At 71.1% G+C, this 42775-nt stretch carries 40 protein-coding genes (1 of these 40 only partly in view); 31 read left to right on the top strand and 9 right to left on the bottom strand.

What is annotated here, in order from left to right; genetic code table 11:
• Window positions 1–284: 284 nt before the first annotated feature.
• The gene (locus tag NYP07_RS18275) at window positions 285–1301 is read right to left on the bottom strand and encodes an STAS-like domain-containing protein (RefSeq protein WP_268153020.1); all 1017 of its coding nucleotides are present in this window, start codon (window positions 1299–1301) and stop codon (window positions 285–287) included.
• Between the two features lie 145 nt (window positions 1302–1446).
• Here NYP07_RS18275 and fba point away from each other — a divergent pair, with 145 nt between their 5' ends.
• The 13 genes from fba to NYP07_RS18210 all read left to right on the top strand — a co-directional run bounded on the left by fba (window position 1447) and on the right by NYP07_RS18210 (window position 14992).
• The gene (gene fba / locus NYP07_RS18270) at window positions 1447–2511 is read left to right on the top strand and encodes a class II fructose-bisphosphate aldolase (RefSeq protein WP_268153019.1); all 1065 of its coding nucleotides are present in this window, start codon (window positions 1447–1449) and stop codon (window positions 2509–2511) included.
• Window positions 2508–2939 (top strand): gamma-glutamylcyclotransferase family protein, encoded by a 432-nt coding sequence (locus tag NYP07_RS18265; protein ID WP_268153018.1) that lies wholly within the window; start codon window positions 2508–2510, stop codon window positions 2937–2939. Before fba ends, NYP07_RS18265 begins: the two co-directional genes overlap by 4 nt.
• A gap of 138 nt (window positions 2940–3077) precedes the next feature.
• Entirely contained in the window at window positions 3078–3365 is a 288-nt protein-coding gene (locus NYP07_RS18260; RefSeq protein WP_268153016.1) for a DUF2249 domain-containing protein, read from the top strand.
• A gap of 42 nt (window positions 3366–3407) precedes the next feature.
• Window positions 3408–5684 (top strand): nitric-oxide reductase large subunit, encoded by a 2277-nt coding sequence (locus NYP07_RS18255; protein WP_268153014.1) that lies wholly within the window; start codon window positions 3408–3410, stop codon window positions 5682–5684.
• 19 nt (window positions 5685–5703) lie between these two features.
• Window positions 5704–6159: an Rrf2 family transcriptional regulator gene (locus tag NYP07_RS18250; protein ID WP_268153012.1), complete on the top strand. Its 456-nt coding sequence runs from the start codon at window positions 5704–5706 to the stop codon at window positions 6157–6159.
• Window positions 6156–6485, top strand: a complete 330-nt coding sequence (locus NYP07_RS18245) for a metal-sulfur cluster assembly factor (RefSeq protein ID WP_268153009.1) — start codon at window positions 6156–6158, stop codon at window positions 6483–6485. Before NYP07_RS18250 ends, NYP07_RS18245 begins: the two co-directional genes overlap by 4 nt.
• Before the next feature lie 9 nt (window positions 6486–6494).
• The gene (locus tag NYP07_RS18240; protein ID WP_268153007.1) at window positions 6495–7604 is read left to right on the top strand and encodes a hypothetical protein; all 1110 of its coding nucleotides are present in this window, start codon (window positions 6495–6497) and stop codon (window positions 7602–7604) included.
• Entirely contained in the window at window positions 7582–8772 is a 1191-nt protein-coding gene (locus NYP07_RS18235; protein ID WP_268153005.1) for an NnrS family protein, read from the top strand. The genes NYP07_RS18240 and NYP07_RS18235 overlap by 23 nt, the downstream gene beginning before the upstream one ends.
• 5 nt (window positions 8773–8777) lie before the next feature.
• Entirely contained in the window at window positions 8778–8993 is a 216-nt protein-coding gene (locus NYP07_RS18230; RefSeq protein WP_268153003.1) for a DUF3079 domain-containing protein, read from the top strand.
• Window positions 8994–9037: 44 nt separating this feature from the next.
• The gene (locus NYP07_RS18225; protein ID WP_268153001.1) at window positions 9038–10891 is read left to right on the top strand and encodes a type IV pili methyl-accepting chemotaxis transducer N-terminal domain-containing protein; all 1854 of its coding nucleotides are present in this window, start codon (window positions 9038–9040) and stop codon (window positions 10889–10891) included.
• Window positions 10888–11553, top strand: a complete 666-nt coding sequence (locus NYP07_RS18220) for a response regulator (protein ID WP_268152999.1) — start codon at window positions 10888–10890, stop codon at window positions 11551–11553. The genes NYP07_RS18225 and NYP07_RS18220 overlap by 4 nt, the downstream gene beginning before the upstream one ends.
• 426 nt (window positions 11554–11979) lie before the next feature.
• Window positions 11980–13239: an MFS transporter gene (locus NYP07_RS18215; RefSeq protein ID WP_268152998.1), complete on the top strand. Its 1260-nt coding sequence runs from the start codon at window positions 11980–11982 to the stop codon at window positions 13237–13239.
• Window positions 13240–13378: 139 nt separating this feature from the next.
• Window positions 13379–14992 carry an MFS transporter gene (locus NYP07_RS18210; RefSeq protein ID WP_268152997.1) on the top strand — a complete coding sequence of 538 codons (1614 nt, stop codon included), beginning with the start codon at window positions 13379–13381 and terminating at the stop codon, window positions 14990–14992.
• A gap of 23 nt (window positions 14993–15015) precedes the next feature.
• On the opposite strand, the gene NYP07_RS18205 is transcribed toward NYP07_RS18210, so the two are convergent.
• Together NYP07_RS18205 and NYP07_RS18200 are read right to left on the bottom strand one after the other, a co-directional pair.
• Window positions 15016–15750 (bottom strand): PaeR7I family type II restriction endonuclease, encoded by a 735-nt coding sequence (locus NYP07_RS18205; RefSeq protein WP_268152995.1) that lies wholly within the window; start codon window positions 15748–15750, stop codon window positions 15016–15018.
• A 21-nt stretch (window positions 15751–15771) separates the two neighbouring features.
• Window positions 15772–17340: an Eco57I restriction-modification methylase domain-containing protein gene (locus NYP07_RS18200; RefSeq protein WP_268152993.1), complete on the bottom strand. Its 1569-nt coding sequence runs from the start codon at window positions 17338–17340 to the stop codon at window positions 15772–15774.
• Window positions 17341–17498: 158 nt separating this feature from the next.
• On the opposite strand from NYP07_RS18200, the gene NYP07_RS18195 reads away from it, so the two are divergent.
• The 13 genes from NYP07_RS18195 to NYP07_RS18135 all read left to right on the top strand — a co-directional run bounded on the left by NYP07_RS18195 (window position 17499) and on the right by NYP07_RS18135 (window position 32626).
• On the top strand, window positions 17499–18836 hold the full coding sequence (locus NYP07_RS18195) for an MFS transporter (protein WP_268152991.1): 1338 nt from the start codon (window positions 17499–17501) through the stop codon (window positions 18834–18836).
• A gap of 11 nt (window positions 18837–18847) precedes the next feature.
• The gene (locus NYP07_RS18190) at window positions 18848–22639 is read left to right on the top strand and encodes a nitrate reductase subunit alpha (RefSeq protein WP_268152989.1); all 3792 of its coding nucleotides are present in this window, start codon (window positions 18848–18850) and stop codon (window positions 22637–22639) included.
• Window positions 22640–22658: 19 nt separating this feature from the next.
• The gene (narH, locus tag NYP07_RS18185) at window positions 22659–24182 is read left to right on the top strand and encodes a nitrate reductase subunit beta (protein ID WP_268152987.1); all 1524 of its coding nucleotides are present in this window, start codon (window positions 22659–22661) and stop codon (window positions 24180–24182) included.
• Window positions 24183–24193: 11 nt separating this feature from the next.
• Window positions 24194–24886 (top strand): nitrate reductase molybdenum cofactor assembly chaperone, encoded by a 693-nt coding sequence (narJ, locus tag NYP07_RS18180; RefSeq protein WP_268152985.1) that lies wholly within the window; start codon window positions 24194–24196, stop codon window positions 24884–24886.
• Complete coding sequence (narI, locus tag NYP07_RS18175; RefSeq protein ID WP_268152983.1) at window positions 24883–25578, top strand: respiratory nitrate reductase subunit gamma; 696 nt, start codon at window positions 24883–24885, stop codon at window positions 25576–25578. Before narJ ends, narI begins: the two co-directional genes overlap by 4 nt.
• Before the next feature lie 115 nt (window positions 25579–25693).
• Entirely contained in the window at window positions 25694–26446 is a 753-nt protein-coding gene (locus NYP07_RS18170) for a peptidylprolyl isomerase (RefSeq protein ID WP_268152981.1), read from the top strand.
• Window positions 26447–26568: 122 nt separating this feature from the next.
• Entirely contained in the window at window positions 26569–26865 is a 297-nt protein-coding gene (locus tag NYP07_RS18165) for a DUF2249 domain-containing protein (protein WP_268152979.1), read from the top strand.
• Window positions 26866–27036: 171 nt separating this feature from the next.
• Entirely contained in the window at window positions 27037–28077 is a 1041-nt protein-coding gene (gene ubiU, locus NYP07_RS18160) for a ubiquinone anaerobic biosynthesis protein UbiU (RefSeq protein WP_268152978.1), read from the top strand.
• A gap of 133 nt (window positions 28078–28210) precedes the next feature.
• Window positions 28211–29107: a U32 family peptidase gene (locus NYP07_RS18155; protein ID WP_268152976.1), complete on the top strand. Its 897-nt coding sequence runs from the start codon at window positions 28211–28213 to the stop codon at window positions 29105–29107.
• A complete protein-coding gene (gene ubiT, locus NYP07_RS18150; RefSeq protein ID WP_268152974.1) occupies window positions 29104–29514 on the top strand; it encodes a ubiquinone anaerobic biosynthesis accessory factor UbiT in 411 nt (136 codons plus the stop codon). The genes NYP07_RS18155 and ubiT overlap by 4 nt, the downstream gene beginning before the upstream one ends.
• Window positions 29515–29605: 91 nt before the next feature.
• Window positions 29606–31615 (top strand): ribonucleoside triphosphate reductase, encoded by a 2010-nt coding sequence (locus NYP07_RS18145; RefSeq protein ID WP_268152972.1) that lies wholly within the window; start codon window positions 29606–29608, stop codon window positions 31613–31615.
• A gap of 10 nt (window positions 31616–31625) precedes the next feature.
• On the top strand, window positions 31626–31814 hold the full coding sequence (gene nrdD / locus NYP07_RS18140; protein WP_268152970.1) for an anaerobic ribonucleoside-triphosphate reductase: 189 nt from the start codon (window positions 31626–31628) through the stop codon (window positions 31812–31814).
• 38 nt (window positions 31815–31852) lie between these two features.
• Window positions 31853–32626: an anaerobic ribonucleoside-triphosphate reductase activating protein gene (locus tag NYP07_RS18135; protein ID WP_268152968.1), complete on the top strand. Its 774-nt coding sequence runs from the start codon at window positions 31853–31855 to the stop codon at window positions 32624–32626.
• Here NYP07_RS18135 and NYP07_RS18130 read toward each other — a convergent pair.
• Entirely contained in the window at window positions 32598–32984 is a 387-nt protein-coding gene (locus NYP07_RS18130) for a putative zinc-binding protein (protein ID WP_268152966.1), read from the bottom strand. The two genes, NYP07_RS18135 and NYP07_RS18130, sit on opposite strands and share 29 nt — an antisense overlap.
• Before the next feature lie 167 nt (window positions 32985–33151).
• On the bottom strand, window positions 33152–33544 hold the full coding sequence (locus NYP07_RS18125; RefSeq protein WP_268152964.1) for a ribonucleotide reductase subunit alpha: 393 nt from the start codon (window positions 33542–33544) through the stop codon (window positions 33152–33154).
• Window positions 33545–33685: 141 nt separating this feature from the next.
• On the opposite strand from NYP07_RS18125, the gene moaA reads away from it, so the two are divergent.
• The 3 genes from moaA to NYP07_RS18110 all read left to right on the top strand — a co-directional run bounded on the left by moaA (window position 33686) and on the right by NYP07_RS18110 (window position 36788).
• Window positions 33686–34741: a GTP 3',8-cyclase MoaA gene (gene moaA / locus NYP07_RS18120; RefSeq protein WP_268152962.1), complete on the top strand. Its 1056-nt coding sequence runs from the start codon at window positions 33686–33688 to the stop codon at window positions 34739–34741.
• Between the two features lie 117 nt (window positions 34742–34858).
• Window positions 34859–36106, top strand: a complete 1248-nt coding sequence (locus tag NYP07_RS18115) for an NnrS family protein (RefSeq protein ID WP_268152960.1) — start codon at window positions 34859–34861, stop codon at window positions 36104–36106.
• A gap of 4 nt (window positions 36107–36110) precedes the next feature.
• Window positions 36111–36788 carry a Crp/Fnr family transcriptional regulator gene (locus NYP07_RS18110; RefSeq protein ID WP_268152958.1) on the top strand — a complete coding sequence of 226 codons (678 nt, stop codon included), beginning with the start codon at window positions 36111–36113 and terminating at the stop codon, window positions 36786–36788.
• A 4-nt stretch (window positions 36789–36792) separates the two neighbouring features.
• Here NYP07_RS18110 and NYP07_RS18105 read toward each other — a convergent pair whose 3' ends face one another.
• From NYP07_RS18105 to NYP07_RS18095, 3 genes are read right to left on the bottom strand one after another with little or no spacing between them, the layout of a single operon-like run.
• Window positions 36793–37710 (bottom strand): hypothetical protein, encoded by a 918-nt coding sequence (locus NYP07_RS18105; RefSeq protein ID WP_268152956.1) that lies wholly within the window; start codon window positions 37708–37710, stop codon window positions 36793–36795.
• Window positions 37711–37759: 49 nt separating this feature from the next.
• Window positions 37760–38884, bottom strand: a complete 1125-nt coding sequence (locus tag NYP07_RS18100) for a YbdK family carboxylate-amine ligase (protein ID WP_268152954.1) — start codon at window positions 38882–38884, stop codon at window positions 37760–37762.
• Window positions 38881–40131 carry a cation:proton antiporter gene (locus NYP07_RS18095; RefSeq protein WP_268152952.1) on the bottom strand — a complete coding sequence of 417 codons (1251 nt, stop codon included), beginning with the start codon at window positions 40129–40131 and terminating at the stop codon, window positions 38881–38883. Before NYP07_RS18095 ends, NYP07_RS18100 begins: the two co-directional genes overlap by 4 nt.
• 368 nt (window positions 40132–40499) lie before the next feature.
• Between NYP07_RS18095 and NYP07_RS18090 the strand changes: the two genes are divergently transcribed.
• The gene (locus NYP07_RS18090; protein WP_268152950.1) at window positions 40500–41066 is read left to right on the top strand and encodes an MOSC domain-containing protein; all 567 of its coding nucleotides are present in this window, start codon (window positions 40500–40502) and stop codon (window positions 41064–41066) included.
• Window positions 41063–42223 (top strand): hypothetical protein, encoded by a 1161-nt coding sequence (locus NYP07_RS18085; protein ID WP_268152948.1) that lies wholly within the window; start codon window positions 41063–41065, stop codon window positions 42221–42223. The genes NYP07_RS18090 and NYP07_RS18085 overlap by 4 nt, the downstream gene beginning before the upstream one ends.
• Here NYP07_RS18085 and NYP07_RS18080 read toward each other — a convergent pair.
• Window positions 42183–42775, bottom strand: partial view of a hypothetical protein gene (locus NYP07_RS18080; RefSeq protein ID WP_268152946.1) — the 3' portion only. Its footprint extends 610 nt past the window's final position; 593 of the gene's 1203 nt are visible here — the last part of the coding sequence; its start codon lies beyond the right edge, outside the window; its stop codon occupies window positions 42183–42185. The genes NYP07_RS18085 and NYP07_RS18080 overlap by 41 nt on opposite strands.

Here is a 42775-nt window from a genome sequence, read left to right as displayed (position 1 = left end):
GCTCGCCGTCGCTGAGCACCAGTTCGGTCTTCGGTCTGCCTCTCGCCATTGCCGTATTTCCGTCGCCAAGATACCGCAATGGCTTGCAATATTAATGCCATCTATTTCTGGGACGAAACATTAGGACAACGCTGAATAAATCCCCGCGATGCAGCGCGCCCTGGTTTGGGATGGGCTGCAAGGCGCAAACTGCAGCCGTAGCGGGGCTACGGCGAGGATTTACAACGCCGCAGACCGCCCAAAGCAGGGATGCGCTGCGCGCGAGGGACTTGTTCAGCGTTACCTTAGGCCCGCGCGCTCTTCACGAGCGCCGCGATCCGCGGCGTCGCGTTCACCGCCACCAGCTCGATCTGCGGATTGGCCTTGGCGAACACGCGGAACAGCTCGTCCGTGAAGCCGTGGCCCACGTCGGTGACGCCGTCGAAGTCGATCTCCGCGCGCTTGAAGGCGGCCAGCCGCGAGCCCACGCGGCGGGCGGCGGCGCGGGAGTCCAGGGCCTGGCCCTCGGTCGTCAGCAGCCGCAGCTGCACGCGGGTCTGGTCGAACTCGATGCCGTCGCCCGCCCGGCTCCAGGCGTTCATGACGCCGTCCAGCGTGCGCGTCGTGTTCAGCGCGATGGCCATGTAGATGCTGCTGCCCTGGCGCGGCAGCGCGCGGCCTCGTCTCCAGCCGCCGCTCTCCCAGGCGCGGCGCTGGTAGGCGGTGTTGTTGGCGTGGATGTCGAACACGTCGGCCAGTTGGCTGCTGAAGAACAGGCCGCGGCCAGTGTGGGCGTCGGGCGCGCTGGTCAGCCGGCCCTTGCTGAGTTCCAGCATCGCGTGCTGCGGGTCTTCCAGGCTGAAGGCGCTGCAGATCCGGTCGAAGACGCCGCAGCCGTCGTCGCTGACCAGCAACTGCACATGGGTCGGCGTCTGGCGCAGCGACACGGTGACGCTGCTGCCGCCGGAGTGGTCGGCTGCGTTGTTGACCAGCTCGGTGAAGCCGTGCTGGATCATGCGCTCGACGTGCTTCGGCAGCGCGAAATGCGGCGCGAAGTCGCGCTGCCAGGGCAGGTCCTCCTGCAGGCCGTAGAGGGTGTAGCTGCGCGCGACCTGGCGCAGCGCCCCGGGCGCGTAGACCGGGCGGCGGCCGGTGCCGCTGCGCGCCAGCCAGCCGGCGTCGACCAGGCGCTTCAGCGCCGACAGCACGGCACGGTGGCTGGCGCCGGTGCGCTCCTCGACATGGGCCGCCAGTTCGTGCGAATGCTCGCTGGCCGCGGCGGTGATCCAGTTGGTGAGGTGGTCGAACACGAGACGCGTCATGGCGGGGCATTGTGGCCGTCCCGGCAACCAAGGGGGGTGGGGCGCGCCCTGACTCCATAGAATCCCCAGCTAGTTACGGCGCGGTTACCAAGTACGTTGGGAGCCGCAGTCGGCCCAGATTTCTCAACTCCACCGGGGAATTCCCATGCCTCTCGTCTCCATGCGCCAGTTGCTGGACCACGCCGCCGAAAACGGCTACGGCATCCCAGCCTTCAACGTGAACAACCTGGAGCAGGTGCAGGCCGTCATGGCCGCGGCCGACGAGGTCGGCGCACCGGTCATCCTGCAGGCCTCGGCCGGCGCCCGCAAATACGCCGGCGAGCCCTTCATCAAGCATCTGATCCAGGCCGCCTGCGAGGCCTTCCCGCACATCCCGCTGGTCATGCACCAGGACCACGGCACCAGCCCCAAGGTCTGCGCCGGCGCCATCGACCTGGGCTTCGGCTCGGTGATGATGGACGGCTCGCTGATGGAAGACGGCAAGACGCCGGCCTCGTTCGACTACAACATGGACGTGACCCGCCGCGTCGTCGAGATGGCGCACAAGGTCGGCGTCACCGTCGAGGGCGAGTTAGGCTGCCTGGGCAACCTCGAGACCGGCGATGCCGGCGAGGAAGACGGCATCGGCGCCGAAGGCAAGCTGGACCACAGCCAGATGCTGACCGACCCCGAGGAGGCCGCCGTGTTCGTCAAGGCCACCCAGCTCGACGCGCTGGCCATCGCCATCGGCACCAGCCATGGCGCCTACAAGTTCAGCCGCAAGCCCACGGGCGACATCCTGGCCATAGCCCGCGTGAAGGAGATTCACGCGCGCATCCCCAACACCCACCTCGTCATGCACGGCTCGTCCAGCGTGCCGCAGGACCTGCTGGCCATCATCAACCGGTACGGCGGCAAGATGAAGGAGACCTTCGGCGTGCCGGTCGAGGAGATCCAGGAGGCCATCAAGCATGGCGTGCGCAAGATCAACATCGACACCGACATCCGCCTGGCGATGACGGGCGCGGTGCGCAAGTTCCTGGCCGAGAACCCCGACAAGTTCGACGCCCGCGAGTGGCTCAAGCCGGCCCGCGAGGCCGCCAAGGCCATCTGCAAGCAGCGCTATCTGGAGTTCGGCTGCGAAGGCCAGGCCGGCAAGATCAAGGGCCGCACGTTGGCCGACATCGCCGGCGCCTATGCGCGCGGCGAGCTGGCGCAAAAGGTCCAGTGACGACGGCGCACTGCTTCACCTACGGCTCGCTGATGTGGGCCGACATCATGGCCCGCGTCTGCGGGCATGAATTCGCCAGCGAGCCGGCCTCGCTGGCGGACTACCGCCGCCACCCGGTGCGCGGCCAGGACTACCCCGGCCTGCAGGCCGCGCCCGGCGGCCTCGTGCCGGGCCGGCTCTACCGCGACGTGAGCGCCGCCGCCTGGGCGCGGCTGGATGCCTTCGAGGGCGAGGAATACGAGCGCGTCGACGTCGTCGTCGCGCGGGCCGACGGCGCGGCGCTGCCGGCCCAGGTCTACCGCTTCCGCACCGCGTTCGCCGGCCGGCTGCTGCCCGGCGACTGGGATGCCGACGCCTTCGCGCGCGAGGGCCGCGCCCGCTTCATCGCGCGCTACGCCGGCTTCGAGGCCCTGGCCCCGGGCCGCTGAGGCGCCCGCCCACCCCGCCCTCGCCGCCCGCGTGATGCCGCGCGGCGGCCCGGACATGCCGGCGATTTGACGCAGGTCAAATGCCCGCCCGGGCCAGGTTTTTAAGATTCATGCATTCTGTATGCATATTTAAAAGCCATGGCATCCAACCCCTCTCCCACCCCGGTCGACCTGCGCGGCCTCGCCCGCGAATCGCGGCCGGGCCGCGTCCAGGAACTGCTGCTGGCCCTCGACGCGGGCGGCAGCGCCGAGTTAATCGACGACAGCGACCCCAACCCCCTGCTGCTGCGGCTGCAACGGGAGCTGCCGGCCCGCTTCGCGTGGGACGCGCGCGAGGTCGGCGCCGGCGTCTGGCAGGCGCGGCTGTCGCGCGTTGCGCCCGCGCATGGCGAAGGCCGCTGCTGCGGCGGCTGTGGCGGCCACTGAGCCGCATCCATCGAGCACTTGAGAAGAGAAGGAAACCTCATCATGAAGTCCACGAAAAGGCTCTGGCGTTGGCTGGCGCTGATCTTTGTCCTGTCGTTCGGGGCCCTGGGCTATCTGGGCTGGCAGATCTATCTGTCGGCCCCGCCCATCCCGAACCGCGTGGTCAGCGCGGACGGCGACGTGCTGTTCACGCATGACCAGATCCAGCTGGGCCAGCAGGCCTGGCTGTCCGCCGGCGGCCAGCAGCTGGGCACGGTGTGGGGCCACGGCGCCTATGTCGCGCCCGATTGGTCGGCCGACTGGCTGCACCGCGAGGCCGTGGCCCTGCAGGCCAGGCGCCTGGCCGAGCAGCAGCAGGGCGGCCTGCCGGTCGGCGACGTGCAGCGCGCGGCGGTCGACCAGGCCGTGCGCGACGAGATGCGCCGCAACACCTATGACGAGGCCAGCGGCGACGTGCGCGTCACCGCCGAGCGCGCCCAGGCCATCCGCGCGGTGGCCGCGCACTACGAGGGCCTGTTCGGCAACGACCCGGCGCTGGACAAGCTGCGCGACCAGTACGCGATGACGGCCGACGCGCTGCCCGAGGCCGGGCAGCGCCAGGCGCTCACCGCCTTCTTCTTCTGGTCGGCCTGGGCCGCGGCGACGGACCGCCCCGGCGAGGCCGGCCTGTCCTACACCAGCAACTGGCCGCACGAGCCGATGGTGGGCAACACCATGAGCGCGTCGGCGGCGATGTGGTCCATGGCCAGCATCATCCTGCTGCTGGCCGGCATCGCGGCGATGCTGTGGCTGCACAAGGCCGACGAGGGCGATGAAGTCGCCGTCGTGCCCAAGGCCGACCCGCTGCTGGGCGCCAAGGCCACGCCGTCGATGAAGGCGACGCGCAAGTATTTCTTCGTCGTCATCGGCCTGATGCTGCTGCAGATCGGCATGGGCGCCATCACCGCCCACTACGCGGTCGAGGGCCAGTCCTTCTTCGGCATCCCGCTGGCGCAGGTCCTGCCGTACACGATCAGCCGCACCGTGCACACGCAGATCGGCGTGTTCTGGATCGCCACCGCGTGGCTGGCCACCGGCCTCTACGTCGCGCCGCTGCTGTCGGGGCGCGAACCCAGGCTGCAGAAGCTCGGCGTCGATGCGCTGTTCTGGGCACTCATCATCGTCGTGCTGGGCTCCACCATCACCGGCTGGCTGGGCACGCTGCAGCATCGCGGCGTGGACTTCAGCTTCTGGCTCGGCAACCAGGGCCTGGAGTACACCAGCATGGGCCGCGTCTGGCAGATCCTGCTCTTCATCGGCCTGCTGTTCTGGGTCTTCCTGCTCGGCCGCGCGCTTTGGCCGGCGCTGATGAAGCCCTCGCAGACGCGTGGCCTCATCGCCATGGTCTTCCTGTCGGCCACCTGCATCGGCGGCTTCTACGCCACGTCGCTGGCCTGGGGCCAGCACACCCACTACTCGATGGTCGAGTACTGGCGCTGGTGGCTGGTGCACCTGTGGGTCGAGGGCTTCTTCGAGGTCTTCGCCACCGCCGTCGTCGCCTTGATCTTCACCAACCTCGGCCTCGTGAGCGCGCCGTCGGCCAACCGGGCCATCGTCGCGGAGACCATCGTCTTCCTGTTCGGCGGCATCCTGGGCACGCTGCACCACCTGTACTGGACGGGCTCGCCCACGTCGGTCATCGCCGTCGGCGCGGTGTTCTCCGCGCTGGAGGTCGTGCCGCTGACGCTGATCGGCCTGGAGGCGCTGCAGACGTATCGCCGCTCGAAGAACGTGGCCTGGCTGGGCGCCTACAAGTGGGTCATCCTGAGCTTCGTCGCCGTGGGCTTCTGGAACACCGTCGGCGCCGGCCTGCTGGGCTTCGCCATCAACCCGCCGGCCTCGCTGTACTACGTGCAGGGCCTGAACATGACGGCGGCCCACGGCCATGCGGCGCTGTTCGGCGTCTACGGCATGCTGGGCATCGGCCTGATGCTGTTCTGCCTGCGCGGCCTCTACGACCGCGCCCTGCATGCCGACAAGTTCCTGAAGCCCGCCTTCTGGAGCCTGAACATCGGCCTGGCGATGATGGTCTTCATGTCGCTGCTGCCGGCCGGCATCTACCAGGCCTACGAGAGCATCACGCGCGGCCTGTGGTACGCCCGCTCGCCGGAGGTCATCCACTCCAAGCTGATGGAGACCCTGGTGTGGCTGCGCGTGCCGGGCGATATCGTGTTCGCCGCGGGCAGCATCTTCCTGGCCGTGTACGCGCTGTTCCTGCTGCGCCGCCGCGCAGCGGACCGCCTGCCGGCCGCAGGTGCGGCCCCCGCCCGCGGCCGTTGAAACGAGAGGACTTGCAAGCATGCGGCTCACCGCCTTCACCGACTACAGCCTGCGCGTGCTGATGTTCCTGGCCGCCGAGCCCGGGCGGCGGGCCACGGTGGGCGAGATCTGCGCGGCCTTCGACATCAAGGTCAACCACCTGACCAAGGTCGTGCACCACCTCGCCAGGCGCGGCTGGCTGGTCACCGTGCGGGGCAAGGGCGGTGGGCTGATGCTGGCGCTGCCGCCCGCGCGCATCGGCATCGGCCGGGTCGTGCGCGACACCGAGGGCCAGGCGCTGCCGGCCGAATGCTTCTCGGCCGAGGCCAGCCACTGCGCCATCGTCAGCCACTGCCGGCTGAAGGGCGTGCTGGCCGAGGCGGTGCAGGCCTTCTACGCGGTGCTGGACCGCTACACCCTCGCCGACATCACGGCCAACCGGCAGGAGCTGGTGCAGGTGCTGCGCTTCATGGCGCCGGCGGAGGCCAGGCCATGAGCGAGGCCTATCCCTACGACGGACCCGCCGAGCTGCGCGAGCCCATCCAGGCGGCGCTGCGCCGCGTCGTGGACCCCGAGGTCGCGATGTCCATCGTCGACGTCGGCCTCGTCTACGGCGTGACGGTGACGCCCGAGCTCGTGCAGGTGCGCATGACGATGACGTCGGCCGCCTGCCCGGCCACCGACGTCATCGTCGACGAGGCCTGCGCCGAGCTGGACCGCGTCGTCCCCGCCGGCCTGCGCATAGCCGTCGAGCTGGTCTGGGAGCCGCCATGGACGACCGACCGCATGAGCGCCCGGGCCAAGGCCTTCATGGGCTGGTAGGGGCGGGCGATGCGACGGCGCACTCCCGGCCTGCTGCCACGGCTGGCCTTCGCGGGCCTGGTCGCCGCGGCGCTGCTGGCCGGCATCGCCGGCGGCCTGGTGCGCGCCGGCGTTGCGGTCCCCGTGGCGGCCCCGGCGGTCGTCGGCCATGCCTTCCTGATGATCTGCGCCTTCATGGGCACCGTCATCGGCATCGAGCGCGCCGTGGCCGTCAAGCACGCGGCGGCCTTTGCCGGGCCGCTGGTCTCGGGCACTGCCGGCCTGGTCGCACTGGGTGGCGCGCCGGCTGCCGCCGCGTGGCTGGCCGCGGTCGCTGCGCTGGCCTTTGTCGGCGTGAACCTGGTCGTCGTGCGGCGCCAGCGCGCCACCCACACGCTGCTGCTGCTGGCCGGCGCGCTGGCCTGGGCCGCGGGCAGCCTGCTGCAGGCGCTGGGCCTGCTGGCCGGCGCGGTCGTGCCGCTGTGGCTGTGCTTCCTGGTGTTCACCATCGCGGCCGAGCGGCTGGAGATGACGCGGCTGATGCGCCGCCATGCCGGTGCCGGCCCGGCCCTGGTCGGCATGCTGGCCGCGGCGGCCTGCGGTGCGCTGCTGTCCGGCTTCGCGCCCGGCTGGGGCGGCCTGCTGTACGGCCTGTCTCTGGCCGCGCTGGCGGCATGGCTGGTCGCGTTCGACATCGCGCGCCGCACCGTGCGCGCCGCGGGCCTGAGCCGCTATATGGCGGTCTGCCTGCTGGCGGGTTATGCGTGGCTCTTCGTCGCCGGCCTCGCCTGGGCCGGCACGGCGCTGGGCCAGCCCTGGCGCGACGCGGCCCTGCATGCGCTGGCGCTGGGCTTCGTCTTCAGCATGGTGCTCGGCCATGCCCCCGTCATCCTGCCGGCCGTCGCCCGCGTGAAGCTGGCGTTCGGCTGGCCCTTCTATCTGCCGCTGCTGCTGCTGCATGCGTCGCTGGCCCTGCGCTTCGGCGGCGGCCTGTCCAACCCGCAGCTGAAGGCAGTCGGCGCCGCCGGCAACGCGCTGGCCATCGCCGCCTTCGCGCTCACGCTGGCCGTCTCGGCCATCGCCTGGAGGGCCATGCCCCGCCCTCGGAACCCCGCCCATGAACCCCCTGCTGAAAATTGAAGAACCGCCCCGGGCCGCGCCCGCGGGCTTCGCGCTGTTCGCGCTGGGCTTCCGGCCCTTTTACCTGTTGGCCAGCGTGTTCGCGGCGCTGTCCGTCCCGCTGTGGGCGCTGCAGTTCTCGGGGCTGCTGCCCCACGCCTACCTGGCCGGGCCGATCTGGCATGCCCACGAGATGCTGTTCGGCTTCACGCTGGCCGTGATCGTCGGCTTCCTGTTCACGGCCGGCCGCAACTGGACCAATCTGCCCACGCCCACCGGCTGGGCGCTGGCCGCGCTGGCGGCGCTGTGGCTGGCCGCGCGCGTGCTGGTGCTGACGCCCTATGCCGTGGCCGCCGCCGTCGCCAACGTCGCCTTCCCGCTGGCCGCGGCCGTCGGGCTGGCCCTGCCCTTCTTCAAGTCGAGGAACCGGCGCAACTATTTCTTCGTCGCGCTGCTCGCCGTGCTGGCGCTGGCGGCGGCCTGCGTGCACGCGGCGCAGCTGGGCGTCATCACGGTGCCGGGATGGCTCGGCATCCAGGTCGCGCTGGACGTGGTGCTCTTCATCCTGTCCGTCATGGGCGGGCGGGTCATCCCGATGTTCACGAACAACGGCGTGCCGGGCGCCGGCGCGGTCCGCGACGAGCGCGTCGAGAAGGCCGCGCTCGGCGCCACGCTGGCGCTGCTGGCCGCCGACGCGCTCGGGCTGCAGGGCACGCCGCTGGCCGCCGTCGCCCTCGTCGCCTGCGCGGCCCAGGCCGGGCGCTGGGCGCTGTGGCGGCCCTGGCAGACGCTGCACGTGCCCCTGGTGTGGGTGCTGCACCTGGCCTACCTCTGGGTACCGGTGCACCTGCTGCTGCGCGGCCTCGCGCAGTGGGGCTGGGTGCTGCCGTCGGTGGCCACGCATGCGCTGACCGTGGGCGCCGTGGGCGGCCTCGTCATCGGCATGATGACGCGCACCGCCCGCGGCCACACCGGGCGGCTGCTGAAGGCCGACCGCTGCGAGGTCGCCTGCTATCTGCTGGTGGCCGCCGCGGCGGCCGTGCGCGTGCTGCTGCCGCTGGCGGCACCGGGCCAGGCCGTGCATGCGGCGCTGGCGTCAGCCCTGCTGTGGTCGGCCGGCTTCGGCCTCTACGCGCTGCGCTACTGGCCCGTGCTCTCGCGCCCGCGCATCGACGGCCGCCCGGGCTGAACGCCATGGCCAAGAAATTCCCGATCAAGCCGGCCCATCCGGGCCGCATCTGCTGGGGCTGCGACCGTTATTGCCCGGCCGACGCCATGCAATGCGGCAACGGCTCGCTCGCCACGCCGCACCCGAGCGAGCTCTTCGGCGACGACTGGATGGATTGGGGGCCGGACGCGCGGCCGGCGCCGCAGGCCGACGACCCCGCGCCCGGCCCTCCCGAAGCTTGAGCGAGATCAAGGTCCATCGGGATGGGCCGAACAGAATGCGCCGTATGTCGAAGGGCTGGAATCGCGCGCGCCTCGCCACCAAGGTCGGCTTCCTCGGTGCCGCGCTGCTGTGCATCGCGCTGGCGTCCATCGGGCTGACGCTGTGGATAGGCTGGCAGCTGGAGGGCGGCGCCGCGGCGGTCAACGAGGCCGGGCGGCTGCGCATGCAGACCTGGCGGCTGGCCCACCAGGCCGCCGCCGCCGAGCTGCCGGCCCTGGTGCAGGCCTACGACGCGTCGCTGGACCTGCTGGTGAACGGCGACCCGGCCCGGCCGCTGTTCCTGCCGCGCGACGCGCGCACGCGGCAGGCCTACCGGCAGGTGCGTGAGTCCTGGCTGCAGCTCAAGGCCGCGGCCGGCGGAAATCCGGCGCCGACGGGCGCTCAGGCCGAGGCCCTGGTCAGGCGCATCGACGCGCTCGTCGACGTCGTCGAGGCGCGCATGGCGGGCTGGAGCTCGCTGCTGTCGAGCGTGCAGCTGGCGCTGGTGGGCATCGCCATCGCGGCGTCCATGATCTTCCTGTATGCCTCGCACCTGGTCGTGTTCGCGCCGGTGGACCGGCTGCGCCGCGGCCTGCAGGCGCTGGAGCAGGGCGCGCTGGGCGCGCGCGTCGCGCAGGATTCGCAGGACGAGTTCGGCGAGCTCGCGAGGGGCTTCAACCGCATGGCGCAGCGGTTGGAGGCGGTCTACCGCGGCATGGAGGACGAAGTGCGCGCCAAGACCGCCGACCTGCGCCTGCAGCAGCAGCGCCTGGCCGCGCTCTACGAGGCCACGGCCTTTGCCGCGAAGGCCGCGTCGCCGCGCGAACTTGCCAGCGGCTTCGCCGAGCGCATGCGCCGCGCTGCCACGGCCGACGCCGTGATGCTGCGCTGGATGGACGCCAGCCGGCAGCGCATGGTGCTGCTGGCGACCCAGGGCCTGCCGCCGGCCATGCTCGAAGCCGAACGCTGCCTGATCCCGGGCGCTTGCCACTGCGGCAGTCCCGAGCCCCAGGCCCGCGTGATCCCCATCGGAGCCAAAGGCAGCCATGGCTCGCACTGTGCCAAGGCGGGTTTCGTGGCCGTCACGACCGTCGCGCTGACGGTGCAGGGCCGGGTGATGGGCGAGGTGGACCTGCTGTTCCGCGAGATGCCCCAGCCGACCCAGGCGGCCCGCGAGCTGCTGGACAGCATGGCCAGCCACCTGGCCAGCGCGATGGACGGGCTGCGCAGGGAGGCGTTGCAGCGCGAGGCCGCCGTGGCCGAGGAGCGCGGCATGCTGGCCCGCGAGCTGCACGACTCCATCGCGCAGAGCCTGGCCTTCATGAAGATCCAGCTGCAGCTGCTGAAGGACGCCCAGCAGGGCGGCCGGGCCGTCGTGGCCGAGCGCCTCGTCGAGGAACTGGAGCTGGGCCTGAAGGAAAGCACGGCCGACGTGCGGGCGCTGCTGATGCACTTCCGCACCCGCACCGACGGCGACGACCTGTTGCCCGCGCTGCAGGCCACGCTGCAGAAGTTCCGGCTGCAGAGCGGCGTGCCGGCCGAGCTGGCCGTGGACGGCCACGGCGCGCCGCTGGCGGCCGACGTGCAGGTGCAGCTGCTGCATGTGGTGCAGGAGGCGCTGTCCAACGTCCGCAAGCATGCGCAGGCCAGCCAGGTGCAGGTGAGCCTGAAGCACCAGCCGCACTGGCAGATCGACGTGCGCGACGACGGCCGCGGCTTCGACCCCGTGCGCGACGTGCCGGACGACAGCCATGTGGGCCTGCGCATCATGCGCGAGCGCGCCGCCAAGGTGGGCGCCGCCGTGGCGCTCGAATCCCAACCCGGGCGGGGCACGCTGGTGCGCATCTCCCTGCCCGAATCCGAGGCCGTGCATCCATGAGTGCCGATCCCATCCGCGTGCTCGTCGTCGACGACCACACGCTGTTCCGCCGTGGCCTGATCGCGCTGCTGTCGACGCAGCCGCAGCTGCAGGTCGTCGGCGAGGCCGCCGACGCCGGCGCGGCCGAGCGCCGCGCCGCCGAGCTGCAGCCCCAGGTCATCCTGCTGGACAACCACCTGCCCGGCGTGTCCGGCGTGCAGGCCCTGCCCGCGCTGAAGGCGGCCGCGCCGGCCGCCCAGGTGCTGATGTTGACGATGAGCGAGTCCGAGGCCGACCTTGGCGCCGCGCTGCGCGCCGGGGCCTGCGGCTATCTGCTGAAGACGGCCGACAACCAGGAGCTGACCCAGGCCATCGAACGCGCGGCGCGCGGCGTGTCCAGCTTCAGCGCCGAGATGGCGGGCAAGCTGGCCACGGCCTTCCGCCACGAGGCCGAGGCGACCTCCATGGCCGCCGCGCCGCCGCCCGACCCGCTGGGCACGCTGTCGCCGCGCGAGCGCGAGATCGTCGACCTGATCGCCCGCGGCGACTCCAACAAGCAGATCGCCCGCGAGCTCGGCATCGCCGAGACGACGGTCAAGATCCATGTTCAGCACCTGCTGCGCAAGCTCGACCTGGATTCGCGCGTGCAGGCGGCGGTGCTGGTGACGCAGCAGCGGGCTTAGCTTCGACCGTTCTCATCTGGGAGGAGCGGGTTGCGCCAGGGAGCGGGGGTGCGCAATTGCTCCGTGTCCCCCGGGCCGGCAAGCCGGCCCTCCTCCTTTACCTGCGCAATTGCGCACCCCCACTCCCTGGCTTGCGCATGAGCGGTTTTCCGCGGCGAATACCGAGTGCACCGACAAGCAGGAGGGTGGGTGGGCCTGATGCGCAGGTAAAGGAGGAGGCCCGCGCAGCGGGCCGGGGGACACGGAGCATCAGGCCCGCCCGCCCTCCTGCGACCAACCTGAAGTCGGCGAACGCGTAGTTCTTTAGGACGAGGCCGCTGCACCCCTCGTCCTCCCAGCAGCCGGTGCCCCGCTGATCCTCCGGTGAATGTGCAGCGCGCCCCGCGCGCGGGACAGTGGCTGCATCGTCACTGAGGAGGAAAGCGCATGACCGCAACCCCCGTCGACCGCCGGGCCTGGTCGGTGCTGGCCGTCAGCACCCTGGCCTTCACCGTCTGCTTCATGGTGTGGATGATGTTCGGCGTCATCGGCATCCCGATCAAGAAGCAGCTCGGGCTGAACGCCACCGAGTTCGGCCTGCTGACCGCCATGCCGGTGCTGACCGGCTCGCTGGTGCGCGTGCCGCTGGGCATCTGGACGGACCGTTATGGCGGCCGCATCGTCATGGCCCTGTTGATGGCGGCCACCGTGCCGGCCATCTGGCTGATGGCCTATGCCACGCAGTATTGGCATTTCCTCGTCATCGGCCTCTTCGTCGGCCTCGCGGGCGGCTCCTTCTCGGTGGGCACGCCCTATGTCGCGCGCTGGTTCCCCAAGAGCCGCCAGGGCATGGCCATGGGCGTCTACGGCGCCGGCAACTCGGGCTCGGCGGTCAACAAGTTCGTCGCACCCGTGCTGCTCGTCAGCTTCGGCTGGGCCATGGTGCCCCAGGTCTACGCGGCCATCATGGCCGGCACCGTCGTGCTGTTCTGGCTGTTCAGCCACAGCAACCCGGCCCACCTCGTGGCCAGCAACGTCAGCTTCCGCGAGCAGCTGAAAGGCCTGAAGGACCCGCGCGTGCTGAAGTATTGCCAGTACTACAGCATCGTGTTCGGCGGCTATGTCGCGCTGGCGCTGTGGATGGTGCAGTACTACGTCGGCGAGTTCAGCCTCGACATCCGCGTCGCCGCGCTGCTGGCCGCCTGCTTCAGCCTGCCCGGCGGCGTGCTGCGCGCCATCGGCGGCCTGCTGTCGGACAAGTACGGCGCCCACAAGGTGACCTGGTGGGTCATGTGGGTGAGCTGGATCTGCCTCTTCCTGCTCAGCTACCCGCAGACCGACTTCACCGTCGTGACCATCGCCGGCGCCAGGACCTTCCACATCGGCCTGAACGTCTACGCCTTCACCGCGCTGCTGGCCGTGCTGGGCGTGGCCTTCGCGTTCGGCAAGGCCTCGGTCTTCAAGTACATCAGCGACGACTACCCCGGCAACATCGGCGCCATCAGCGGCATCGTCGGCCTGGCCGGCGGCCTCGGCGGCTTCGTGCTGCCCATCCTGTTCGGCGCGCTGCTGGACCTCACCGGCGTCCGCTCCAGCGCCTTCATGCTGATGTACGGCGTCGTCTGGGTCTCGCTGATCTGGATGTACTGGACCGAGGTGCGCCGCACCGACGTGATGGGTGCCCCTCGCCCAGCCGCGCCTTGCTGAACGCCGGCGCGTCTGGTCGGTCCCCCGCGGGGACGAGTCCGCCAGCGGCATCGAGCCGCAGGCGGACCCCGGCGGGCCGGCTTGGGGCGGCCCGGCGCTCGGCCCGGAATGCACTACTCATCCTCAACAAGGACAAGACATGAGCAAGAACGACATCGCGGACTGGCGCCCGGAAGACGACGCCTTCTGGGAAGGCATCGGCAAGCGCATCGCCTACCGCAACCTGTGGATCTCCATCCCGGCCCTGCTGTGCGGCTTCGCCGTCTGGGGCATGTGGGGCATCATCGCCGTGCAGATGCTGAACCTGGGCTTCCCGTTCAGCCAGGCCCAGCTGTTCACGCTGACGGCCATTGCCGGCATCGCCGGCGCGACGATGCGCATCCCGGCCTCCTTCCTGATCCGCCTGGCCGGCGGGCGCTACACCATCTTCCTGACCACTTCCATGCTGCTGGCCCCAGCCATCGGCACCGGCATCGTGCTGCAGCACAAGGACTGGCCGCTGTGGGCCTTCCAGCTGATGGCGCTGTGGTCGGGCGTGGGCGGCGGCAACTTCGCGTCGTCGATGTCCAACATCAGCGGCTTCTTCCCGAAGCGGCTGCAGGGCACGGCCCTGGGCCTGAACGCGGGCCTCGGCAACTTCGGCGTGACGACGATGCAGATCGTCATCCCGCTGGTGATGACGCTGCCGCTGCTGGGCGCGCTGGGCGGCGCGCCCGAGCTGCTGCTGAAGGACAGCGGCTGGATCTTCGGCAAGATCGCCGCCGGCACGCCGACCTGGATCCAGAACGCCGGCTTTGCCTGGGTGTTCTCGCTGCTGCCGCTGGGCGCGCTGTGCTGGTTCGGCATGAGCAACCTGAAGACCGTGTCGCCCGACACCGGCTCGCCCATCGTCGCCTTCGCCAAGATCACCTACCTCTACACGCTGGCCTTCGTGCCGACCGTCTTCATGCTCTGGCTCTACCTGCCCAAGCCCACCGGCCTGGGCCTGCTGAGCATGTGGGTGGCGATCCCGCTGGACATCATCATGGCGCTCACCGTCATGCGGCTGGCGGCCTTCGGCGAGATGAAGGAGGGCGTGAAGAAGCAGTTTGCGATCTTCGGCAACAGGCACACCTGGTCGCTGACGGCGCTCTACATCGTCACCTTCGGCTCCTTCATCGGCTTCTCGATGGCGCTGCCGCTGGCGATGAAGGTGATCTTCGGCATCAGCCATGTGCGCGACGCCAGCGGCGTGATGCAGCACACGCTGAACAACCCGAACGCGCCGACCGTGCTGGCCTATGCGTGGATCGGCCCCTTCGTCGGCGCCGCGGTGCGCCCCGTCGGCGGCTGGATCTCGGACAAGGTCGGCGGCTCCATCGTGACCCAGGTCATCTCGGCCGTCATGGTGTTCGCGTCGGTGGCCGTGGGCCATGTGATGCAGCAGGCCTACGCCTCGGCGACACCGGAGCAGTATTTCCCGGCCTTCATGGGCCTGATGGTGCTGCTGTTCGCGGCCAGCGGCGTCGGCAACGGCTCGACCTTCCGCTCGGTGGGCGTCATCTTCGACCGCCAGCAGGCCGGCCCCGTGCTGGGCTGGACCTCGGCCGTCGCCGCCTACGGCGCCTTCATCGCGCCGGTGCTGATCGGCGAGCAGATCAAGGCCGGCACGCCCGAACTCGCCTTCTACGGCTTCGCGGGCTTCTACGCCGTCTGCCTGATGCTGAACTGGTGGTTCTACCTGCGCCGCGGCGCGGAGATCAAGAACCCCTGATGGCCTTGAAGTGCTGGGGGCGGCTATTTCGCCGCCTCTGCGGCGACGTGGCCGGCCAACGTCGCCAGGAATGACCGGAGGCCGGTCAGCTCCGACAACTCCGAGTACGCCCCCGTGTCGACGGCGGTCTGCGGCGTCGCGATGACCGCCGCCGCCGAGTACAGCTGCTCACTGACGAGCTTGCCGCACAGCGTGTCGTAGCGCTGCAGGTAGGAGGACTCGGCGAACTCGGGGAAGACCTTGAAATGCGTTGAACTCTCGCGCACCGGAGCGCGCGACTTTTCCGCGTCCTCGACCACCATCAGCCAGCCCACGAAAGGGCGCGCCTGCCGGCCGAAGGCGCCATCGCGATAGGCGGTCCAGAAGTCGTGCGAGGTGCCGATGGCTTCCTCGGCGCGGTTGTTGAAGTTGTTGCTGAACAAGGGCCCGACGTGGCTCTTGAACTCCAGCGCGGCGATGAGGCGCCCCCGGTCCATGACCAGCAAGTCCCAGAGCTTGCTCGGGCGGAAGAAGCCGGGCAGCGTGAGCAGCTTCCGCTGGCGATGGATTTCTGCATGCGGCAGGCCGTTGGCCCTGACGACGTCGGCAACCAGCTCGGCGAAGTCATTCAGGTTGTTTCCGCCGGTCACGCTCGCGCGCTCGCCCTGGTCGGACCGCCCGGCCGCGTGCTGCTTCAGCCGGGCGTCGTCGCGTGACTTCCAGAACGCCTTGATGGCCGCCTGAGCTTTCTGTTCGTAGTTGCAGAGGTCAAGAGCCATGGCTTGTCGAAACAGGGGCAATCATTCGGCCAGCAACTTCATTTCATCGGCATCGAGCCCGAACAGCTCGAAAGCGGCAGCGTCGCAGGCTCGCAGGTCGCGGGCCTGCGCAGCCTCGATCAGCCGGCTGCGCATGGTCTCGCCGACCTCGGCCCAGCGAGGCACCCGGATGCGGCGAAGGTACTGGGCCTGAAAGCGCAGAAAGCCGCCGCGCATCGTCGTGGAATAGGCGGCGACGAACTGCCGGGCGACGGCCGACAGCAGCACGGCTTGAAGCGCGCGCAGATCCCAGTCGTCGGAAACGACGTAGTACAGGTTGTGGTGCGGGTAGAGCTGGCCGCTCTCGAAGGCGACATGAGCCGAGCCCTTGATGTCGGGGATCAGCAGCTTGGGGCGCGTGGCCAGCGCGGGCGTGATCCGGTCAATGGTGCGATACCAGCTCGCCGGCGACTTTTTCGCGACATGGCGGCCGGCGATGGCGGCGCGGTGCCGCTCCAGGTAGGCGCGCAGCTTGGGGTGGCGGGCCAGATCGGCCAGGCTGCCATCGTCTTCGAAAGGGTTGATCACGCCGATGCCGACCTTGCAGCCGGCCTCTTCGAGGCTGGGGAAGGTGGCTTCGAGGCGGCGCAGCAGCGCGCGCTTGCCGGAGGCACTGAGCACCCAGGGTTCGCTGCCCTGGCCGATACGCTCAATCGCGGCGACGCCTTGCGACTCGTCGGTTGTGCCCGTGCGCAGCTGCCGCGCGAGGGAGGCGAGTTGAGCCGGGTCCAGCGCGAGGGGCTTGGCAACCAGCGTGGCACCGGCTGGGGCTCTCTCGATCAGCGTGATGGCTGGATAGGCGATCACGTCGGCATCGAAGGCCGGCGTATCCAGCATGTCCACGTAGGCCTTGAGGTGGAAGTCCTTGGTGACCATCGCGCGCAGCGGGCCGCCGTATTTGTTCTTGGTCCAGCGGTCGGCGCAGATGAAGCTGAACTGCCCGCCGGCCTTGAGCAGACCCAGCGATCGTTCGATGAAAGGAACGTAGAGGTCGGCGCGGTCGTACAACGACGCGAAGCGCCGCCGGTACTCGGCCAGCAGCGGCGCGGGGATCAGCTCCTGGCGCACATAGGGCGGATTGCCGACCACGTAGTCGAAGCGCCCCTCAAGTTCGCAAAGCAGGAAGTCGCCGTGAATCAGCCAAGCGGAGGCCAGGCGCCGCGCCTCGGTCGCCGCAAGGCCATTCGCAAGGAGCAGGGCCAGCAACTTCGCTTCGGTGCTGGCGTGGCTGCTCCGGTGCAGCTCCACCGCGCGGATGCAGGGTGCCAGATCGGTCTGCCCGCCCGCGCTTCGATGCGCCCTCAGCAGGCGCTCGACGGCGGCCAGCAGGAACTCGCCGCCGCCGAACGATGGCTCCAGCAGGCGCTGGCGATGCAGTGGGCGGTCCGTCGTGTAGCCGGCCAGGTCCAGCATGAACTCCACCACCTCGCGTCGCGTGTAGACGGCGCCGCGCTCGTCGTGATCCGAATGATGGGCCAGCCGCTCCAGCGCATCGGTGATGGGACACAAGCCGGGAAGGCTGGACTGGAGGCTGGCGGAGGCGAGGGGCATGGTGTTCGGTGGTCGGCCTGGATTATCCGGCCGGCACCGGGAGGGCCCTTGGCGCGGGCTAGTTCGAAAGAACTAGGCCGTGGGCGTCCCGCCTCGTCCTTCCGCGCCGGCCCGACCCGACCGGCGATGGATGGTCGGCGCAGGCCCCGCAGCCGAGCATGCCTACCGTGTCCAAGACCCTGTCCCCCTCGCTGCGCTGGAATCCGGAAGACGCGGATTTCTGGGCCGGCCATGGCCGGGCCGTGGCGCTGCGCAACCTGGGCTGCGCGCTGCCGGCGCTGGCGCTGTCGTTCGCGGTCTGGATGCTGTGGTCCGTCCTTGTCGTGCACCTGCCGGCGGCGGGCTTCCGCTACAGCACCAACCAGCTGTTCTGGCTCAGCGCGCTGCCGGCCCTGTGCGGCGCGACGCTGCGGGTCTTCTACGGCCTGGCCGTGTCCTGGGTCGGCGGGCGGCGCTGGACGGCGCTGTCCACGGCCAGCCTGCTGGTCCCGGCGGCCGGCATCGCGCAGGCCGTGCAGGACCCGTCCACGCCCTATGAATGGATGGTGGCGCTGGCCCTGCTGTGCGGCCTGGGCGGCGCCAATTTCGCCAGCGGCATGGCCCACATCAGCGCCTGCTTCCCGGCCCGCGAGCAGGGCGTGGCCCTCGGCCTGGGCGCCGGCTTCGCCCACCTCGGCGTGGGCCTCGTGCAGTGGCTGGTGCCGGCCGTCATCGCGCTGGACCTGTTCGGCCTGCCGGCCCAGGGCGGCGGGCTGTGGCTGCAGAACGCCGGCCTCGTCTGGCTGCCGCCGATCGCGCTGGCCAGCCTGCTGGCCTGGGCCGGCATGGACGACCTGCCCAGCGGCGGCGTCGGCATGGCCGAGCAGGCCCAGCTCTTCACGCACCGCCACAGCTGGCTGATGAGCTGGCTCTACCTCGGCAGCTTCGGCAGCTTCATCGGCTTCGCGGCGGCCTACCCGCTGCTGCTGCGCAGCCAGTTCCCGGACCTGACCTCCGCGCTGCAGCTGGCCTGGATCGGCCCGCTGCTCGGCGCGCTGGCGCGGCCGCTGGGCGGCTGGCTGGCCGACGACCTCGGCGGCGCGCGCATCAGCCTGGCCTGCTTCGGCGTGCTGGCCCTGGGCGTCGTCGGCGTGCTCGCCAGCCTCGCGGGCGAGGGCGGGCCGGCGCTCTTCGTCGCCAGCTTCGCGCTGCTCTTCGTCGCGGCCGGCATCGCCAACGGCAGCACCTTCCGCATGGTGCCGCTGGGTTTTCTGCGTGAGGCCGAGCGCGGCCGCGGTTCTCTGCGCGAGGCCCAGGCCCAGGGCGCCGCCGCTTTGGGCCTGTGCTCGGCCGTCGGCGCCTACGGCGGCTTCTTCATCCCCAAGAGCTTCGGCAGCGCCATCGCCCTCGGCGGCGGTCCGCAGGCCGCGCTCTATTGCTTCCTGGCGTTCTATCTGAGCTGCATGGCCATCTGCTGGTGGTGCTACGGCCGTCGCAACGCCCCCCTGTCCTGTTAACGGAGAAAGAGATGTCCCACTTCCTGGATCGACTGACCGCCTTCCGGCTGCCTCGGCAAGTCTTCGCCGGCGGCCACGGCGTCGCCACCGGCGAGGACCGCACCTGGGAGGATGCCTACCGCAACCGCTGGGCCCACGACAAGATCGTGCGCAGCACCCACGGCGTGAACTGCACCGGCTCCTGCTCGTGGAAGATCTACGTCAAGGGCGGCATCGTCACCTGGGAGACCCAGCAGACCGACTACCCGCGCACGCGGGCCGACCTGCCCAACCACGAGCCGCGCGGCTGCGCGCGGGGCGCGAGCTACAGCTGGTATCTCTACAGCGCCAACCGCGTGAAATACCCGATGGTGCGCGGCCGCCTGCTCAAGCGCTGGCGCGAGGCGCTGGCCGTGGCCAGGAGCCCGGTGGACGCCTGGGCGCTGATCCAGGCCGACGAGGCCGCGCGGCGCGACTACCAGCAGCTGCGCGGCATGGGCGGCTTCGTGCGCTCGACCTGGGACGAGGTCAACCAGCTGATCGCCGCGGCCAATGTCTACACGATCAAGCAGCACGGGCCGGACCGCATCATCGGCTTCTCGCCCATCCCGGCGATGTCCATGGTCAGCTATGCGGCGGGCAGCCGCTATCTCAGCCTGATCGGCGGCGTCTGCATGAGCTTCTACGACTGGTACTGCGACCTGCCGCCGAGCAGCCCGCAGGTCTGGGGCGAGCAGACCGACGTGCCCGAGTCGGCCGATTGGTACAACAGCAACTACATCATCGCCTGGGGCAGCAATGTGCCGCAGACGCGCACGCCGGACGCGCACTTCTTCACCGAGGTCCGCTACAAGGGCGCGAAGACGGTGGCCGTGACGCCCGACTACTCCGAGGTCGCCAAGCTGGCCGACCTGTGGCTGCATCCCAAGCAGGGCACCGACGCGGCGCTGGCCATGGCCATGGGCCACGTGGCCCTCAACGAGTTCTATTTTAAGCAGCGCAGCCCCTACTTCGACGACTACGCGCGCCGCTACACCGACCTGCCGCTGCTGGTGCTGCTGGAGGAGCAGACCCTGCCCGACGGCCGCAAGGCCCGCGTGCCCTCGCGCTATCTGCGCGCCAGCGACCTGGCCGGCCAGATGGGCCAGAGCAACAACCCGGAGTGGAAGACGCTGGCTTTCAACAGCAGCGGCATGCTGGTGCTGCCCAACGGCTCCATCGGCTTCCGCTGGGGCGCCGAGGGCCGCGACGACGCCGGCAAGTGGAACCTGGAGGCCAAGGAGGCCGAGGGCGGCGGGGACGTCAGGCTCAAGCTCTCCCTCGTGGAAGACGGCGAGCAGGCCCAAGAGGTCGTCGACGTGGCCTTCCCGTACTTCGCGGGCAGCGCCAGCGAGCACTTCATGCCCAACCCGCAGCAGGACGGCGTCAGCCACCGCGCCCGCGTGCCGGCGACCAGGCTGAAGACCCAGGACGGCGAGGCCGTCGTCGCGACCGTCTTCGACCTGCAGGCCGCGCAGTACGGCATAGCCCGCGGCTTCGGCAGCGGCGCAAAGAGCTACGACGACAACGCCCCCTACACGCCCGCCTGGCAGGAGGCCATCACCGGCGTGCCGCGCGCCCAGGTCATCCGCGTCGCGCGCGAGTTCGCCGAGAACGCGCACAAGACCCAGGGCAAGTCGATGATCATCATCGGCGCCGCGATGAACCACTGGTACCACTGCGACATGAACTACCGCGGGGTCATCAACCTGCTGATGATGTGCGGCTGCATCGGCCAGAGCGGCGGCGGCTGGGCGCATTACGTCGGCCAGGAGAAGCTGCGCCCGCAGACCGGCTGGACGGCGCTGGCTTTCGCGCTGGACTGGGTGCGCCCGCCGCGCCAGATGAACAGCACGAGCTTCTTCTACGCCCATACCGACCAGTGGCGCTACGAGAAGCTGGGCGTCGACGAGGTGCTGTCGCCGCTGGCCACCGAGGCCGAGCGCGCCGAGTTCAGCGGCAGCATGATCGACTGCAATGTGCGCGCCGAGCGCATGGGCTGGCTGCCCAGCGCGCCCCAGCTCAAGACCAACCCGGTGCAGGTCGTCAAGGACGCCGCGGCCGCCGGCCTGGCGCCCAAGGACTATGTCGTGCAGGGCCTGCGCGACGGCTCGCTGCAGCTGAGCTGCGAGGACCCCGACGCGCCGCAGAACTGGCCGCGCAATATGTTCGTCTGGCGCTCCAACCTGCTGGGCTCCAGCGGCAAGGGCCACGAATACTTCTGCAAGCACCTGCTGGGCACCGAGAACGGCGTGCAGGGCAAGGACCTGGGCGCCGACGACGCCAAGCCGCAGGAGGTGCGCTGGCATGCGCAGGCGCCGCAGGGCAAGCTGGACCTGGTCGTGACGCTGGACTTCCGCATGAGCACGACCTGCCTGTACTCCGACATCGTGCTGCCCACGGCCAGCTGGTACGAGAAGAACGACCTCAACACCAGCGACATGCACCCCTTCATCCACCCGCTGTCCGCGGCGGTGGACCCGGTCTGGCAGTCGCGCTCCGACTGGGAGATCTACAAGGGCTTCGCCAAGGCCTTCAGCGAGGTCTGCGTCGGCCATCTCGGTGTCGAGAAGGAGGTCGTCATGTCGCCGCTGATGCACGACACGCCGGCCGAACTGGCCCAGCCCTTCGGCGTGCAGGACTGGAAGAAGGGCGAGTGCGAGCTGATCCCCGGCAAGACGGCGCCCAACATCGCCGTCGTCGAGCGCGACTACCCGGCCACCTACGAGCGCTTCACGTCGCTCGGGCCGCTGATGGACAAGCTCGGCAACGGCGGCAAGGGCATAGCCTGGGACACCAGGACCGAGGTCGCCCAGTTGGCCGAGCTCAACGGCGTGGACGCCGCGGGCCGCGCCCGCATCGTCAGCGACATCGACGCCTGCGAGGTCATCCTGCAGCTGGCGCCCGAGACCAACGGCCATGTCGCCGTGAAGGCCTGGGATGCGCTGTCCAAGTTCACCGGCCGCGACCACGAGCACCTGGCCCTGCACCGCGAGGACGAGAAGATCCGCTACCGCGACGTGCAGGCCCAGCCGCGCAAGATCATCAGCTCGCCGACCTGGAGCGGCCTGGAGAGCGAGAAGGTCTCCTACAACGCCGGCTACACCAATGTGCATGAACTGATCCCATGGCGCACGCTGACCGGCCGCCAGCAGTTCTACCAGGACCACCCGTGGATGCGCGCCTTCGGCGAAGGCTTCACGAGCTACCGCCCGCCGGTGGACCTGAAGGCCACGGGCGGCATCGAGGGCATCAAGCCCAACGGCAACCCGGAGATCGTGCTGAACTTCATCACGCCGCACCAGAAATGGGGCATCCACAGCACCTACAGCGACAACCTGCTGATGCTGACGCTCAACCGCGGCGGCCCGGTCATCTGGCTCAGCGAGGACGACGCAAAAAGGGCCGGCATCGCCGACAACGACTGGGTGGAGCTCTTCAACCTGAACGGCGCCATCGCGGCCCGCGCGGTGGTCAGCCAGCGCGTGAACCCCGGCATGACGCTGATGTACCACGCGCAGGAAAAGATCATCAACACGCCCGGCAGCGAGATCACCGGCGTGCGCGGCGGCATCCACAACTCGGTGACGCGCATCGTCACCAAGCCCACCCACATGATCGGCGGCTACGCGCAGTACAGCTACGGCTTCAACTACTACGGAACCATCGGCACCAACCGCGACGAGTTCGTCGTGATCCGCAAGATGAACAAGGTGGACTGGCTCGACACCCCGCGTGACGACCACCTCGCCGCGGCCTACCAGTCGCAAGGCGAAAACCCCTGAACACGCGAGGAGCAATCAAATGAAGATTCGCGCACAGATCGGCATGGTGCTGAACCTGGACAAGTGCATCGGCTGCCACACCTGTTCGGTCACCTGCAAGAACGTCTGGACCAGCCGTCCCGGCGTCGAGTACGCCTGGTTCAACAACGTCGAGACCAAGCCCGGCATCGGCTATCCCAAGGAGTGGGAGAACCAGGACAAATGGAACGGCGGCTGGGTCCGCAAGGCCGACGGCAAGCTGGAGCCGCGCCAGGGCGGCAAGTGGAAGCTCTTGATGAAGATCTTCGCCAACCCCAACCTGCCGGAGATCGACGACTACTACGAGCCCTTCACCTTCGACTACGACCACCTGCAGTCGGCCCCCGAGATGAAGCATGCGCCGACGGCCCGCCCGCGCAGCCTCATCACCGGCCAGCGCATGGAGAAGATCGAGTGGGGCCCGAACTGGGAGGAGATCCTCGGCGGCGAGTTCAGCAAGCGCTCCAAGGACAAGAACTTCGACGACGTGCAGAAGGAGATGTACGGCAAGTTCGAGAACACCTTCATGATGTACCTGCCCAGGCTGTGCGAGCACTGCCTGAACCCCGCCTGCGTCGCGAGCTGCCCCTCGGGCTCGATCTACAAGCGCGAGGAAGACGGCATCGTGCTGATCGACCAGGACAAGTGCCGCGGCTGGCGCATGTGCGTGTCGGGCTGCCCCTACAAGAAGATCTACTACAACTGGAAGAGCGGCAAGGCCGAGAAGTGCATCTTCTGCTACCCGCGCATCGAAGCGGGCCAGCCGACGGTCTGCTCCGAGACCTGCGTGGGCCGCATCCGCTACCTCGGCGTGCTGCTCTACGACGCCGACCGCATCGCCGAGGTCGCCGCCACGCCCAACGACAAGGACCTCTACCAGGCCCAGCTCGGCATCTTCCTGGACCCCCACGACCCCGAGGTCATCGCCCAGGCGCGCCGCGACGGCATCCCCGACAACTGGCTGGAGGCCGCGAAGAACAGCCCCGTCTACAAGATGGCCGTGGACTGGAAGGTGGCCCTGCCGCTGCACCCCGAGTACCGCACGCTGCCCATGGTCTGGTATGTGCCGCCGCTGTCACCCATCAGCGCCGCGGCCAACGCCGGCCAGGTCGGCATCAACGGCGAGATCCCCGACGTGCGCCAGCTGCGCATCCCGGTGCAATACCTGGCCAACCTGCTGACGGCCGGCGACGTCTGGCCCGTGGAGCGCGCGCTGGAGCGCATGCTGGCCATGCGCGCCTACCAGCGCAGCCTGCATGTCGACGGCGTCGAGAACCGCGCCGTGCTCGACCAGGTCGGCCTGCTGCCGAGCGAGGTGGCCGAGATGTACCGCGTGATGGCCATCGCCAACTACGAGGACCGCTTCGTCATCCCGACGACCCACCGCGAATACGCCGAGAACGCCTTCAATGTGCGCGGCGGCTGCGGCTTCAGCTTCGGCAACGGCTGCTCCGAGGGCGTCACCGAGACCAGCCTGTTCGGCTCGGAGAAGAAGCGCACCATCCCCATCAAGGCAACGGTCTGAGGAGGCGAGCCATGTTCAACACGCCCACCCCCGCCCCCTACAGCCTGCGCGTGCTCGCCGCGCTGCTGCGCTACCCCGATGCCGCCTTCCGCGCCGCCGTGCCCGAGATGCAGCAGGCGCTGAAGCGCGAGGCCGCGCTTCCCGCGGCCCGCATCGACGAGCTCTGCGCGCTGCTGCAGCGCCTGCAGCAGGCCGATGCCTTCGCGGTCGAGGCCGACTTCGTCGACCTCTTCGACCGCGGCCGCGGCACGGCCCTGCACCTGTTCGAGCACATCCACGGCGACTCGCGCGACCGCGGCCCGGCCATGGTCGACCTGCAGCAGACCTATGAGCGCGCCGGCCTCTACCTGGCGCCCGGCGAACTGCCCGACCACCTCGCCGTCGTGCTGGAGTTCGCCAGCACCCAGCCCGCCCGCGAGGCGCGCAGCTTCCTCGGCGAGACGGCCCACATCGCCCGCGCCATCTTCAGCGCGCTGCAGCGCCGCCAGAGCCCCTACGCCAGTGTGCTGGCCGCCGTGCTCGAACTGGCCGGCGAACGCGCCGAGCCGGTCGACATTGCGCCCGAGCCCGGGCTCGACGAGGCCTGGGCCGAGCCCGAGGCCTTCGGTGGCTGCTCCAGCGCCGGCCAGTCCCGCCCCGAGCAGCCGCAACCCATCCACATCGTGCGCAAGCAAAGCGCCCACCAGCCGGGAGCCCAGGCATGAACGCCCTGCATAACTTCCTGTTCGTCGTCTACCCCTACATCTGCCTGGCTGTCTTCCTGATGGGCAGCCTGGCCCGCTTCGACCGCGACCAGTACACCTGGAAGAGCGACAGCTCGCAGATGCTGCGCGGGCGCGGCATGAAATGGGCCAGCAACCTCTTCCATGCCGGCATCCTGTTCCTGATGGTGGGCCACACGGTCGGCATGCTGACGCCGCACGCGCTGTACGAGCACTTCATCAGCGCTTCAACTAAGCAGATGCTGGCCATCGTCGCCGGCGGCGTGGCCGGGACGTTCTGCTTCATCGGCCTGAGCATGCTGATCTGGCGCCGCATGACCGACCCGCGCATCCGCCTGACCAGCCACCGCACCGACCTGGCCATCCTGTGGATCCTGTGGGCGCAGCTCAGCCTGGGCCTGATCACGCTGCCCTTCTCGCTGTCGCATGCCGACGGCTCGGTCATGCTGGTGCTGTCCGACTGGGCGCAGCGCATCGTCAGCTTCAACCCCGACGCGAGCGGCCTCGTGCACCTGGCCTGGCCCTACAAGGTCCACATGGTGCTGGGCATGACCATCTTCCTGCTCTTCCCTTTCAGCCGCCTCGTGCACGTCTGGAGCGGGCTGGCGTCGGTGTTCTACGTCTTCAGGCCCTACCAGGTCGTGCGCTCGCGCCGCCTGAATCTCCCGAAGTGACCCCACCCCCTACCGGCTTCGCCGGCCCCCTCAAGGGGGCGCCGCTGGCGGCCCGGCAAAGCCGGTTCCGCGGCGGCCGCGCGGTCGGTACGTGCAACGCGTAAGGAGATGCCCAATGGCTGCATCCGTGAATGATGTTTTGATCGCCACCGCCGACGAGGCGCTGGACGATGAGGCGCTGCGCCAGCGCGCCTGCACCGAGTTGCTGCGCCAGCGCGCCATCGGCCTTGGCCTGCTGGCCGAGGACGACCCCGTGCCGCGCGAAGGCGCCGTCAGCGAGGCGGCCAGCGAAGCCATCGAGGCGCTGCTCCTGCAGGAGCTGGCCGGCCCCGAGCCCGACGAGGCCGCCTGCCGCCGCCACTACGAGGCGCATGCGCGCCAGTTCGCGCGGGGCGAGCGCGTGCAGGTGCGCCACATCCTGTTCGCCGTCACGCCCGGCGTGGACGTGGACCGGCTGCGCCAGCATGCCGAGGGCCACTTGATCGCGCTGCGCGCCAGCGAGACGGCGGCCTTCACCGAGGCCGCCCAATCCCTGTCCAACTGCCCGAGCGGCGCCGACGGCGGCCGCCTGGGCTGGCTGAGGACGGAAGACTGCGCGCCCGAGTTCGCCAAGGAGCTGTTCGGCCGCAGCGAGATCGGCGTGCTGCCGCAACTGCTGCACAGCCGCTTCGGCCTGCACATCGCCGCCATCGACGCGCGCGAACCCGGCCGGCTGCCGCCCTTCGAGCAGGTGCGCGAGGCCGTGGCCCAGCAGATGCGCCAGCAGCACCAGATCAGCGCGTTGCGCCAGTATCTGCAGACGCTGGCCGGCGATGCGCGGCTGCAGGGCGTCGAACTCCAGCAGGCCACGTCGCCCCTCGTCCAGTAGTGGCCCAGGCCATGCCGGCACCGGCCCCCACCGCTTCGGCGACGGCGACGACGCCAGCGGCGTGCCGCTGTCTTGAACTGGTTCAAGGCGCGACGGGGCCGCCAGCCCTAGGCTGACGACCCATGAACAACGCCCTCCACGACCTCCGCCCGCTCGCGCCCGCGCAGCGCCACCAGCTCGCCTTCCAGTGCTTCGACGCGCTCGCCGACGGCGAGGCCTTCGAGCTGGTCAACGACCACGAGCCGCGCGGCCTGCTGATGCAGTTCCACGCCTACCGCCCGCAGGCCTTCAACTGGCAGGTGGTGCAGGCCGACCCGGGCTACTGGCGCATCCGCATCGGCCGCGCCGCACCCGGCGAGGCTTCGGCGCCGATGCCGCAAGGCGGCTGCGGCTGCGGCGGTGGTGGCGGCTGCTCCTGAAACAGCGCCCCTCGTCCGGCCCCGCCCCGCTGTACGCGGGCGTTCCCAGCCGGTCCCCCGAGGGGACGGCGATGCTCGCGGCATCGAGCCGCGAGCACATCGCCAGCGCGGGCCGGCTTGGGAGCGGCCCGGCGCTCGGCCCGCAAAGCCCAGAACTGCAAGACCTCTGAGATGTCCGCTGACTCCTCCCCGTCGCCGCGCAAGCCCGATCTCGTCTGCCCCGCCGGCTCGCTGCGCGCGTTGCAGCTCGCCATCGAGGCCGGTGCCGACGCCGTCTACCTCGGCCTGAAGGACGCGACCAATGCGCGCAACTTCGCCGGCCTGAACTTCGACGCCGCCCAGGTGCGCGAAGGCGTCGCGCTGGCCCATCGCAAGGGCCGCAAGGTGCTGATGGCGCTGAACACCTTCGCCGATGCGCGAGACGCCACGCCCTGGCAGCGCGCCGTCGACCATGCCGCCGAGCTCGGCGCCGATGCCCTCATCGTGGCCGACAGCGCCGTGCTGGCCGATGCGCACCGCCGCCACCCGCAGCTGCGCCTGCACCTGTCCGTGCAGGCTTCGGCGACGAACTGGGAGGCCATAGCGTTCTACCGCGAGCGTTACGGCATCGAGCGTGCCGTGCTGCCGCGCGTGCTGACGCTGCAGCAGGTGCAGCAGTTGATGAAGCACTGCCCCGTGCCGGTCGAGGTGTTCGGCTTTGGCAGCCTGTGCGTGATGGTGGAGGGACGCTGCGCGCTGTCCAGCTATGCCACGGGCCAGTCGCCCAACACAGCCGGCGTCTGCTCGCCGCCCGCCGCCGTGCGCTGGGACGAGGCCGCCGATGGCGTGCGCGCCCGCCTGGGTGGCGTGCTGATCGACCACTACCGCCCCGGCGAACCGCGCGGCTACCCGACGCTGTGCAAGGGCCGCTTCGAGGTCGGCGCGCTGGCGCGCGACTATGCGCTGGAGGAACCCACCAGCCTCAACACGCTGGCCCTGCTGCCGCAGCTGATCGCCGCCGGCGTGGACGCCATCAAGATCGAGGGCCGCCAGCGCAGCCCCGCCTATGTGGCCGAGGTCACCAAGGTCTGGCGCAGCGCCATCGACAGCGCCTGGGCCGCCCACGAGGGCCGCGGCCGCTACAGCGTGCAGCCGGCCTGGGACGGCCAACTGGCGCGCTGGGCCGAGGGCCAGCAGCACACCCTGGGGGCTTACGACAGACCTTGGAGATAAGACCCCCCCCGAGGCGCTGCGCGCCTCCCCCCAGGGGGCGCCGCCAGTGGCCCGGCAGAGCCGGTTCCACGGCGGCCGCTTGATGGAGCGCCCCGGCTTGCGCCGGGCGCATGAACTCCCAAGGAGAAAATCGATGATGGGTCTTTCTGTCGGCCCTTTGCTGTACTGGTGGCCGCGCGAGGCGCTGCTGAACTTCTATGCCGAGATGGCCGATGCGCCGGTGCGCAGCATCGTGCTCGGCGAGCTGGTCTGCTCGCGGCGCAACGAGATCAGGTTCGAGGACTGGCTGGCCATCGCCCGCGAGCTGCGTGCCGCCGGCAAGGAGGTGCGGCTGGCGACCATGGCCCTCGTCATGAGCGAGGCCGAGCTGCGCACGCTGCGCCGCATCTGCGAGCAGGACGAGTTCCCCGTCGAGGCCGGCGACGCGGCAGCGCTGCAGCTGCTGTCGCGCCTGGGCCGCCGGCCGCTGACGCTGGGCCCGCATCTCAACATCTACAACGCCGCGGCGCTGGCCGAGCACGCGGCGCTGGGCGCCGACCGCTGGGTCGCGCCGGTCGAGCTGTCGCTGGACGCGCTGGGGCGCATCAACCCGCAGGCCTCGGCCATCGCGACCGAGGCCTGGGGCTTCGGCCGCCTGCCGCTGGCCTTCTCGGCGCGCTGCTTCACGGCCCGCCACCACCGGCTGCAGAAGGACGACTGCCAGTTCCGCTGCCGCGACGATGCCGACGGCCTGCTGCTGAAGACCGGGGAGGGCGAGGACTTCCTCGCGCTCAACGGCATCCAGACGCAGAGCGCCGCCCTGCAATGCCTGCTGGGCCAGGGCGAGGCGCTGCGCGAGGCCGGCGTGAGCCTGCTGCGGCTGTCGCCTTGCGGCGCGCATTTCGGGCGTGTCGTCGAACTGTTCGACGCGGTGTTCGCGCGCGGCGCCGATGCCGGCGAGGCGTTGGCCGAGCTGCGCGCGCTCCCCTTGCCCGGCCGTCTCGTGGACGGCTTCGCGCGCCGCCAGCCCGGCCTTGCGGAGGTCGCATGAGCACACTGCCAAGCCTTCCGCCGCAGTGGCGCGAGCGCGTCGCCCGCCTGCCCAGCCGCCCGCCGTCCACGCTGCTGGCCCTGGCGCTGGACCGCCTGCTGCTGCCGCGCCTGGACGCGTCGCAGCGCCAGGCCCTGCAGGGCCGGACGGTCGAGATCGAGCTGCAGGAACTCGGCGCCCGCGTGCGCCTGGCGCTGGGCGAAGGCGGCTTTCGCGCCGCCGGCGAGGGCGGCAAGCCGCATCTGCGCCTGCGCGCCCGCGCCGATGCGCTGTGGCGGCTGCTGCGCGGCCAGGACGATGCCGACCGGCTGTTCTTCGACGGCGCCCTCGTCATGGAGGGCGACACCGAATACGGCCTGATCCTGAAGAACACGCTGGACGCCATCGGGCCGCTGTGGGTTTCTTGACCTGGTTCAAGGACGCTGCCGCCCGCGCTGACCACACTCGGCGCCGCTAGATGTAGTGCCGCTGTGGCGCTGCAAACACCATAGGTAGCGCATGAGCCTCTATCCCCAGCAGGTGCTGAAACGCGATGGCCGCCTCCAGGCCTTCGACGCGGGCAAGATCGTCCAAGCCCTGGCCGCCGCCGGCCGCGCCAGTGCGGAGTTCGGCGAGGACGAGGCCCGCTGGCTGACCGAGAACGGCGTGCTGCCCGAGCTGGTCGCGCGCACGCTGCCCGGCATCGAGCAGATCCAGGACGCCGTCGAGGCGACGCTGTTCGGCGCCGGCTGGCGCCGCACGCTGCGCGCCTACACCGTCTACCGCGAGCAGCACCGCCGCCTGCGCGACGCGCGCCAGACGCTGGTGGACGTGCAGGCCACGATGGACGAATACCTGCAGCAGCGCGACTGGCGCATCAACGCCAATGCCAACCAGGGCTGGAGCCTGGGCGGGCTGATCCTGAACGTGTCGGGCAAGGTCGTCGCCAACTACTGGCTGGACCATGTCTACCCGCCCGAGGTCGGCGACGCCCACCGCGAGGCCGACCTCCACATCCACGACCTCGACATGCTCAGCGGCTACTGCGCCGGCTGGAGCCTGCGCACGCTGCTGCACGAAGGGCTGAACGGCGTGCCGGGCAAGGTCGAGGCCGGGCCGCCCAGGCACCTGTCCAGCGCCGTCGGCCAGATCGTCAACTTCCTCGGCACGCTGCAGAACGAATGGGCCGGCGCCCAGGCCTTCTCCAGCTTCGACACCTATCTGGCGCCCTATGTCCGCAAGGACGGCCTCGGCTACGCGCAGGTGCGCCAATGCCTGCAGGAGCTGATCTACAACCTCAACGTGCCGTCGCGCTGGGGCACGCAGACGCCCTTCACCAACCTGACCTTCGACTGGACCTGCCCGGCCGACCTCGCCGAGCAGGTGCCCGTCATCGCCGGCGAGGAACAGCCCTTCTGCTACGGCGAGCTGCAGGCCGAGATGGACCTCATCAACCGCGCCTACATCGATGTGATGACGGCCGGCGACGCCAAGGGCCGCGTCTTCACCTTCCCCATCCCGACCTACAACATCACCAAGGATTTCGACTGGGCCCACCCCAACGCCGAGGCGCTGTTCGAGATGACGGCGCGCTACGGCCTGCCCTATTTCCAAAACTTCCTGAACTCCGACCTGGAGCCGCAGATGGTGCGCTCCATGTGCTGCCGCCTGCAGCTGGACCTGCGCGAGCTGCTCAAGCGCGGCAACGGCCTGTTCGGCTCGGCCGAGCAGACCGGCTCGGTCGGCGTCGTCACGGTCAACTGCGCGCGCCTGGGCTATCTGCATGCCGGCGACGAGGCCGGGCTGCTGTCGCGGCTGGACACGCTGCTCGAACTCGGCCGCGACAGCCTGGAGCTCAAGCGCAAGCTGATCCAGCGCCTCATCGACCAGGGCCTCTTCCCCTACACGCGGCGCTATCTGCGCACGCTGCGCAACCACTTCTCGACGCTGGGCGTGAACGGCATCAACGAGTTGGTGCGCAACTTCACGCGCGGCGCGCACGACATCACCGCGCCGGAGGGCCATGCGCTGGCCGTGCGCCTGCTGGACCATGTGCGCGCGCGCATGGTCGAGTTCCAGGAGCAGACCGGCCACCTCTACAACCTCGAGGCCACGCCGGCCGAGGGCACGACCTACCGCTTCGCCAAGGAAGACCGACGCCGCTGGCCCGCCATCCTGCAGGCCGGCAGCGACGCCAACCCCTACTACACGAACAGCTCGCAGCTGCCGGTCGGCTTCACCGACGACCCCTTCGAGGCGCTGGAGCGCCAGGAGGAGCTGCAGCGCAAATACACCGGCGGCACGGTGCTGCACCTCTATATGAGCGAACGCATCAGCTCCGCCGCCGCCTGCCGCGAGCTGGTCAGGCGCGCGCTCAGCCACCACCGCCTGCCCTATGTCACCGTGACGCCGACCTTCTCGATCTGCCCGACTCACGGCTATCTGAGCGGCCATCACGAGTTCTGCCCCAAGTGCGACGAGGAACGCCTCGCCCGCAAGCAGCGCGAATCCCAACCCCAACCCGCCTGAAGGAGACCCAATGAACGCTGTCATCGAAACCCAGGAACAGGCCATCACGCTGTGCGAAGAGGAACGCCAGCGTTGCGAGGTCTGGACCCGCGTGATGGGCTATCACCGCCCTGTGGCCAGTTTCAATATTGGCAAGCAGGGCGAGTTTGCCGAGCGCGTGCATTTTGAGGAGACCCCTCGCCCATGCGCGCCCCGCTGAACGCGGGCGAGCCTGGCCGGTCCCCCGCGGGGACGGCGATGCTTGCGGCATCGAGCCGCAAGCACATCGCCCAAGCGGGCCGGCTTGGGAGCGGCCCGGCGCTCGGCCCGAGTGAAGCGCTGAGCGGCGCCCTGGCCGTCGCCGGCCTGCAGCCTTTCAGCAGCGTCGACTTCCCCGGCCGCCTGGCCGCGGTCGTCTTCCTGCAGGGCTGCCCCTGGCGCTGCGGCTACTGCCACAACCCCGGCCTGCAGGCCCGCGGCCCCGGCCGCGGCGCGCGCTGGCCGGCGCTGCGCGACTGGCTGGAGCAGCGCGTGGGCCGGCTGGACGGCGTCGTCTTCAGTGGCGGCGAGCCGACGCTGGACCCGGCCCTGCCGGCCGCCATCGACGAGCTGCGCGGCCTCGGCTATGCCGTGGGCCTGCACACCGCCGGCCTCGCGCCGCGGCGCCTGGTCGCGCTGCTGCCGCGGCTCGAATGGGTGGGGCTGGACATCAAGGCCGCGCCCGGCGACGCGGCGCTGCACGACCGCATCACGGGCCGGCGCGGCAGCCAGCGCGCGGTGCGCGAATCGCTGGCCCTGCTGCAGGCCAGTGGCGTGGACTTCGAGTGCCGCAGCACCTTGCATCCGCAATGGTTCGGCGATGCCGACCTGCTGCGCCTCGTGCGCGAGCTGGCCGACGTGCCTCGCCATGTGCTGCAGCTCGCGCGGCTGCCGGATGCTTCGGGCGCCTTGCGCGCCCCGATTGGCTGGCCCTCGCAGGCCCTGCTGGCCGAGGCGCGGGAGATCAGGCCCGACCTGCTGTTGAGGGGTTGAGCAGCGCGCGGCAATGCGCGAGCAGGGCCTCGGCCTGGGCCGGGTCGAAGTCGCCGTGCTGGACCTTGCGCACGCCCTGCTCGTGCAGGCGCAGCTCGGTGCTGGCCGTCACGCCCACGCGGGCCAGGCAGGCGCGCGCGCAGGCCAGCGGGCAGCCGTCGATGGCCAGGATGGGCCGGCCGCTCTCGGCCGCGCGCTGGGCCGTGCGCACCAGCGCCTTCACGCCACCGCCCACGCCGGCGATGCAGGACATCTCGGCGTCGCCACCCCGATCCAGCCTCACGGCCAGGTGGTTGGCCAGCTGGGCCGCGCTGGAGCAGCCGGAGCAGGCGTAGACCAGCGGCAGTTCGCTCGGCATGTCGTTCTATCCGTGAAACCGCGTATTCGGGCCGAGCGCCGGGCCGCTCCCAAGCCGGCCCGTCTGGCGATGTGCTTGCGGCTCAATGCCGCAAGCATCGCCATCCCCGCGGGGGATCGACCAGACTCGCTCGCGTTCAGCGACGCGAGCATGGGCGAGGGGCTGGTTCACCCGATGAAGACCGCCTCGCCTGCCGGATTGAAGGGCAGCAGCCCGCCGAATTCGCCGGCCTCGACGCGCTTGACCAGCAGATCCAGCATGCGCTGGATCTCGCTCGCGGTGGTGCGGCCGGCCAGCGCGGCGGTGAACAGCAGCTGCCAGGCCGGGCCGGCCTCGCGGGCCTCGGCGGACAGGGCCGCGAAGTCGGCCAGTTCGGCCGGGTCCTTGTCCACGCACATCAGCGGGCGCAGCACGCCGCCCGAACCCGCTGCATGGGCGGCGCGCTGCTCGGGCGTCGCGTCGGCCTCGCACTCGGCCGTGGTGAAGACCATCAGCAGCCGTTGCGGCTCGCGCTGCGCGCGGGCCATGGCCAGCAGGTCGTCGAAGTGTTCGATGTTCATGGCCCCAGTCTGAGCCGATGCGGCCCGGCGTGGCGCCTCCGACGGAGGAGGGCGGGGTCCGCCGGAAGAACTAGGCGCCACGGGCCCGGCTCCTGCCACGGCGGGATGGGCTGGCGCCGGGCGGCGCCAAAGAATCGGCGCATGGAACCCGTGCACTGGATGAGCGCCGACGGCGCGCTGCTTGACCGCCGCCAGCGCCCCTGGCGCGACCTGCGCATCTCGCTGACCGACCGCTGCAACTTCCGCTGCGGCTACTGCATGCCGCGCAGCCGCTTCGGCCCCGGCCACCGCTTCCAGCCCCAGGCCCAGTTGCTGAACTTCGAGGAGATCGCCCAGGTCGCCCGCGAGGCCCTGGCCCTGGGCGTGCGCACGCTGCGCCTGACCGGCGGCGAGCCGCTGCTGCGCCGCGACCTGCCGCAGCTGGTCCGCCAGTTGGCCGCGCTGCGCACGCTGGACGGCACGCCGCCCGACCTCGCGCTGACGACCAATGGCAGCCTGCTCGCGGGCCAGGCGCGCGAACTGCGCGACGCTGGCCTGGGCCGGCTCACGGTCAGCCTGGACGCGCTCGACGACGCCGTGTTCCGGCGCATGAACGACGTCGGCTTCCCGGTCTCCGAGGTGCTGCGCGGGCTGGAGGCGGCCTGCAGCGCCGGCTTCGAGCGCATCAAGGTCAATATGGTCGTGCGCCGTGGCGTCAACGACGGCGAGGCGCTGCCGCTGGCCGCGCACTTCAGGGGCAGCGGCATGGTGCTGCGCTTCATCGAATTCATGGACGCTGGCCGCCACAACGGCTGGAAGCTCGACGAGGTGCTGCCCAGCGACGAACTGCGCGCGCGCATCGCCGCGCGCTGGCCGCTGCAGCCGCTGCCGGCCACGCGCGGCGGCGAGACGGCGCAGCGCTGGTGCTATGCCGACGGCGCGGGCGAGATCGGCTTCATCAGCAGCGTCAGCCGCGCCTTCTGCGGCGACTGCACGCGCGCGCGGCTGACGGCCGACGGCCGCCTCTTCACCTGCCTGTTCGCGGCCCAGGGCCACGACCTGCGCCCGCTGCTGCGCGGCGCCCAGGGCGGCGAGGCCCAGCTGCGCGAGCAGCTCGCGGCGATCTGGGCCCGGCGCACCGATGCCTATTCCGAGCAGCGCGAGCAGCTGCGGCCGCTGCGGCCCGAGCGTGCCGACATGCATGTGCTGGGCGGCTAAGAGCTTGAGAGTTTTTCGGCCATGCCCGCCTTGCACGCCAAAACGCCCCCGCTCGTCGTTGCAAATGCTCGCCATAGCCGAGCTATGGCTGTGCTTTGCGCCTAGATCGGGGGCGTTTTGACGCGCCTTTCGGACACGGCCGAAAAGCTCTCAAGCTCTGAGAACTGGAGCCCGCGGCGCCTGCTCGGCGCGCCGCACCGGCTGGGCTTTGCCGTCGGCGCCGCGCTGATGGGCCTGCTGGCGCTGTGGTGGCTGGCCGTGCTCGCGGCCATGGCGCTGGGGCTGGACCCGGGCTGGGCCGTGCCGCCCGCGCCGGCCCATGGCCTGCTGTTCACGCTGGGCTTCATGCCGGCCTTCATGGCGGGCTTTTTGTTCACCGCGGGGCCGCGCTGGCTGGCCCTGCCGGCCGTGGCGGCGCGCACGCTGCTGGCGCCGCTGCTGCAGTTCGGCGCCGGCTGGGCGACCGTGCTGGCCGGCGTGCATGCGGCGGCGCTGCTGGCGGCCCTGGGCATGGCGCTTGTTGCGGTCGGCTGGCTGCGGCTGCTCCTGCGCTTCGCGGCCCTGCTGCGCGCCAGCCGGGCGCCGGACCGCCTGCACGCCCGCTGGCTGCTGGCGGCCGGCGCGATCGGCGTGGCCGCGATGCTGCTGGCCTGCCGCGCGCTGGCCCGGGGCGATGTGCCGCAGCTGCGCGCCGCGGCGCAGCTGGGCCTGTGGGCCTTCGTGCTGCCCGTCTTCACCGTGGCCTGGCACCGCATGATCCCGCTGTTCGCCGCCACGGCGCTGCCGCGGCTCGAAGCCCTGGGCGAGCGCGCGCAGCTGCTGTTGCTGCTTGCCGGCCCGGCCCTGATGGGCCTGGCCCGGGTGCCCGGGCTGCCCCGCTGGCCGCTGGCCGCGCTGCTGGCCCTGGCCGCGCTCGCGCTGCTGGCATTGGCGCTGCGCTGGCGGCCGCCTGCCGGCGACGCGGGGCGGCTGCTGCGCATGCTGCGCGGCGGCTTCGGCTGGCTGGGCGTGGCGCTGGCGCTGCAGGCGCTCTCGCTGGGGCTGCAGGCCGTGGGGCGGGCGGGCCTGGGGACGGCGCCTCTGCATGCGCTGACGCTGGGCTATCTGGGCTGCACGCTGGTCGCGATGGCCACGCGCGTGGCCGCGGCGCACAGCGGCCGGCCGCTGGCCATCGACCGCGCCGGCTGGCGCCTCTACCGCCTGCTGCAGCTCGGCGTGCTGCTGCGCCTGGCGGCCGCGCCGGGCCTGGGCGGCGGTGCCGCGCTGCTGGCGGCGGCCGCGGCCTGGGCCGGCGTGGCCACGGCCTGGGCCTGGCGCCAGGGCCGGTGGCTGGGATTGCCGCGCGCCGACGGCCGGGCGGGCTGAAGCCATGGATGTCCAACTGGCCCAGCACTGGCTGCAAAGGCTGCCGCTGTTCAGCGAGGTCGGCCCGGAATCGCTACAGCCGCTGGCCGCGGCCGCGCGGCTGCAGGCGCTGCCCAAGGGCGCGTTCGCGCTGCGCGCCGGCGATGCCTGCGGGGCCTTCTTCGTGAACCTCGGCCCGCCGGTGAAGCTCTTCGTGCTGGCGGCCAATGGCAACGAGAAGGTCGTCGAGCTGGTCGCCGCGGGCCAGAGCTTCGCCGAAGCGCTGATGTTCCTCGGCCGGCCCAGCCCGGTGCATGCGCAGGCCCTGGGCGACACCCAGCTGCTGGTGCTGCCGCGCGAGGCCGTGCTCGAAGCGATGGCGGCCGACCAGCGCCTGGCGCTGCGCATGCTGGCCGGCCTGAGCCGGCGCCTGCACGGCCTGGTGGCCGACGTGCAGGCCTATGCGCTGCAGTCCGGCGTGCAGCGCGTCATCGGCTATCTGCTGCGCGACGCGGCCGGCCCGGGCGCCTGCGCCGTCGAGCTGCCGGTCAGCAAGGCCACGCTGGCCTCGCGGCTGTCGCTGACGCCGGAGTATTTCTCGCGCGTGCTGCGCGAGCTGGAGGAGGGCGGCCTCATCGCCGTGGAGGGGCGCCGCATCCGCATCGCGTCGGTCGAGCGGCTGGCGGCCTACCCGCACGACTGAGGGGTCAGCTCGCCACGACCTCGGTGCGGAACAGCAGGGCCTGGTCGCGCGGCTGGTCGATCTGCAGGCGGGCGCAGTGGTCGGGCGCGGGCAGGCCGGCCTCGGCGACGAGTTCGCGCAGCAGGTCCGGCGCCAGCTGCGGCGCGGCGCGCAGCACCAGGCTCAGCCGCCAGGGCCAGGCCGGCGACGCGGGCGCGCCGACGAGGCGGTCCACATTGCTGTGCGCCTGCAGGCCGGCGAGGCTGGCGGCCGGCGGCTCGGCGTGCCGCCACAGCGCCAGCAGGCCGGGCTGGGGCACGCGCGTCGGCGCCGGCTTCAGGGCCAGGCCGGCCAGCTGGTGGCCGCGCCGCCAGGACTGCAGCTTGGCCAGCAGCCGGTGCTCGCTGCAGCCGAGTTCGCGCGAGCATTCGGCAAAGGGCCGCGAGCACAGCAGCAGGCCTTCCTCGAGGCGCTCCGCGAGGCGCGGGTCGTCGCAGGGCAGGCTGGTTTCGGGTGGTGGCGCCGTCAGCCGCAGCCGGGCCACGGGCGCGGCCGGCAGGCGCTGCAGCTGGCGGGCCAGCGCGGCGTCGTCCAGCGCCTCGATCTCGGCCCACAGCAGGGGCATGCCGGCCTGGGGCTCGCAGCGCTCGACGCGGAAGCAGCCGGGCAGGGCCGCCAGCGCCGCGGCGCCGGCCGCGGGCTCGAAGGCGAAGCGCCAGCGCTCGCGGCGCAGCCCGTCGCCCCAGCAGGGCTGGATGGCCTGCAGCGTGCCGTTGCGGTGCAGCTCCTGGCAGACGCCGAGCAGCTCGCGCGGCGTCGCACCGCTGCGCGCCGCCATCTGCCGGAACGGCGACGCGTGCAGCGGGAAGCTCTGCTGCCAGCCCTGCAGCAGGGTCTGGCGCAGGCTGGCGCAGCAGCTGGCATGAGGCGACGAGTAGGGCATGGTGAGCCCGAATACTCGGTGCGGCGATCGAAACCGTCCTTGATCTGCTTCAAGGTTGATCGCCGTGCCAGCGCGCCGCCGCGCGGCGCACGACCTCGGGCAGCAGGCGATCCTGGCTCTCGATGCCGCGCAGCCAGGCGGCGTCGTTGCCGCTGCCGTTGATCTCGCGGCGCAGGGCCTGCAGCGCGGCCTCGGCGCGCAGGTCGCCGGCATGGCTGTCCAGCCGCGCGAGCACGGCGCTGAGGTCGTCGCGCAGCACGCGGTGCTCGCCGGTCTCGGGGTCGACGAAGGTGCCGTCCAGCCCGAAGCGGCAGGCCTGGAAGCGGTTGAAGGTGTAGGGCAGGTAGTCGTCCTCGCTGAGCTTGAACGGCTTCTCCACCGTCAGCCAGCGCGCCAGGCACTGGATGAAGCCGGCCAGGGCCGCGGCCTTCTCGATGGTCAGCGGCGTGTCCAGCACGCGGACCTCGATGGTGCCGAACTCGGGCTTGGGGCGGATGTCCCAGTAGAAGTCCTTCATGCCCGAGACGACGCCGGTGCGCGTCATCTTCGTGAAGAAGGCGCCGAAGTCGTCCCAGGTCTGCACGAAGGGCGCGCGGCCCGACAGCGGGAAGGCGAACACCGAGTTCAGCCGCGCCGAGTCGAAGCCCGTGTCCTCGCCCTGCACGAAGGGCGACGACGCGGCGAGCGCGATCAGATGCGGGATGAAGCGGCTCATGCCGTGCAGCAGCACCAGGGCCGCGTCGGCGCCGGGGCAGCCGATGTGCACATGCTGGCCGAACACCGTGAACTGCTTGGACAGATAGCCGTACAGCGACGACAGCTCGTGGAAGCGCGGCGTCTCGAAGATGCGCCGGCGCGTCCAGTGCTGGAAGGGGTGGGTGCCGCCGCCGCACAGGCTCACGTCCAGCGCTTGAGCGCAGTCCACCAGCGCGTCGCGGATCTGGCCCAGCTCCGACAGCGCCTGGCCGTAGCCCGCGCAGACGCCGGTGGACAGCTCGATCATGCTGCTGGTGATCTCGGGCTTCACGTCGCCGGGGATGCTGCGCTTTTGCATCAGCCGCAGCAGGTCGCCCGAGACGGGCGCGAGGTCGTAGTCGTCGTTGTTGACGATCTGCAGCTCCAGCTCGACGCCCAGCGTCAGCGGCTGCGATGGCGCGAAGCTCCCGAGGCTCATCGGCGGCCCTCCTTGTGGTGCGGGGCGGCCTGTGCCGCGGGCGGCAGCTCGCCGGCCAGGCGCAGCGCCAGCTGCACGGCGATGGGGCCGGCCAGCTCCAGCACGGCGATGCTGGTCAGGATGATGGGCACGACGCCCGCCGCCAGGCTGGGCTCGGCGCGCAGCAGCTCGCTGAGCATGACCAGGGCCGTGGCCGACAGCGGCGTCATCGTGATCGACAGCGCCAGGCCCTGGCGCCAGCTGGCCTTGGCCCAGGACGCCAGCGCGACGATGGCGACGGTCTTGGCGACGAAGCGCGCCGCCATCAGGGCCAGCGCCGCGAAGCCGCCGGCGAACAGGATCTGCGGCGTCCAGGCCGAGCCGACGATGACGCAGAGCATCAGCACCAGCGCGCCGCCCGAGGTGCCGAAGTGGCGCGGCCAGACCCAGGGCCGCTCGCTGGAATTGCGCAGCAGCAGGCCGGCCAGCAGCGGCATCAGCAGGGTCGACACGCCCACGGCGCGCGCGGCGACGATGGCGAAGGCGACCAGGCCGAACAGCAGCAGCACGGCGCTCTCGTTGCGCAGGTCCAGCCGCCGTCCGACGAGGTGGACGGCCACGGCCAGCAGCGCGGCCAGGGCCAGCGTCGTCAGCAGCGAGCCGGTCAGGCCCATCAGCGCCTGCGACAGGCTGCCGCCGTCGTCGGCCGCCCACCAGGTGCGCATCAGCGTCAGGGCGACGACGGCATAGAGCGTGTTCAGCGCCGTCAGCAGCGTGGCGCGCTGCGTGACCTGGCCCTCGGCGCCCAGCTCCAGCGCGACGCGTCCCGACACGGCGGCCGGCGCCGGCATGGCCAGGATGGCGCAGGCCACGGCCGTCTGCCAGCCGACGTCGAGCAGGCGCAGCACCAGCGCGACGGCTATGGCGCTGAGCAGGGCCTCGGCCAGGCTGGTGGCGGCCAGGCCGGGGTTGCGCCGCAGCCAGCGCAGGCGCACGCGGCAGCCGATCTCGAACAGCAGCAGGCCCAGCGCGAGGTCGCAGACGACCTGGGCCGCGCCGTTCAGCGGCATCGTCACGCCATGCCCGAAGGCCGCGGCCACGCAGCCGGCCAGCGTGTAGCCGACGACGCGCGGCAGCCGCGTCGTCGCCGCGATGAACTCGCCGGCCAGCGCACCGGCCAGCAGCACGGCGACGACGAAGATCAGCTCGCCGGAGGGCGCGACGGCCAGGCTGGCCCAGACCCTGGCGCCACTGTCGAGTGCAGTCATGCGTCTCCTTTCGGATCGGGTCCCGAGGCTAACGCTTGCTTACAGATGGGCCTGTAGGCCAAGGCGCCGAAATGCCCTGGGAGCCTGCGCGGCCGAGCGTGGCACCCGCGTTGGGCCTGGCTGGGGCGCAGGCAAGGCGCGAGGAGGCCGCGGGCTCGCGCCCGCAACGACGAGCAACGCGGCATGCGCCCCAGCCAGGCCCAACCCGAAGGGCCGGGGCGATTTGCGGGGCCATGCGGCGTTGCCGGCTCGTTGTGGGTCCCGACCCACGCCTCGCCGGCGCCTTGCCTGGCCCCGCAAATCGCCCCGGCGCGGGTCCCACGCTCGGCCGCGCAGGCTCCTAGCCGACCTCCGGGACAATGCGCGCCATGCAGCTCATCAGCGTCAACACCGCCCGCGTCGAACACTTCACCGCGACCGATGGCCAGGCCGTGGACTCGGCCATCCGCAAACGCGCCCGCGGCGGGCCGGTCGCCGTGGGCCTGCTGGGCCTGGAGGGCGACGAGCAGGCCGACCCCAGCGTGCACGGCGGCCTGTCCAAGGCCGTCTATGCCTACCCGCAGGAGCACTACGAGTTCTGGCGCACGGTGCGCGGCCAGGCCAAGGTGGCGGGCGCGCTGCAGCCCGGCGATTGCGGCGAGAACCTGACGCTGGCCGGCCTGCCGGAGAGCCGGGTCTGGATCGGCGACGTGCTGCGCTTTGCGGGCTGCGAGCTGGTCGTGTCCGAGCCGCGCTACCCCTGCTTCAAGTTCAACGCCCACATGGGCTTCAACCAGGCGGCCAAGCTGATGGCGCAGAGCGGCTGGTGCGGCTTCTACCTGGCCGTACGGCGCGAGGGCAGCATCGCCGCGGGCGAGGGCTTCGAGCTGCTGCCGGGGCCGCGCGAGGTCGGCATCGTCGAGCTGTTCAAGGCCAAGATGCGCAGGATCGCATGATGTGGCCCGAGGCCTGCCCGCCGCTGCGCCGGCGCACGCTGCTGATGGCCGGCCTGGCGCCGGCGCTGGCGCCGGCCCGCGCGGCGCCGGTGCTGCAGGTCGGCCCGCGCCGCGCCGTCAAGTCGCTGGCCGCGGCGGCGCGCCAGGCCCGCGACGGCATGCTGGTCGAGATCGACGCGGGCGACTATGTCGGCGACGCCGCCACGTGGACGCAGAACGAGCTGACGCTGCGCGCCGTCGGCGGCCGCGCGCGGCTGGTCGCGGCCGGCGCCCACGCCCAGGGCAAGGGCCTGTTCGTGACGACGGGCCGGCGCATGCGCATCGAGGGCCTGGACTTCAGCGGCGCCACCGTGCCGGACCGCAACGGCGCCGGCATCCGGCTGGAGGCCGGCTCGCTGACGCTGGTGGACTGCGGCTTCCGCGACAACGAGAACGGCCTGCTGACGGCCAGCGGCGACGACATCGAGCTCGACATCGTCGACTGCGATTTCGGCACCATCCTGCCGCGCGAGGGCAAGACGCATAACCTCTATGTCGGTGCCATCAAGCGCCTGGCCGTCACGGGCAGCTATTTCCACCACGGCCTGCACGGCCACCTGCTGAAGAGCCGCGCGGCGCTGAACCACATCCTCTACAACCGCCTGTCCGACGAGATCGGCGGGCGCGCGAGCTACGAGCTGGAGTTCCCGAACGGCGGCGTCGCCGTCGTCATGGGCAACCTCATCGTGCAGAGCTCGACGACGGAGAACCCGCACGTCATCTCCTTCGGCGTCGAGGGCGCCTCCTGGCCGAAGCAGGCCCTCTACCTCGTCAACAACACGCTGGTGGACCAGTTGCCCAGCGGCGGCATCTGGCTGCGCGTGGCGCCGCGCGAGGCCGAGGTGGTGCTGGCCAACAACCTGCTCGTCGGCGCCCCTAAGCTGGCGGCCGAGGGGCATTGGACGCGGCGCGCCAACTTCAGCGCCGACTGGGACGAGTTCGTGCGCGCGGCGCGCGACGACTACCGGCTCAAGCCCGGTTCGGCGCTGCGCGGCCAGGCGGCGGATGCCGGCGAGGGCGGCGGCCTGAAGCTGATGCCGACGCGCGAGTACCGCCACCCGCACGGCAGCCAGGCGCTCAGCGGGTCGGCGCGGAACCCGGGCGCGTTCCAGGGCTGAGCGCCGCGGCCGGGACAAAACCCAGTTGCTCGCTGGCCACGCGCTGCAGCGCGCGCGCCGTCGCCGCATCGATGCCGAGGTCGGCGGCGGCCTGCTCGCCGCTGCCCAGCGTCAGCGGGTCGCGGCCGCTGAGGCGGCCGAACAGCGTCAGCGCGGCCAGGTAGGAGCCGTATCTGCTGGCGTGCGTGCGGTCCAGCCACCACAGGTCGATGGCGCCGGTCGCGTCGGCCCTGCCATAGAAGCCGTGGCCGCGCGCCAGCCCCTGGCCCACCGCACGCTGGAAGGCGTCGCCCACCGGCACCACGCCGGCAAAGCCGGGGTTGGCGGCGGCCCGGGCCTGGAAGGCGGCGTGCAGGTCGGCCGTCATCGCGGCCAGGCTGGCGTAGTAGGTCGGCGCCGCCTGACCGGTGCCGACGGGGCGGCCATCGGGGCTGTCGAGGTCAGGCCGCGTAGCAGCATGGGCCTCGACGAGGTCGGGCCGCGCCCAGGTCTGCTCCAGCCAGACGCGGGTGGCGGCGCTGGCATTGGGGTTGGCCGCGATGTCGTGCGGCG

It is taken from the genome of Pelomonas aquatica (genome assembly GCF_026712205.1).
Taxonomy (GTDB): domain Bacteria; phylum Pseudomonadota; class Gammaproteobacteria; order Burkholderiales; family Burkholderiaceae_C; genus Pelomonas; species Pelomonas aquatica.
This window is presented reverse-complemented; position numbering and strand designations above follow the sequence as displayed.

Bases quoted from the DNA above. Each gene is read 5' to 3' on its own strand.
- NYP07_RS18255 (WP_268153014.1), top strand. From the start codon at position 3,408: ATGAAGTCCACGAAAAGGCTCTGGCGTTGGCTGGCGCTGATCTTTGTC.
- NYP07_RS18195 (WP_268152991.1), top strand. From the start codon at position 17,499: ATGCCTACCGTGTCCAAGACCCTGTCCCCCTCGCTGCGCTGGAATCCG.
- moaA (WP_268152962.1), top strand. From the start codon at position 33,686: ATGGAACCCGTGCACTGGATGAGCGCCGACGGCGCGCTGCTTGACCGC.
- NYP07_RS18125 (WP_268152964.1), bottom strand. From the start codon at position 33,544: ATGAACATCGAACACTTCGACGACCTGCTGGCCATGGCCCGCGCGCAG.
- NYP07_RS18155 (WP_268152976.1), top strand. From the start codon at position 28,211: ATGATGGGTCTTTCTGTCGGCCCTTTGCTGTACTGGTGGCCGCGCGAG.
- NYP07_RS18215 (WP_268152998.1), top strand. From the start codon at position 11,980: ATGACCGCAACCCCCGTCGACCGCCGGGCCTGGTCGGTGCTGGCCGTC.
- NYP07_RS18230 (WP_268153003.1), top strand. From the start codon at position 8,778: ATGGCCAAGAAATTCCCGATCAAGCCGGCCCATCCGGGCCGCATCTGC.
- NYP07_RS18090 (WP_268152950.1), top strand. From the start codon at position 40,500: ATGCAGCTCATCAGCGTCAACACCGCCCGCGTCGAACACTTCACCGCG.
- NYP07_RS18135 (WP_268152968.1), top strand. From the start codon at position 31,853: ATGCTTGCGGCATCGAGCCGCAAGCACATCGCCCAAGCGGGCCGGCTT.
- NYP07_RS18145 (WP_268152972.1), top strand. From the start codon at position 29,606: ATGAGCCTCTATCCCCAGCAGGTGCTGAAACGCGATGGCCGCCTCCAG.
- NYP07_RS18240 (WP_268153007.1), top strand. From the start codon at position 6,495: ATGCGACGGCGCACTCCCGGCCTGCTGCCACGGCTGGCCTTCGCGGGC.
- NYP07_RS18260 (WP_268153016.1), top strand. From the start codon at position 3,078: ATGGCATCCAACCCCTCTCCCACCCCGGTCGACCTGCGCGGCCTCGCC.
- NYP07_RS18250 (WP_268153012.1), top strand. From the start codon at position 5,704: ATGCGGCTCACCGCCTTCACCGACTACAGCCTGCGCGTGCTGATGTTC.
- NYP07_RS18200 (WP_268152993.1), bottom strand. From the start codon at position 17,340: ATGCCCCTCGCCTCCGCCAGCCTCCAGTCCAGCCTTCCCGGCTTGTGT.
- NYP07_RS18210 (WP_268152997.1), top strand. From the start codon at position 13,379: ATGAGCAAGAACGACATCGCGGACTGGCGCCCGGAAGACGACGCCTTC.
- NYP07_RS18275 (WP_268153020.1), bottom strand. From the start codon at position 1,301: ATGACGCGTCTCGTGTTCGACCACCTCACCAACTGGATCACCGCCGCG.
- NYP07_RS18085 (WP_268152948.1), top strand. From the start codon at position 41,063: ATGATGTGGCCCGAGGCCTGCCCGCCGCTGCGCCGGCGCACGCTGCTG.
- narJ (WP_268152985.1), top strand. From the start codon at position 24,194: ATGTTCAACACGCCCACCCCCGCCCCCTACAGCCTGCGCGTGCTCGCC.
- NYP07_RS18225 (WP_268153001.1), top strand. From the start codon at position 9,038: ATGTCGAAGGGCTGGAATCGCGCGCGCCTCGCCACCAAGGTCGGCTTC.
- NYP07_RS18130 (WP_268152966.1), bottom strand. From the start codon at position 32,984: ATGCCGAGCGAACTGCCGCTGGTCTACGCCTGCTCCGGCTGCTCCAGC.
- NYP07_RS18105 (WP_268152956.1), bottom strand. From the start codon at position 37,710: ATGCCCTACTCGTCGCCTCATGCCAGCTGCTGCGCCAGCCTGCGCCAG.
- NYP07_RS18190 (WP_268152989.1), top strand. From the start codon at position 18,848: ATGTCCCACTTCCTGGATCGACTGACCGCCTTCCGGCTGCCTCGGCAA.
- nrdD (WP_268152970.1), top strand. From the start codon at position 31,626: ATGAACGCTGTCATCGAAACCCAGGAACAGGCCATCACGCTGTGCGAA.
- NYP07_RS18205 (WP_268152995.1), bottom strand. From the start codon at position 15,750: ATGGCTCTTGACCTCTGCAACTACGAACAGAAAGCTCAGGCGGCCATC.
- NYP07_RS18245 (WP_268153009.1), top strand. From the start codon at position 6,156: ATGAGCGAGGCCTATCCCTACGACGGACCCGCCGAGCTGCGCGAGCCC.
- ubiT (WP_268152974.1), top strand. From the start codon at position 29,104: ATGAGCACACTGCCAAGCCTTCCGCCGCAGTGGCGCGAGCGCGTCGCC.
- narH (WP_268152987.1), top strand. From the start codon at position 22,659: ATGAAGATTCGCGCACAGATCGGCATGGTGCTGAACCTGGACAAGTGC.
- NYP07_RS18110 (WP_268152958.1), top strand. From the start codon at position 36,111: ATGGATGTCCAACTGGCCCAGCACTGGCTGCAAAGGCTGCCGCTGTTC.
- NYP07_RS18165 (WP_268152979.1), top strand. From the start codon at position 26,569: ATGAACAACGCCCTCCACGACCTCCGCCCGCTCGCGCCCGCGCAGCGC.
- NYP07_RS18220 (WP_268152999.1), top strand. From the start codon at position 10,888: ATGAGTGCCGATCCCATCCGCGTGCTCGTCGTCGACGACCACACGCTG.
- NYP07_RS18170 (WP_268152981.1), top strand. From the start codon at position 25,694: ATGGCTGCATCCGTGAATGATGTTTTGATCGCCACCGCCGACGAGGCG.
- ubiU (WP_268152978.1), top strand. From the start codon at position 27,037: ATGTCCGCTGACTCCTCCCCGTCGCCGCGCAAGCCCGATCTCGTCTGC.
- NYP07_RS18100 (WP_268152954.1), bottom strand. From the start codon at position 38,884: ATGAGCCTCGGGAGCTTCGCGCCATCGCAGCCGCTGACGCTGGGCGTC.
- narI (WP_268152983.1), top strand. From the start codon at position 24,883: ATGAACGCCCTGCATAACTTCCTGTTCGTCGTCTACCCCTACATCTGC.
- fba (WP_268153019.1), top strand. From the start codon at position 1,447: ATGCCTCTCGTCTCCATGCGCCAGTTGCTGGACCACGCCGCCGAAAAC.
- NYP07_RS18095 (WP_268152952.1), bottom strand. From the start codon at position 40,131: ATGACTGCACTCGACAGTGGCGCCAGGGTCTGGGCCAGCCTGGCCGTC.
- NYP07_RS18235 (WP_268153005.1), top strand. From the start codon at position 7,582: ATGAACCCCCTGCTGAAAATTGAAGAACCGCCCCGGGCCGCGCCCGCG.